General features: G+C 71.6%; 49 protein-coding genes and 1 pseudogene (1 of these 50 cut by a window edge). 20 read left to right on the top strand and 30 right to left on the bottom strand.

Going from position 1 to position 56989, the window contains the following annotated elements; genetic code table 11:
* Together ACIREE_RS12885 and ACIREE_RS12880 are read right to left on the bottom strand one after the other, a co-directional pair.
* A protein-coding gene (locus tag ACIREE_RS12885) for a Rossmann-like domain-containing protein (RefSeq protein ID WP_404150316.1) crosses the window boundary here: on the bottom strand, nt 1-775 show its 5' portion. Its footprint begins 206 nt before the window's first position; the window shows 775 of its 981 coding nt (coding positions 1-775); its start codon is at nt 773-775; its stop codon lies off the left edge, out of view.
* Entirely contained in the window at nt 772-2043 is a 1272-nt protein-coding gene (locus tag ACIREE_RS12880) for an ATP-grasp domain-containing protein (protein WP_404150314.1), read from the bottom strand. The genes ACIREE_RS12885 and ACIREE_RS12880 overlap by 4 nt, the downstream gene beginning before the upstream one ends.
* A 207-nt stretch (nt 2044-2250) precedes the next feature.
* Between ACIREE_RS12880 and ACIREE_RS12875 the strand changes: the two genes are divergently transcribed.
* Nucleotides 2251-3750 carry an alpha/beta hydrolase gene (locus ACIREE_RS12875; RefSeq protein ID WP_404150312.1) on the top strand — a complete coding sequence of 500 codons (1500 nt, stop codon included), beginning with the start codon at nt 2251-2253 and terminating at the stop codon, nt 3748-3750.
* Between the two features lie 41 nt (nt 3751-3791).
* On the opposite strand, the gene ACIREE_RS12870 is transcribed toward ACIREE_RS12875, so the two are convergent.
* The 9 genes from ACIREE_RS12870 to ACIREE_RS12830 form a co-directional block, all read right to left on the bottom strand.
* On the bottom strand, nt 3792-5105 hold the full coding sequence (locus tag ACIREE_RS12870) for an alpha-glucosidase/alpha-galactosidase (RefSeq protein WP_404150310.1): 1314 nt from the start codon (nt 5103-5105) through the stop codon (nt 3792-3794).
* Between the two features lie 60 nt (nt 5106-5165).
* Nucleotides 5166-6140, bottom strand: coding sequence for a carbohydrate kinase family protein (locus ACIREE_RS12865; protein WP_404150308.1), 975 nt, complete (start codon nt 6138-6140; stop codon nt 5166-5168).
* Between the two features lie 91 nt (nt 6141-6231).
* Nucleotides 6232-7092, bottom strand: a complete 861-nt coding sequence (locus ACIREE_RS12860; protein ID WP_404150306.1) for a carbohydrate ABC transporter permease — start codon at nt 7090-7092, stop codon at nt 6232-6234.
* A complete protein-coding gene (locus ACIREE_RS12855) occupies nt 7089-8126 on the bottom strand; it encodes a carbohydrate ABC transporter permease (RefSeq protein WP_404150304.1) in 1038 nt (345 codons plus the stop codon). Before ACIREE_RS12855 ends, ACIREE_RS12860 begins: the two co-directional genes overlap by 4 nt.
* 173 nt (nt 8127-8299) lie before the next feature.
* A complete protein-coding gene (locus ACIREE_RS12850; RefSeq protein WP_404150302.1) occupies nt 8300-9628 on the bottom strand; it encodes an ABC transporter substrate-binding protein in 1329 nt (442 codons plus the stop codon).
* A gap of 126 nt (nt 9629-9754) precedes the next feature.
* Nucleotides 9755-10567, bottom strand: a complete 813-nt coding sequence (locus ACIREE_RS12845; RefSeq protein ID WP_404150300.1) for an endo alpha-1,4 polygalactosaminidase — start codon at nt 10565-10567, stop codon at nt 9755-9757.
* 209 nt (nt 10568-10776) lie between these two features.
* Nucleotides 10777-11889, bottom strand: a complete 1113-nt coding sequence (locus ACIREE_RS12840) for a hypothetical protein (protein ID WP_404150298.1) — start codon at nt 11887-11889, stop codon at nt 10777-10779.
* Between the two features lie 46 nt (nt 11890-11935).
* Nucleotides 11936-14206 carry a hypothetical protein gene (locus ACIREE_RS12835; RefSeq protein ID WP_404150296.1) on the bottom strand — a complete coding sequence of 757 codons (2271 nt, stop codon included), beginning with the start codon at nt 14204-14206 and terminating at the stop codon, nt 11936-11938.
* A gap of 55 nt (nt 14207-14261) precedes the next feature.
* Nucleotides 14262-14621, bottom strand: a complete 360-nt coding sequence (locus ACIREE_RS12830) for a hypothetical protein (RefSeq protein WP_404150294.1) — start codon at nt 14619-14621, stop codon at nt 14262-14264.
* Nucleotides 14622-14846: 225 nt separating this feature from the next.
* Here ACIREE_RS12830 and ACIREE_RS12825 point away from each other — a divergent pair, with 225 nt between their 5' ends.
* From ACIREE_RS12825 to ACIREE_RS12815, 3 genes are all read left to right on the top strand, one after another.
* Entirely contained in the window at nt 14847-15821 is a 975-nt protein-coding gene (locus ACIREE_RS12825) for a HAMP domain-containing sensor histidine kinase (RefSeq protein WP_404150501.1), read from the top strand.
* Nucleotides 15814-16485 carry a response regulator gene (locus ACIREE_RS12820; protein WP_404150292.1) on the top strand — a complete coding sequence of 224 codons (672 nt, stop codon included), beginning with the start codon at nt 15814-15816 and terminating at the stop codon, nt 16483-16485. The genes ACIREE_RS12825 and ACIREE_RS12820 overlap by 8 nt, the downstream gene beginning before the upstream one ends.
* 135 nt (nt 16486-16620) lie before the next feature.
* Nucleotides 16621-18009: an MFS transporter gene (locus ACIREE_RS12815; RefSeq protein ID WP_404150290.1), complete on the top strand. Its 1389-nt coding sequence runs from the start codon at nt 16621-16623 to the stop codon at nt 18007-18009.
* A 41-nt stretch (nt 18010-18050) separates the two neighbouring features.
* Here ACIREE_RS12815 and ACIREE_RS12810 read toward each other — a convergent pair whose 3' ends face one another.
* From ACIREE_RS12810 to lnt, 4 genes are read right to left on the bottom strand one after another with little or no spacing between them, the layout of a single operon-like run.
* The gene (locus ACIREE_RS12810) at nt 18051-19988 is read right to left on the bottom strand and encodes a helix-turn-helix domain-containing protein (protein ID WP_404150288.1); all 1938 of its coding nucleotides are present in this window, start codon (nt 19986-19988) and stop codon (nt 18051-18053) included.
* A 21-nt stretch (nt 19989-20009) separates the two neighbouring features.
* On the bottom strand, nt 20010-20798 hold the full coding sequence (locus ACIREE_RS12805) for a 3-hydroxybutyrate dehydrogenase (protein WP_404150286.1): 789 nt from the start codon (nt 20796-20798) through the stop codon (nt 20010-20012).
* 55 nt (nt 20799-20853) lie between these two features.
* On the bottom strand, nt 20854-21333 hold the full coding sequence (locus tag ACIREE_RS12800) for an NUDIX hydrolase (protein ID WP_404150284.1): 480 nt from the start codon (nt 21331-21333) through the stop codon (nt 20854-20856).
* 39 nt (nt 21334-21372) lie between these two features.
* Nucleotides 21373-22983 (bottom strand): apolipoprotein N-acyltransferase, encoded by a 1611-nt coding sequence (gene lnt, locus ACIREE_RS12795; protein ID WP_404150283.1) that lies wholly within the window; start codon nt 22981-22983, stop codon nt 21373-21375.
* 248 nt (nt 22984-23231) lie between these two features.
* Here lnt and ACIREE_RS12790 point away from each other — a divergent pair, with 248 nt between their 5' ends.
* Nucleotides 23232-24308, top strand: a complete 1077-nt coding sequence (locus ACIREE_RS12790; RefSeq protein ID WP_404150281.1) for an O-antigen ligase family protein — start codon at nt 23232-23234, stop codon at nt 24306-24308.
* A 12-nt stretch (nt 24309-24320) separates the two neighbouring features.
* Here the strand turns inward: ACIREE_RS12790 and ACIREE_RS12785 are convergent, their stop codons facing one another.
* Both ACIREE_RS12785 and ACIREE_RS12780 read right to left on the bottom strand, forming a co-directional pair.
* Nucleotides 24321-24884, bottom strand: coding sequence for a hypothetical protein (locus ACIREE_RS12785; protein ID WP_404150279.1), 564 nt, complete (start codon nt 24882-24884; stop codon nt 24321-24323).
* 76 nt (nt 24885-24960) lie between these two features.
* A complete protein-coding gene (locus tag ACIREE_RS12780) occupies nt 24961-25746 on the bottom strand; it encodes a glutamate racemase (RefSeq protein WP_404150277.1) in 786 nt (261 codons plus the stop codon).
* A gap of 58 nt (nt 25747-25804) precedes the next feature.
* Between ACIREE_RS12780 and ACIREE_RS12775 the strand changes: the two genes are divergently transcribed.
* Nucleotides 25805-26980, top strand: coding sequence for a glycosyltransferase (locus ACIREE_RS12775; RefSeq protein ID WP_404150275.1), 1176 nt, complete (start codon nt 25805-25807; stop codon nt 26978-26980).
* 31 nt (nt 26981-27011) lie between these two features.
* Here the strand turns inward: ACIREE_RS12775 and ACIREE_RS12770 are convergent, their stop codons facing one another.
* Complete coding sequence (locus tag ACIREE_RS12770; RefSeq protein ID WP_404150499.1) at nt 27012-28262, bottom strand: TerD family protein; 1251 nt, start codon at nt 28260-28262, stop codon at nt 27012-27014.
* Between the two features lie 267 nt (nt 28263-28529).
* On the opposite strand from ACIREE_RS12770, the gene ACIREE_RS12765 reads away from it, so the two are divergent.
* From ACIREE_RS12765 to ACIREE_RS12750, 4 genes are all read left to right on the top strand, one after another.
* Nucleotides 28530-28952: a DUF6643 family protein gene (locus ACIREE_RS12765; protein ID WP_404150273.1), complete on the top strand. Its 423-nt coding sequence runs from the start codon at nt 28530-28532 to the stop codon at nt 28950-28952.
* 61 nt (nt 28953-29013) lie between these two features.
* On the top strand, nt 29014-29838 hold the full coding sequence (locus ACIREE_RS12760; RefSeq protein WP_404150271.1) for an MOSC domain-containing protein: 825 nt from the start codon (nt 29014-29016) through the stop codon (nt 29836-29838).
* A gap of 98 nt (nt 29839-29936) precedes the next feature.
* Nucleotides 29937-30542: a hypothetical protein gene (locus ACIREE_RS12755; protein ID WP_404150269.1), complete on the top strand. Its 606-nt coding sequence runs from the start codon at nt 29937-29939 to the stop codon at nt 30540-30542.
* A 125-nt stretch (nt 30543-30667) separates the two neighbouring features.
* On the top strand, nt 30668-33079 hold the full coding sequence (locus ACIREE_RS12750; RefSeq protein ID WP_404150497.1) for a right-handed parallel beta-helix repeat-containing protein: 2412 nt from the start codon (nt 30668-30670) through the stop codon (nt 33077-33079).
* On the opposite strand, the gene ACIREE_RS12745 is transcribed toward ACIREE_RS12750, so the two are convergent.
* Complete coding sequence (locus ACIREE_RS12745; protein ID WP_404150495.1) at nt 33049-35430, bottom strand: hypothetical protein; 2382 nt, start codon at nt 35428-35430, stop codon at nt 33049-33051. The genes ACIREE_RS12750 and ACIREE_RS12745 overlap by 31 nt on opposite strands.
* A gap of 296 nt (nt 35431-35726) precedes the next feature.
* On the opposite strand from ACIREE_RS12745, the gene ACIREE_RS12740 reads away from it, so the two are divergent.
* A complete protein-coding gene (locus ACIREE_RS12740) occupies nt 35727-36554 on the top strand; it encodes a DeoR/GlpR family DNA-binding transcription regulator (protein ID WP_404150267.1) in 828 nt (275 codons plus the stop codon).
* 87 nt (nt 36555-36641) lie between these two features.
* Nucleotides 36642-37130: an SRPBCC family protein gene (locus ACIREE_RS12735; protein ID WP_404150265.1), complete on the top strand. Its 489-nt coding sequence runs from the start codon at nt 36642-36644 to the stop codon at nt 37128-37130.
* A 65-nt stretch (nt 37131-37195) separates the two neighbouring features.
* Here the strand turns inward: ACIREE_RS12735 and ACIREE_RS12730 are convergent, their stop codons facing one another.
* Nucleotides 37196-38308: a PLP-dependent cysteine synthase family protein gene (locus ACIREE_RS12730; protein ID WP_404150494.1), complete on the bottom strand. Its 1113-nt coding sequence runs from the start codon at nt 38306-38308 to the stop codon at nt 37196-37198.
* Between the two features lie 372 nt (nt 38309-38680).
* Here ACIREE_RS12730 and ACIREE_RS12725 point away from each other — a divergent pair, with 372 nt between their 5' ends.
* Both ACIREE_RS12725 and ACIREE_RS12720 read left to right on the top strand, forming a co-directional pair.
* Nucleotides 38681-38995, top strand: coding sequence for a hypothetical protein (locus ACIREE_RS12725; RefSeq protein WP_363195801.1), 315 nt, complete (start codon nt 38681-38683; stop codon nt 38993-38995).
* Between the two features lie 207 nt (nt 38996-39202).
* Nucleotides 39203-39712: an ATP-binding protein gene (locus ACIREE_RS12720; RefSeq protein WP_404150263.1), complete on the top strand. Its 510-nt coding sequence runs from the start codon at nt 39203-39205 to the stop codon at nt 39710-39712.
* Nucleotides 39713-39739: 27 nt separating this feature from the next.
* Here the strand turns inward: ACIREE_RS12720 and ACIREE_RS12715 are convergent, their stop codons facing one another.
* The 3 genes from ACIREE_RS12715 to ACIREE_RS12705 are packed head-to-tail and all read right to left on the bottom strand — an operon-like array spanning nt 39740 to nt 43370.
* Nucleotides 39740-42301 carry an ABC transporter permease gene (locus tag ACIREE_RS12715; protein ID WP_404150261.1) on the bottom strand — a complete coding sequence of 854 codons (2562 nt, stop codon included), beginning with the start codon at nt 42299-42301 and terminating at the stop codon, nt 39740-39742.
* Nucleotides 42298-43068 (bottom strand): ABC transporter ATP-binding protein, encoded by a 771-nt coding sequence (locus ACIREE_RS12710; RefSeq protein ID WP_404150259.1) that lies wholly within the window; start codon nt 43066-43068, stop codon nt 42298-42300. Before ACIREE_RS12710 ends, ACIREE_RS12715 begins: the two co-directional genes overlap by 4 nt.
* On the bottom strand, nt 43065-43370 hold the full coding sequence (locus tag ACIREE_RS12705) for an SHOCT domain-containing protein (protein ID WP_404150493.1): 306 nt from the start codon (nt 43368-43370) through the stop codon (nt 43065-43067). Before ACIREE_RS12705 ends, ACIREE_RS12710 begins: the two co-directional genes overlap by 4 nt.
* A 214-nt stretch (nt 43371-43584) precedes the next feature.
* On the opposite strand from ACIREE_RS12705, the gene ACIREE_RS12700 reads away from it, so the two are divergent.
* The 5 genes from ACIREE_RS12700 (at nt 43585) to ACIREE_RS12680 (ending at nt 48021) form a co-directional block, all read left to right on the top strand.
* Nucleotides 43585-44202: a TetR/AcrR family transcriptional regulator gene (locus ACIREE_RS12700; protein WP_404150257.1), complete on the top strand. Its 618-nt coding sequence runs from the start codon at nt 43585-43587 to the stop codon at nt 44200-44202.
* A gap of 121 nt (nt 44203-44323) precedes the next feature.
* Nucleotides 44324-44908: a DUF4865 family protein gene (locus ACIREE_RS12695; RefSeq protein WP_404150255.1), complete on the top strand. Its 585-nt coding sequence runs from the start codon at nt 44324-44326 to the stop codon at nt 44906-44908.
* Nucleotides 44905-45816, top strand: coding sequence for a phosphotriesterase (locus ACIREE_RS12690; protein ID WP_404150253.1), 912 nt, complete (start codon nt 44905-44907; stop codon nt 45814-45816). The genes ACIREE_RS12695 and ACIREE_RS12690 overlap by 4 nt, the downstream gene beginning before the upstream one ends.
* 256 nt (nt 45817-46072) lie before the next feature.
* Nucleotides 46073-46669, top strand: a complete 597-nt coding sequence (locus ACIREE_RS12685; protein WP_404150251.1) for a TetR/AcrR family transcriptional regulator — start codon at nt 46073-46075, stop codon at nt 46667-46669.
* Nucleotides 46670-46833: 164 nt separating this feature from the next.
* Nucleotides 46834-48021: an MFS transporter gene (locus ACIREE_RS12680; RefSeq protein ID WP_404150249.1), complete on the top strand. Its 1188-nt coding sequence runs from the start codon at nt 46834-46836 to the stop codon at nt 48019-48021.
* Nucleotides 48022-48034: 13 nt separating this feature from the next.
* Here the strand turns inward: ACIREE_RS12680 and ACIREE_RS12675 are convergent, their stop codons facing one another.
* The 7 genes and pseudogenes from ACIREE_RS12675 to ACIREE_RS12645 all read right to left on the bottom strand — a co-directional run bounded on the left by ACIREE_RS12675 (nt 48035) and on the right by ACIREE_RS12645 (nt 55824).
* Entirely contained in the window at nt 48035-49291 is a 1257-nt protein-coding gene (locus tag ACIREE_RS12675; protein WP_404150247.1) for an ROK family protein, read from the bottom strand.
* Between the two features lie 75 nt (nt 49292-49366).
* Nucleotides 49367-50053: pseudogene (locus ACIREE_RS12670) on the bottom strand (alpha-ketoglutarate-dependent dioxygenase AlkB family protein).
* Between the two features lie 15 nt (nt 50054-50068).
* Nucleotides 50069-51412: an MFS transporter gene (locus ACIREE_RS12665; protein ID WP_404150245.1), complete on the bottom strand. Its 1344-nt coding sequence runs from the start codon at nt 51410-51412 to the stop codon at nt 50069-50071.
* A gap of 131 nt (nt 51413-51543) precedes the next feature.
* Complete coding sequence (locus ACIREE_RS12660) at nt 51544-53310, bottom strand: sulfatase (RefSeq protein WP_404150243.1); 1767 nt, start codon at nt 53308-53310, stop codon at nt 51544-51546.
* Nucleotides 53307-53885: a PadR family transcriptional regulator gene (locus ACIREE_RS12655; protein WP_404150241.1), complete on the bottom strand. Its 579-nt coding sequence runs from the start codon at nt 53883-53885 to the stop codon at nt 53307-53309. Before ACIREE_RS12655 ends, ACIREE_RS12660 begins: the two co-directional genes overlap by 4 nt.
* Nucleotides 53886-54047: 162 nt before the next feature.
* Complete coding sequence (locus tag ACIREE_RS12650) at nt 54048-54899, bottom strand: ketose-bisphosphate aldolase (RefSeq protein WP_404150239.1); 852 nt, start codon at nt 54897-54899, stop codon at nt 54048-54050.
* 40 nt (nt 54900-54939) lie between these two features.
* Nucleotides 54940-55824 (bottom strand): SIS domain-containing protein, encoded by an 885-nt coding sequence (locus ACIREE_RS12645; RefSeq protein WP_404150237.1) that lies wholly within the window; start codon nt 55822-55824, stop codon nt 54940-54942.
* Between the two features lie 163 nt (nt 55825-55987).
* Here ACIREE_RS12645 and ACIREE_RS12640 point away from each other — a divergent pair, with 163 nt between their 5' ends.
* A complete protein-coding gene (locus tag ACIREE_RS12640; protein WP_404150235.1) occupies nt 55988-56767 on the top strand; it encodes a DeoR/GlpR family DNA-binding transcription regulator in 780 nt (259 codons plus the stop codon).
* Nucleotides 56768-56989: the final 222 nt, after the last annotated feature.

Here is a 56989-nt window from a genome sequence, read left to right as displayed (position 1 = left end):
GGGAGCCGTTGCCGAGGGTCATCCCGGAGGCCAGCACCGCGTCGCAGCGGTCGAGTGCCGCGCCCGCGTCGGTGACGATCGGCTCGCCCCACTCGGTAGTGCCGCCCTTGAGATCGCAGGGGATGCAACGCAGGCCGCGCGAACCCAGCTCTTCCAGAAGGGAGTTGACGACGCCGACCAGCAGCACGGACGCGCCCTGCGGGAGCCTCTCCACGTCGATCAGGTCGACAACGGCCGCGGCCCGCGCCCGCGACTTCTCCAGGGACGTGCCCGGCGCCAGCGCCACCGACCGCGCGCCGTTGGCCGCGATGTGCGGGAGCAGGTGCATCAGGTACGCGTCGAGCGCGGCGACCCGCACCGGAAGCAACGGGTGCGTGAGCAAGGTCGCCACGTCGGCGCCGACGCAGTCGTCGATGGCCGCGTCGGGCAGAGCGCCGGGCTCGACGGCACACGATCCGACGGCCTCGGCGAGGCGCAGGCTGAGCACCTCGTTGCGGTAACCGGCGCCACGCCCGTCGTGCCGTACGGCCTGGCGCGTGACGAAGGCGACCGAGATGCGGAACGTGGCCGGGTCGGGCCCCCGGGCGCCGGCGCGCACCTCGTCCACGAGGCGGTCGAATGTGAGGTGGTCGGGCGTGAGGCGGCCGGGCGGCGTGACGTGATCCCGCGTGAGGTGGTCGGGCGTGGCGTGATCCCGCGCAACGTGGTTCCGCGCAACCTCGTCCTGCGTAACGCAGTCGTGCGCGACCTGTCCCGTGCGCGTCGTCGTGGTCATCGGATCACCATCCGGTCCCGGACGCCCGCCATCAGCGTCTCGACCCGGGTACGTGCCCCGAGCCCTTTCGGATCTCCGGCCATGACGTGCCCGAGGTACTCGTTGTTGCTGCCCGCGGTGGTGACGGCGCGGCCTGGCTCGGCGAGCACCACCTCCAACACGTCGGTCTCCTGGCGAAGTTGCTCGCCGCTGTCGAGCGAGGTGAGGGTGCCGTCGGCCTCGGGCACGAGGAAGCCGATGGCGGCGCTGCGCAGTCCGGTGTCGCGTACGGCGAGGTCGGGTGCACGGCCGAGCGCCACGTCCACGGCGACGGCGGCCAGGTCGATGCCGGTGACGTGCCGGACGAGTTCCGTGATGCGGTTCCCGGCGGGGCGTGGATTGACCTCGACGACGCGCGGTCCTGCGGAGGTCAGTTTGATCTCGGTGTGCGCGACGACGCCCTCCATGAGGCCCAACGCCTTCAAGGCCTCAACAGCCGTGTCCTGCACGGCAGTTAGTTCGTCCGGGGCGAGCGGCGCCGGAAACATGTGTCCCGTCTCGATGAACGCGGGCGCTCCCGCGATGCTCTTGTCCGTCACTCCGACGACGCTGATCCGTCCGCCGGAGGACACGGTCTCGACGCTGACCTCGGGTCCGTCGAGCAGCTCCTCCAGGAGGACCAGGCGCGGGCGATGCTGTCCGCGCGCGTTCACGGGGAAGCCCGCGAGTGCCCGGCAGGCCGCCACCAACTCGGCCTCTTCGTCCACGCGGCGTACGTACATGCCCGCGCACAGGTCGACCGGCTTGACGACGAGCGGGAATCCCAGGGCGCGCGCCGCCCGGACCTCCGTCGCTCCGGGTTCGTCGCCCGACTCCACGACCGCGAACCGCGGTCCTGACACTCCGGCGCCCTCAAGGGTCCGGCGGGTGAGGTCCTTGCGGCAGGCGCGCGCGACGGCGTCGGCGCCAGGTCCTGGCAGCCCGAGCCGGGCCGCGACGGCGGCCACGGCCGGCAGGTAGTAGTCGCAGGAACTCAGTACCCCGTCGAACCCGAAGGCCGCGTGCAGCCGCTCGGCGACCGGCAGCAGCGCGTCGAGGTCGTTGGTCTCGGCCGTGATCACATTGCGGGCCCCGAGCAGCGGATGCCGGACGCCTTCGGGCGCCGCCCGTAGGTAGTGCCCCAGGTCCCGGGTGAGGAATGTGAACTCGTGCCCGCCGTCGCGCAGCGCCTCCGGCAACAGTCTGCTCATCGACCCGACCCAGCTCTCGACCATCAGCAGATGACCCACAACTCCCCTTTCATGGCGTGCGGTTGATGTTTCGCGCACGGCGATACGGCAGCACGGCGCACCCCCGGCAGCGGGGGACGCCGACTTGACCTGGCACACGTTATCGACAATCGTTTTCATTGTCATCTGACGGTTCACTGCCAGGTGCCGCGGCACCGCGAACCGGTCCGCGCGCTTGCCGACCACCGATTGCGAGCCCCGAACACCGTGACGCCCCTCGCCCGCCGCACGTCCCGATCGCTGTCCGCCCTGCCGCTCCTGGCCGCGACGCTCCTGATCCCCGCGCCGACACCGGCCCACGCCGAGCCCGCCGCCGCTCTGCGATTCGGCGCCTGCCCGCCCTCCGTGCCGGCGCCCGCCGCCCCGGCCCGCGTCGAGTGCGCCACCCTCGACGTACCGCTCGACCGGCACCGCCCGCGCGGCCCGCACCTCTCCCTCGCCGTCTCCCGCGTCCCGGCCGCCGGCACACGGGCCGAACACCGCGGGATCCTGCTGGTCAACCCCGGCGGTCCGGGCGGCTCCGGCCTGCCCTACGCGGTGACAAAGAGGGCCAAAATGCCCGAATCCGTTCGGCGTTCGTACGACGTCATCGGCTTCGACCCGCGCGGGACAGGGCTCAGCTCACCTGTCTCGTGCGGGCGGATGGGGGGCCTGTTCCACAGCCCCGGGGACGACCCCGTCCCGCGCGGCGCGACGGCCGAGCGGAGTCATCTCCGCTCTCTGCGGGCGCTGGCCGCCGACTGCGCGAGCGGCGCGCGTGACGCACTGCCGTATGTCTCGACCGAAGAGACGGCGCGCGACATGGACGCGATACGCGTGGCGCTCGGCGAACGCCGGACGAATTTTCTCGGCGTCTCTTACGGGAGTTACTTGGGCGCCGCGTACACCGCGCTGTTCCCCGAGCGGGTGGGGCGCATGGTGCTCGACAGTGTGGTCGGCCCCGAGGACTGGTACGCCTTCGACGTGCGGCAGAGCCGCGCCCTGCTCGTCCAGCGCGACACCTTCTTCGCGTGGGCGGCCGCCCACGCGGACCGCTTCGGCCTCGGCTCCGATGTCCGGGCCGTCCGTGCCTCATATCTACGGGTACGCAAGGGAGTTGAGGCCGAGCCGGTGGCCGGCTTCGGGCCTGCCGAGTTCGACCGCACCGTGTACCGCGCCCTCGGCCGTACGGAACGCTGGGCACCCCTCGCCGAGGGGCTGCGCGCCTACCTGAGTGACGGCGGCGTCGCAGGGCTGCGCCCGACGGATCCCTTCGACAGCCCCGAATCCCGCACCTACGAGGCCGCCAACCGCATCGTGAAGTGCGCGGACGGCCCCGGCCCGACGCCCCGCGAAGTCCTCGGCGGCCTGCGCACCCTCCGCGCCCTTGACCCCCGGCCGATCCTGACCGGCCTGGAGGCGTCGGCCTGCGCGTACTGGCAGCACCGCCCCGCCCGCCGGACGGCACTCGGCAGCCCGGAGGCCCCGCCGGTGCTGCTGGTCAACTCCGCGCACGACCCCGTCACGCCCGTCGCCGGGGCCCGCGCGCTCGCCCGGGTCCTGCCCGGCTCACGGTTGATCACGCTCGACGCCGACTACTCCCACGGTGTGTTCGCGAGCCGCGGCAACGCCTGCGTGGACCGTGCGGTGGCCGCCTATCTCGACGACGGCAGCCTTCCGGCCCCGGCCGACCCGCACTGCGCCGGCCCGGGACTGCCCGATGCCTGAACCCCCGGCCGGCCGGCAAGCGAGAGGGCCGGCGGACCCGGTCAGAGCAGGCCGGTCGCCCGCAGCGACGGCTGGAGCAACTCGCCGTGCGCAAGCACCATGGCGTCGCACAGCTCCCAGATGCGTTCCACCGGCAGCGCGGCGGCGGTCGCCGGGTCCGCCATGGCGGCCTGCCGGATCGACCGCGGGTCGTCCTCCAGCGCGGCCCTGACCACCAGGTCGTTCATGCTCAGATAGGTCCGGTTGAGCGCCGCGCACTGGGCGGGCAGGGCGCCGATCCTGGTCGGCTGCACACCTGAGGCGTCGACCAGGCAGGGGACCTCGACGGTGCCGGTCGCCGGGAGGTTGTCGATCAGACCGTGGTTGGGGACGTTGCCGTAGACGGTGCGCGGGGTGCCTGTGGTGATGCTGTGGATGACCTGGGGCGCGTACTCCATCGTGCCCTGGACATCGAGCGGGGTCCCGGCGCCGAGCGCGTCGCGGGTCTTCTCGTACAGGGCGACGTTCTCGTCGACGATCCCGAGGTACGCGCCGACCGGCAGCCGCAGCCGCTCGATCTCGCTGTCGTGGTGCAGGTACCAGGGCACGTACTCGGCGGAGTGCTCGCTCGTCTCGGTCGGGTAGTAGCCGAGGCGCCGGTACATGTCGACCCGCACCCGGCGCCTCAACTGCGGTTCGGAGGCGATGAGTTCGTCGAGCCGCGGGTAGAGGTCCGCGCCGTTGTGCTCGAACTGCAGCAGCCAGGCCTGGTGGTTGACTCCGGCCGCGCGGTAAGTGACCTCCTCGTAGGGCACGTTGAGCAGGTCGGAGAGGTCGCGCAGCGTCCAGTAGACGGAGTGGCACAGGCCCACGACGCGGGTCAGGCCGGTGGCGGCGGTGAGGTACTGGACGTTCATCGCCATGGGGTTGGTGTAGTTGAGCAGCCACGCGTCAGGGCAGAGTTCCGCGATGTCCGCGCCGAGCGCCTTCAGCAGCGGGAAGGTGCGCAACGCGCGGAAGATGCCGCCGACGCCGAGGGTGTCGCCGATGGTCTGACGCAGGCCGAATCGGGCGGGTACGTCGAAGTCGGTACGGGTCGACTCGCCCATGCCGACCTGGACGATGTTGATGACGAAGTCGGCGCCGGCCAGGGCCTCGCGGCGGTCCGGGTGCGCGGTGACATCGACGTACGGGGTGACCTCGGCGTGGTCGGCGATGTGCCGGGCGGCGCCGAGGGCGGTCTTCAGCCGCTCCGGATCGATGTCGTGCAGGGCGATGTGCAGGTCGCGGAGGTCGGGGAAGGCGAAGAGGTCCGCCAGGAGCCCCTGGGTGAAGACGACGCTTCCGGCGCCGATGAAGGCGATCTTGGTGGTCATGAGACGTTCTTTCCGTTGCGGGTGCTGTTGCGTTAGCTCTTACGCATATGAGCCGGCTGTTTATGCATATGTCTGTCGGGCGGCGTCGGGGAGCGCGCCCTCCGCCTCGTCCCAGGTGGGCTGGGCGGGCGTGCCGCCGTACGCCCTGGTGGACAGGGCCCCGCAGACCGAGGCGAGTTCGAGCGCGTCGGCGGTGGAACGACCGGCCAGCACGGCGGCGACGAAACCCGCGTCGAAGCTGTCGCCCGCGCCGACCGTGTCCAGCGGCTCGGCCCGTATGCCCCGGGTACGGAGTGCGGTCCTGCCGTCGTGCAGGAGGGCGCCGTCCGCCCCGTCCTTGACGGCCACGAGCAGTCCGTGGAGGGCTAGTTGGCGGGCTGCCTCCTCCAGGGACACGTCCTCGGGCAGGCCGGCCAGCGCGCGGGCCTCGCGGGCGTTGGGCAGCAGGTAGTCGGTGACGGCGAGCGCGGCGTCGAGCCCGCCTGGGCCGCCGGTGTCCCACTTCCCGGCCGGGTCGTCGTTGGTGTCCAGCGACGTGGTGGCACCCGCCGCGTGCGCCGCGCGGAAGAGCGCGGGCAGCGCCTCGGCCAGCTGCGGCAGCAGGAAGTACGAAGCGGCGTGCACATGGCGGCTGTCGCGCAGCAGCGCCTCGGGTACGTCGTCGGCGCCGGTGGCGGCGAGGGTGCCGGGCGCGGTGAGGATCGTACGGTCGCCGTCGCCACGCGTGACCACGACCGTCAGCGGGGTCGACAGGACGGGGTCGACCTGTACCGCGCTGGTGTCGACTCCCCGGGCGGCGAGCGCGGCCGTGACGAAGCGCCCCGCCTCGTCGTCGCCCACCCGGCCCGCGAAGGCGACCTTCAGTCCGAGGCGTGCGGCGCCGCACGCCATGATCGCGGCGGAGCCACCCAGGGTCAGCAAGCCGGTGTCGACGAGTTGTTCGCGCCGGCCGAAGGCGAGCGGCGCGTCGAGTGGTCCGAGGACGATGTCGGGGTGGGCATCCCCGATGACGAGGAGGTCGAAGGTGTGCGGCATCCGGCTTCCCTGAGAGTGCGATACGGCGAACGGAGATACGGAGGACGGAGCGAAGGAGAGGTGTGCGGGGTGGTCCGGTCTCATCGCCCGCTCACCCCTTGAGCCCCGACGAGGTGATGGACTGGACGAACGACTTCTGCGCGAAGAGGAAGGCCAGCAGCACCGGCAGCACGGTGATCACGTTGCCCGCCATGACCGCCGACCACTTGGTGTGGTGCAGTCCCTGGAAGGTCGTCAGGCCGAGTTGCAGCGTGTACTGGGTGTCGTGGTTGATGGCTATCAGCGGCCAGGTCAGGTCGTTCCAGGTGGTCAGGAAGGTCAGAACCGCCACCGTGCTCAGCGCGGGCCGCGACATCGGCAGCACGATGAGGAACAGCACGCGCAGCCGCGAGCAGCCGTCCATCCAGGCGGCCTCCTCCAGCTCCCTGGGCAGCGACAGGAAGAACTGCCGCAGCAGGAAGACCGCGAACGGCGTGACCAAGGACGGCACGATGAGCGCGCCCAGGGTGTCGATCAGCCCGAGCCGCTTCATGACGAGGAAGGTCGGGATCATCGTGAGCTGGAAGGGGATCGCCATCGTCGCCAGCATCAGCCCCATCAGCAGCTTGGAGCCCGCGAACCGCATCCGGGCGAACGCGTAGCCGCCGAGAGCGCCGAAGACCAGGTTGGACGCGACCGCGACGACCGAGACGATCAGCGAGTTGAGGAACCAGCGGGGGAACATCGCGTTGCCGAGGACGTACCGGTAGCCGCCGAGGTCGATCCCGGAGGGCCACAGGGCGGGCGGAAAGCGGTTGATCTCGGCGTCGGTCATCACGGAACTGAGCAGCAGCCAGATCAACGGGATCGCGAAGACCAGCGCGAGCGGGGCGAGCAGCAGATGCCAGGGGCTGAAGGGCAGCCGTGCCCGGCGGCCGCCGGGGCGCGTGGCAGGTGGGGCGGTGACCGTCATTTGCCGGCTCCTTCCAGGGGTGCCCGGCGTACGGAACGGCTCCGCACCAGCCGCATCCCCACGGTGACCACGCCGAGCGCCAGCGCGAGCACGTAGGCCGCCGCCGCTCCGTAACCGGCCGTGAAGTTCTTGAACGCCTGCTCCCAGATGAAGTAGACGATCACCGTGGTCGAGCCGAGGGGCCCGCCCTTGGTCGTCACGTACACCAGGTCGAAGACCTGTAGGGCGTTGATGGTCTGCCACACCAGCAGGAACGCGCCGACCGGTGTCAGCGCGGGCAGCGTGACATGCCGCAGCAGGTGCCACCGTCCGGCGCCGTCGAGGCGGGCCGCCTCGATCAGGGACGGGTCCACGTCCTGGAGGGCGGCGAGGAAGACGACGACGCAGAACCCGGTGCCGCTCCAGAGCGAGATCGCCACCAGGACGAGGAGGGCCTGTCCCGGGTCGGAGAGGAAGCCCTGCGGGGAGATGCCGAGATGGTGCAGTACGGAGTTGGCGACGCCGAATTCCGGGTCGAGGATGAAGGAGAACAGCACGCCCTGGGCGGTCGCCGAGACGACGAACGGGACGAAGAACAGGGTCCGGTAGAGCCCCACGAACCGTATCCGCTGGTTCAGTGCGAGGCCGAGGGCGAGTCCGAGGCCGATGGAGAGCGGCACGTACAGCACCGTGTAGAGCAGGGTGTGCTGCACGGCCTCGGCGAAGTGCGGATCCTGGCGGAGCGCACGGTAGTTGTCGAGGCCGACCCAGCGGCTGGGGGTGACCAGGTCGTCCGCCTGGAAGGAGAGCAGGAGGGACCAGAGCACGGGGACGACGCTCAGCCCGAGGATGATCACGACGGCGGGCGAGATGTACGCCCAGGCGGTCGCGGTCTCGCCGCGGCGCAGCGGCGAACGGCCCGTGCGCAGGGGCCGGGCCCCGGCGTCGTCGACCGGCCGGCCGGGATCCTTCCCGCGGGCCCGGCGGGCACGGCCGTCGCGGGTGGAGCCGGGGTCCGGATCGGGGAGCGTGAGCGGGGCGGGCAGTCGGGGCATGGCGGTTCTCCTGAGCGCGGGGGGCGCGGGTACGCGGTTACGCGGGGCGGTGCTGTCCGCGCAGGGCGAGGGGCTGCCCGTGCGCGGAACGCGAGTGGGATGCATGAGCGCACGGGCCGCATCGGCCACAGGGCCGGCCGGTCCGCGGCAACCACGCGCCGAATACGGTCAGTTCACCGCGGGATGAGGAGCGCGGCGTCGGCCTCCCGCGCGCACCGGCGCAGCGCCTCGGCCGGACTGCTCCGGCCGAGCAGCACGGCGGAGATCGCCTGGCCCAGCGCCTGTGAGATCTGCGGATACGCGGGGTGCACGGGGCGTACGCGGGCGGAGTCCAGCGCCCGGGTGAACACCGAAAGACCCTCGGTCTTCGCGTCCTGCGCCCGCCAGGCAGGCAGCGCCGCGGTCGGTCTGCTCAGCGGCAGGCTGCCCGCCTCGACGTCCCAGCGCACGTCCTGGGCGGGCTGCGTCAACCACGTCACGAAGGTACGCGCTGCCCGAACCCGCGCCGGTCCGTTGTCGAAGACCGTCCAGGTGTCCGGTCCCGCAATGGTCATCGGGCGGCGGCTGTAGCTGGGTAGCGGGACGACGTGGTGGTCGATCTTCGCGGCCCGGATGTCGGGGAGTTGCCACGGCCCGGTGACGACCATCCCCATCCGTCCGGCTTGGAAGACCTGGTACATCTGCTCGCTGCCGGGCTTGGGGTCGATGTACACGCTTCGCGCCCGCGCGAGCGTGTCCACCGTCTCCAGCGCCCGTACGCCCTCCTTCGCGAAGCCGATGGACTTCCCGTCCCGCGCGATGACCTCACCGCCCAGGTCCCACACCATCGGCCACAGCCGCCACACCGTGTCCTCGTCGCCGACCCCCGGCCAGCCGGTGCCGAAGACGGAGCGCCGCCGGTCGGTGAGGCGGGCGGCCGTGTCGCTGAACTCCTGCCAGGTCCAGCCGGGTTCGGGCAACGGCAGTCCGGCGTCGCGGAAGAGCTTCTTGTTGCAGACGACGGCGAGCGAGTCGATCAGGGCGGGGGCCGCCCGTACCCGGCCGTTGACCGAGACGGCGTCCCGGGCCGGTTTCCAGAAGCCGTCCCACGGGACGGGGCCCGAGTGGAACGTGTCGGTCAGGTCGACCACCGACGGGCTGCGCGTGACGCTGGCGAGGTCCGAGCCGAAGACGTACACGACGTCCGGGAAGGAACCGGACGCGAGCGCCGCGGTGATCTTCTGGAGCATCGCGTCGGAGAGGACGCCGCCGCCCGAGTCGACACGGATCCGGGGGTGGGTCCGGTTGAACTCCCGGACCAGCCCCTCGATCGCCGTGCGGGCGGTGTCGGTCTGGCCGTGCCAGAGTTCGACCGTGACCCGGCCGTCGGGGCCGACACCGTCCGCCGCGCCGGCTCCGCACCCGGCCGGCGCGGCCGACGCGGTGGCGCCGAGCGCGAGGCCGGTCCCCCTGCGCAGGACCCGGCGGCGGGACGGATGGGGCCTACGAGGGTTCGCGGCCATGTGCACCTCCAAGGAGGCGTGCGGAGCACGCCGTGCCGTATCGCCGAAGGCCTGGTTCACCTCAGGCCGAAGGCCCTGTTCACCAGGGGCCTGGGCGCCGGAGCGCCGGACGGGGAGGGCGGCGGGTCAGCAGGTCTGGCGCAGGTAGCCGCTGCTGCCGGCCGGTGAGACGTCCATGTCCCGGCGGACGATGGACAGTTCGTCCTTCCAGCCGTCGCAGGCGGTCTTGAGCCCCTCGGAGCTGTACTCGATGACGATGACGTCGTCACCGAAGTGATCGGTGAACGAGTCGCACTCGTTCCACTCCCCGCACTCCTCCGCGATGGCGAAGTCGAGCCCGGTGGTGGAGCGGTACTCGGCGAGGTCGGCGGTGTTCTTCTGGGCGATCGCCAGGCCCTTGGAGTGCGCGTGGGCCGAGAGCTTGGTGATGTACGCCATGGCCGCGGAGGTGCCGAACTTGCCCTGGCTGCGGTCGTAACTGTCGTAGTTGTCGGGCTCGACCGCCTGGAAGCCCTTGGCCGCGCAGCCGTCGATCCAGCCGTTCACCTTGGCCGCGATCCGGTCGCGCTTGGCGGCCGTGCTCACGTCGAGGATGGCCTCGTTCCACTCCTCGTCGATGATGACGTCACCCGCGGAGTCCCGCAGCAGGAGATCCGCGTCCCAGTCGTCCAGCTCGTCGGGCTGCACCTGGAAGGCGTTGACGTAACAGATGTTGTACAGGCCGGGGGCCGGCGACGCACCGCGGTCACGGCTGACCACGGAGACCCCGGCGGGCGGGGTGTACGCGCCGCCGATCTGGTAGTCGAACCCGGCGTGGGCCGGGGGGACGGTCACCGCGGCGGCCGCGGGGGACGCGGTGAGGAGGGGGGCGACCAGCGTTGCCGTGAGGGCCACGCCCGCGGCGCAGATCCGGCGGGTACGGGCACGATCGTTGCTCACTGTCGAGCTCCAGATTGTTGGAGGGTACGTCCCCGCCTCGGGCCCTGGAGTGACCCTGGCGACTGTGTCCGGGCTTGCGGGGCCGTGGGGCCCTGGCGCTTACCGGCTAGGCGTACCTCTGACGCCGCGAGCCCTGCAGCACGTGCTCGGCTCCGGCGTTTCGAGGAGTAAATCGATCAGCTCTCCGCATGTCAACAGAGCGCGTTCGTCTACTTGGTGGGGAGCGGCGCCCGGGGGCATCCGTAGGAGGCGGCAGCGCTGTCCAGGAAGGCCTGGAACGTCGTCTGCTCGAGCCGCACCGCCGTCGACGCCGGGTCGCCGGCCCGGCGGACACGGTCCATGAGCAGGCTCTTGTACTCGGGGTTGAAGCGGGCGGCGAAGTAGACGTCGGATGTGTCGCACTTCAGGAGAGCCTGGTTCGTCGTCGCCCTCCCCTTGCCACCGGGGAGCTCTTCGAACGCATCGGAGTCGTTGCGGACGGCTTCGAGTGTCGTCGGGTCCGATGTCGCCGCGAGGGACAGCCTGGCGCCGCTGGTGCCGGAGAGTGCCAGGTCGCAGGCCCAGGTGTGCGCGGTGGCGCGGTTGACCTGTTCGGTGCCCGGTTCCGCCGCCGCGGTGGGGAGCGTGGCGGCAGGCAGGGAGAAGCCCTTGAGGCCACAGACGGCGCGGGCGTCCGTGTCCCGGGGATCGGACGGGGCGGCGAGCACGGGCGGTCGGGCCGGCTCGGGCTCGGCGCATCCGGCGTCCGTCGCGACCTTTTGCGCCAGGCCGGTCAACAGCCGTGCCAGGGCGGCGGGGTCGGCCGACCCCTGGTCCATGGCCGCCTCCACCGTGGTGACCGAGCCGTCGTCCGGAACGACGATCCGGCTGCCCTGGAACGCGCCGACTTTGCTCCAGCAAGCCTTGGGCAGGACGACGTAACCGCCGGATCCGGACACGGCGCCCGTGGCTCCGTTCGTGAAGTAGGACCGTGACGCGGGGTCCTTCCACACCGCGGTGGTGAACGGGAACGACCCGCTCTCGGTACCCGTCCTGAGGGTCAGGCGCTGCGTTCCGGTGCCGATGAAGCGGCTCGTGCGCTCGATGGTGCAGCGGAACTCCGCCCGTCCTGAACCCGTGCCCACCTGCGTCGTCACCGCCGAGATCCGGCCGGCGGAGTCCAGGACTGATCCGGCGTCCGCCGAGGCGAGCTTCCCGTCGCAGTAGGCGTCGTCGCCGAGTACGTCGGTGTTCCACCAGCAGTACAGCGAGGTCAGCGCCAGGAGCACGACGAGCGTGCCGCCGGTGAGAACAGCCCGCTTCTTGTAGGTCTGCGTGGTCATGGTGGTGCTGGGGCTCCTTGCCGAGAATGCGGGGGCTGCCGACCGGTCAGTTGCGGGAGCGCAGGGCCTCGTACGCTATCTGGCGACCGTCGGCATAGCTCTGCCCGGCCTCGCCCTGCGCACCGCCGACCGTGTGCTGGTTCATGTGCTGCTCCTTGCCCCACTCGGCGATGTACCGGTCGAGGCTGTCCTGCGCGACGTCGTTGTTGCGGCTGAGTTCCTCCTTCGACAGCGCCCCTTCTTCTTCCTGCACGCCGGCCAGCCAGTTGTTGAGGCCGATGTCGACCAGGCGCTGGGCGCCGTCACCGATGACCGGGATGCCCGTGATCGCGCCGCCGCCGATGTGGTAGCCGTAGAAGCGGGCGTCCGTGGCGTCGCTGACCTCGTCGTCGTGGACGTCCATCTTCACGTCGCCGCCCACCGCGTTCAGGGCGCCCATCACCTCGCCGTACTTGCGGGCCTGGTTGGTGACGGCGGTGTCGTTGGGGTAGTCGCCGTCCGTCATCTGCCCTGCCATGTAGCCCTGTTGGGCCTGGTAGATGCGCTCGAAGTTGTCGGTGTCGTCCGCTTCGGACACCCCGCGCATCATGCGGATGAGGCTGCTGCGGCTGTTCTGGATCCGGGAGTCGTCGTCGTGGGCGAGCAGGTCCGCCTTGCCGGCCCGCCCTCCCGCGGCGTCGCCGTCGACCGTGTCGACGATGTCGGGCGAGTAGTCGGCGAGGGCTGCCGCGAGGGGCCCTCGCATCGCCGCGTACTCGTCCTTGGCCAGCAGTTCGTCGGCCTTGCCCACGCGCGGGTGGTCCGGGTCCTCGCCGGTCTTGCCGTCGGCGAATCCGTAGTCGAGGTAGTTGACCGCGTCGTGCATGACGCGGGCCTGGGCTTCGGTGTGCCGTCCGAACTCGGCGCCCGCGCCGCCCGGAACGTTTCCGGTGGCGCCCGCCTCGAGGACGAGGCCGAGGCCGGCGCGGACGTCCTTGTCGAAGGTGTCCTTGGTGGTGCGCTCGATATTTCCGGTCCAGTCGGAGGTGTCGACGTGGTTCCAGTCGCGTTCGGTGAGCAGGTACTGGAGGGTGTCGTTCTTGTCGCCGGGGCCGGGGTCGAGGTAACTCGTGGCGGTGGCCGGGTCCTTGGACATGATGCCGAGGACACCGTCGAGCGGGTCGTTGGCGAACCAGCCGTCTTCCTTGCCGCTGAAGTCTCCGCGCAGGTCCCACACGTCCGGATCTCCACCCTGCTTCTTGTCCTCGGCGGCGCGCATGTCGTCGGCCATGTCCTGGAGGAACCGGCCGGAGTAGCCGTCCCCTTGCCGCATGAGGGTGACCAGGCTCTGATAGCCGCGCACTTGCTGTCCGTGCCCCGTGCCCACCGGGATCTTGTCGCCGGCCACGTCCAGGTCGTATTGCTGCACGCCCGCCTTTTGCAGGTCGGCGCGGAATTTCTTGTAGAAGGGCGTATTCGTGTCGTCCGTGGCCAGGGCGAGGGAGGCGGCCAGGTCGTCCTGAAGTCCCGCGTACGTGCCCTTCTTCTTGCCCGAATGGCTCAGATCGGCCAGCTTGTTGGCGAACTTGATGGTGCCGGATGCCCCCAGATCGTTCAGGAACATCTGGCTGAACTCCTTGTTCTTGGCGTTGTCGCGGAACGCCCGCTGAGCCTCCTGAATGTCCTGGGGGCTCGCGTCTCCTGAGTTGATGCGGGTCGCGATATCGGCGAGTTCGTCGGCCTCGTATGCCTCGATGTCGTCCTTGGCTCCGCCGTTGAAGCCGTTCGCTGTCCCGTCCCCGGTGTCGGAGTCGACCACGACCGCCGTGAAGGCGATCTCGACGCCTTTGTCCGCGTCGTTCACGGCCTTTACCGCGTTGTCGATGCGGTCCTGCCACGAACCGACCGCGTTGTGCACACTCTGCTGATAGTCCGGATCGTGGTGCAGCGCGTTCTTCTCGCCGTCGGTGAGCTTCTTGTAGTCGTACGTGACCACGCCCCGGCCGGAGACTTTCATGCCCGCCTCGACCGCCTCGGCCCGCGCCGCCTTGAGCTTCCCCGCCAAGTCGGAGTACTGCGTGTGCGCGTCGCGCAGCAGCGAGGCCACGGCCTCGGCCTCCTTCTGCGCGTACTGGTACTCCCGCAATGTGGTCTTGAAGCCGGTCTGCGCCACGTCCGCGCTCAGCCCCTGCCAGCCGGAGCCCATCGAAATGCTGTGCACTTCGTCGTGGTAAACGGTCTCCTGTTTGCTGAACTTCCCTGCCATCTCGTCCCATTGCTCGGCCGCGGTGGTGAGCGTGGACAGGTCGGTGGTCATGATCTCGTGGTACGTAGGCACGAAGGTTCCCCGTAAGAATGCGTAAGAAAGGCGTAGGAAGGCGTAAGAAGAGGGATCAGAAGCGGTCCAGGGCCGAAGGGGTGCGCACCCCTTGGACACCTGAACGGACTCCGAAATCCGTGTTCGTGAGCAGAAGGTCGGTGCTGCGCAGAGCGTCCTTCTCGGAGCCGATCCGGTTCATCAGGTTCCGCACCTGCTCACCCCACGCCTTGTGCGCCTTCTTCAACGCCGGGGACACCAGCCAGCCGTGTCCGTCCTTCGCGTCGAACGCCTTGACCACGGCGGACGTGTCGTCGTCCGCCCAGTCCCCGGCCTCTTTGGTCTTCGGCTCGATGTGCTGCTCGATCTGGCGGGCCGCCTCTTTCTTCTCGGCCGGCGTCGATGCCAGATTCTTCTGCCCCCCGCTGGTCCCCATTCCCCCCACCCCGTTGCATGCATGGTGAATTCAGACGGCGACCGTAACAGCGCCGCGACGCCGATAGATGGGGGCTGCCACCCATTGACACCCACTGGCCCGCACACGTAAGTGCCAGCTCAGAGTGGTTGTTCGCGGTCGCGGGACCGTCGGGCGCGACACCTCGAAGGCGCCGCGAGGAGCGTAAAATCGCGTGCAGTTCCCGAACGGAAAGAACACATGGGCATCTCCCTCTTCTGGCGCATCTTCCTCCTGAACTCGGTGGTTCTGGTGCTGGTGACCGGCCTGTTGCTGGGTCCGGTCACGGTGTCCTCGCCCGTGCTGCCGGGCGAGGCGGCCCTGCTGGTCGCGGGGCTGGCGGTGGTGCTCGGAGTCAACGCGTTCGTGCTGCGGATCGGGCTGGTGCCGCTGCAACGCCTCAGCCGTGCCATGGCCACCGTGGATCTGCTCCACCCCGGCCGGCGGCCGAGCGTGACGGGCCCCCCGGAGATGGCCGACCTCATCACCACGTACAACGCGATGGTCGACCGGCTGGAGCGCGAGCGCGCGCTGAGCGCGGGACGTGCGCTGACCGCCCAGGAAGGAGAGCGTCATCGGGTCGCTCGCGAGCTGCACGACGAGGTGGGTCAGACCCTGACCGCGGTCCTGCTCCAGCTCAAGCGTCTCGCCGACCGGTCCCCCGCCGCACTGCGCGGGGAGGCGCGGCAGGCGCAGGAGGCGACGCGCAGCAGTCTCGACGAGATCCGCCGCATCGCCCGTCAGCTCCGGCCGGGTGTACTGGACGAACTGGGGCTGGCCAGCGCCCTGCGCGCGCTCGCGGCCGAGTTCACCGGGCACGGCCTGACCGCACGGCTGGAATCCCGCGGCCCCCTCCCCCTCCTCGCCGACGACGTGGAGCTCGTGGTCTACCGCGTGGCCCAGGAAGCGCTCACCAACGTCGCACGCCATGCGGGGGCCGACCGCGTCACCCTGTCCGTGCGGGCGACGGACCACGGCACCGAGCTGCTCATCCACGACAACGGCAAGGGGATCGGGCCGGCGGAAGAAGGCGCGGGCATCCGTGGCATGCGCGAACGCGCGCTGCTCATCGGCGCGTCACTGACCCTTGAGTCCAGTGAGGGGCGGGGTACACGCGTGCGGCTGTGGATCCCCTCCGGACCGGCGTCGATCACCCGACGAAGCGATGAGGCCCATGTCTGACCTCGGCGGCCACCGGATCCGTGTCCTGCTCGCCGACGACCACGCCCTGGTGCGCAAGGGAATCCGGCTCATCCTGGACGGTGAGCCCGACCTGACCGTCGTGGCCGAGGCCGGCGACGGGGCGGAAGCGGTCGCCGAGGCCAGACGGGCGGGAGCCGCGCTGGATCTCGCCATCCTGGACATCGCCATGCCCCGCAGAACCGGACTGCAAGCGGCCCGGGAGATCGGCCGACGCCTGCCGCACCTGCGGCTGCTCTTCCTGACGATGTACGACAACGAGCAGTACTTCTTCGAGGCCCTCAAGGTCGGTGCGTGCGGCTACGTCCTCAAATCGGCCGCCGACCGGGACCTCGTCTCGGCGTGCCGCGCCGCCCTGCGCGATGAGCCGTTCATCTGCGCGGAGGCGCAGACCACGCTGGTGCGCACCTATGTCGACCGGGTCCGACGAGGCGACGACCTGCCCGATCGCGCTGTCACCGACCGCGAGGAAGAGGTCCTCAAGCTGGTCGCCGAGGGCCACTCCTCCAAGGAGATCGGCGAGTTGCTCTTCATCAGCACGAAAACCGTGGAACGTCACCGGGCGAACATCCTCCAGCGGCTAGGCATGCGTGACCGCACCGACCTGACGCGCTACGCGATCCGCACCGGCCTCATCGAGCCCTGAGACCCTGACCCCGCAACGCAGCGCAACCACACCCGGGGGCAAAAGTATGGTGCCCCACCACATGTGCCACTGACCTGCGTGTTCCTACCTTGTGGCAGCACGCAGACGTCCCCTCCCCGCCTGGAAGTGGTGCACATGGCCTCCGCAGCAACCGCTCCGCCAACACCCGGCAATCTCAAGCGCATTGTCGCGGCGAGCCTCATCGGCACCACCATCGAGTGGTACGACTTCTTTCTGTACGGTTCCGCCGCCGCGCTCGTGTTCAACAAGCTGTTCTTCCCCGGGTCCGACCCGCTCGTCGGCACCCTGCTCTCCTTCCTGACGTACGCCGTCGGATTCGCCGCCCGGCCGCTGGGCGCGCTCGTCTTCGGGCACTACGGCGACCGCCTCGGGCGCAAGAAACTCCTGGTGCTCAGCCTGCTCATGATGGGCGGCGCCACCTTCGCGATCGGCCTGCTGCCCACCTACGCCACCGTCGGCGCGGCCGCGCCGGTGCTCCTGACCGTGCTGCGCCTCGTCCAGGGTTTCGCCCTCGGCGGCGAGTGGGGCGGCGCGGTGCTCCTGGTGTCCGAGCACGGGGACGCCGCCCGCCGTGGCTTCTGGGCGTCGTGGCCCCAGACCGGCGCCCCCGCAGGGCAACTCCTCGCGACCGGCGTGCTGTCGGCCCTCACCGCTCTGCTCTCGGACGCGCAGTTCACCTCCTGGGGCTGGCGCATACCGTTCCTGCTCTCCGGTGTGCTCGTGATGGTCGGTCTGTGGATTCGTCTCTCTGTCGATGAATCGCCGGTCTTCAAGGAGGCGTTGGCCCGGGCCGAGGCCCGTAAGTCCGAAGAAGGCGCGATGGACGAGAAGATGCCGATCGTCGCGGTCCTGCGGCACCACTGGCGTGATGTCCTGGTCGCGATCGGGGCCCGGATGGCCGAGAACATCAGCTACTACGTCATCACCGCCTTCATCCTCGTGTACGCGACGACCTCGGCCGGAGTCTCCAAGCAGACCGCGCTGAACGCCGTGCTCATCGCGTCGGCCGTGCACTTCGCCGTCATCCCGGCCTGGGGCGCGCTGTCGGACCGGGTCGGACGCCGCCCGGTGTATCTGCTGGGCGCGGCGGGCGTCGGCCTGTGGATGTTCCCGTTCTTCTCCCTCGTCGACACCGCGAGTTTCGGCAACCTGATCCTCGCCGTCACCGTCGGACTGGTGCTGCACGGCGCCATGTACGCACCGCAGGCGGCCTTCTTCTCCGAGATGTTCGCGACACGGATGCGCTACTCCGGCGCCTCGATCGGTGCCCAGTTCGCCTCGGTCGCGGCGGGCGCTCCCGCACCGCTCATCGCGACGGCACTGCTCGCGGACTACGACAGTTCCACGCCGATCGCGCTGTACGTGATCGCCGCCGTGCTCCTGACGCTGCTCGCCGTCGGCGTCGCGAAGGAGACCCGCCACCGCGACCTCGCCGACGTCGAGATCGGGGACACCGGGAGCGAGGCGACGGCCGACCGCCGCGCCGACGTCCACAGCGTCTGAGACGCCCGTCCACCGACCCCGTACGCCCCGCGCGTACGGGGTCAGCGCCTGTCCTGGCCCGTCAACCGGTGCAGCCGCAGGGCGAGTTGTATCTCGAGCGAACGAGCGGGCGCCTGCCAGTCGGGGCCGAGCAGACGGCCGATCCGGTCCAGGCGCTGGGCGACGGTGTTCACATGGACGTGCAGTGCTTCCTTCGTGCGGGCCGGGCTCGTGCCGGACGCGTAGTAGGCGTCGAGCGTGCGCACCAGATCGGTTCCCCTGCGCTCGTCGTACGTGACGACCTCACCGATGGTGCGGGCCACGAACCCGCTGAGGTCCCGGCTGTCGGCGAGCAGCAGCCCCAGGAACCCGAAGTCCTCTGCGGCCGCGCCCTCGCCCGCCCGGCCGAGCAGGCGCAGCGCGTCGAGACAGCGCTGGGCCTCGGCGTAGGCGACGGCGGCGGTGTCGGCTTGGGCCGCCAGGTCCGCGACGGGGGCGGAGGCGCCCACGGTGACCGTCTCGTGGATCGCCGAGGACAGCCGCTCGGCCGTGTGCCGCGCGACGGCGGAGGCCGCGGTGCCGGAGCGCAGCGGCAGGAGCAGGACGGTGCCGCCGTCGCGCGCCGCGGCGAGGCCGTGCCGGGTCGCCGCGAGGTGGTTGGCCGCCGACCACAGGCGGCGGCGCGTGGCGGCCTCCTGCTCCGCGTCGGCACCGGACGCCTCCAGGCGCGCCGCGAGCACGACGTGCGTGGCGTCCAGGTCGGCGTGGAGCCGTGCGGCCCTCTCCCGCAGCAGCCGCGGATCGCGGTCGCGGGCGTCGAGCAGGTCGTCCAACAGCTCGCCGCGGACGCGCTGTTCGGCCTCGGAGGCGGAGCGCCTGGCCAGCAGCAGCAGCGACGTGACCATGGCGGCGCGCTCCAGGGTGCGCTGGTCGACGGGGTCGAGGCCCGGATGGCCGCGCAGCACCAGGGCGCCCAGGAGCTCACCGCCTGCGGCGACCGCCGCGACCCAGTCGTCGCCGCGGCGCACCGCGTGCCCCTCCGTGCGGGAGGTCTCGACGGCCTCCCCCGGGGCGGCGTCCGCGTCGGCGAACTCCACGGTGCCGTCGAGCACTTGGGACACGGCGGCCGCCACGTCGTGCACGCCGCCGCCGCGCAGGACCAGCTCGGCGAGCCGGTCGTGCACATCGGAGGCCCGCTCGATGACGCCGCTGCGGTCCCGGATGATCTCGTTGGCCCGCTCCAGTTCGCCGAGTGCTTCGCGGGTCTCGGTGAGCAGGTTCGCGGTGTCGATGGCCGCCGCCGCGAGCGCCGCGAACGAGCCGAGCAGCGCGATCTGTTCGCGCTCGAAGACCCGCGCGCGCCGGTCCGCGGCGAACAGTACGCCGATGACGTGCGGCCCCAGCATGAGCGGCACCCCGAGGATGGCGACGAGTCCTTCGTCCTGGACGCCCGCGTCGATGGTGCGGGTGTGCTGGAAGCGCACGTCCTGCCCGTAGTTCGCGGTGACGTACGGCCGGGCGGTCTGCGCGACGAGTCCGCCGAGACCCTCCCCCATCCCGAGGCGCAGCTGCTGGAAGCGGGCGGCGACGGAGCCCTCGGTCACCCTCATGTAGGTGTCGCCGCGCGGCGGGTCGTTCAGTGTCAGATAGGCCACGTCGGTGCCGAGCAGCGATCTGGCGCGCTGCACGATGGCTTGCAGGACCGCGTCGAGGTCGCGGAGCCCCGCCAGGTCGTGGGCGGTCTCGAACAGCGCGGACAGCTCGGCCTCGCGGCGCCGCCTGCCCTCCATCTCGTCCCGCACACGCAGCGCGAGGCGCCTGGCGTCCTCCAGTGCCGCTATGCGCGCGGGCGTCGCACCGTCGGCGCGGGCGGCCAGTACGGGCTGCTCGTAGGCGTCGGCGGAGGCGCCCCTGGCGAGCAGTGCCAGGAACGGGGCCTGTGCGTCGCCGGTGGCCACGGGGGCGGAGGCGGCGGCTGAGTGCGGTGGGTGCTGCTCCATGCTCAACAGGATCACCCGCGCTCAGTGAGCGGTCCAGCCTCCGTCGAGGGACAGCGACGTGCCGGTCATGAAGGACGCCTGCGGGGTGCACAGGTAGGCCACCGCCTCGGCGACCTCGTCCGGTTCGATGAGCCGCTTCAGCGCGCTGTCCCGCAGCAGCACCTCGCTCACCACGCGCTCCTCGGAGATCCCGTGCGCGGCGGCCTGGTCGGCGATCTGCTGCTCGACGAGCCGCGTGCGTACATAGGCCGGGTTGACGCAGTTCGAGGTGACTCCGTGCGGGGCGCCTTCCAGTGCCGCCGTCTTCGACAGCCCTTCGAGGCCGTGTTTCGCCGCGACATACGCGGACTTGAACGGGGAGGCGCGCAGTCCGTGCACCGACGACACGTTGACGATGCGGCCCCAGCCCTGCTCGTACATGTGCGGCAGCGCTCCCCTGATCAGCCGGAACGGGGCCTCCAGCATCACCGTCAGGACGGTGTGGAACACCTCGGGCGGAAACTCCTCGATGGGGCGCACCAGTTGGATGCCCGCGTTGTTCACGAGGATGTCGGCGCCGGCCGCCGCGGCCTCGGCGGCATCGAGGTCGGTCAGGTCGAGGACGTACGGTTCGACGCCGTCGGTCTGCTCGGCCAGCGTGTCGAGGCCCTCGCGGTCCCGGTCCACGGCTCTCACCTTGGCGCCCGCCGCGGCGAGCCGCAGGGCGCAGGCCCGGCCGATGCCGCCGGCGGCACCGGTGACGAGTGCGGTACGTCCGCCGAGGTCGAGCGGTGCGGCGTGGGGTGCGGCGAGCGGGGTGTGCGGGGTCATGCTCCGCACCCTAGGCAGCCCGGCGACGCCACCCGATGTGGCCGGCACCCATACTTCAGCGCTCGCGCATGGTCTCGAACCATGTCGGCCCCTCGGACTGTGCCTGCTTGATGCGGAGCAGGGCGTGCTCGTCGAGCCGCGGCAACGCGTCGAGCGCGAACCAGGCCACTTCGAGGGACTCGTCGTCGTTCACGTGGGCCTCGCCGCCCGTGGCCCGGCAGCGGAACGTCATGTCCATGAACTGGCATGTGTCGCCGTTGGGGTAGGTGACGGGTTCGAGGGCCTCGACGAGGACGACGCGTTCGGCGACGCACTCGACACCCGTCTCCTCGAACACCTCGCGGGTCGCGACGTCGGCGGGCTGCTCACCCGGCTCGGCGATCCCCGCGGGCACCGCCCACTGGCCGGTGTCGCTGCGGCGCCCGAGGAGCACCCGCCCCGCGTCGTCGAAGACGACGGCGGTGACGCCCGGCAGATACAGCAGTTGATGGCCGGCGGTGGCACGGATCGCGCGGATGAAGTCTGGAGTCGCCATGCCGTCGACCCTATCCGTACGGTCCGTGGAGCCGGCAGCTCAGTCCGCCGTCCGCCGTCCCCTGCGGGTGCGCACGACAGCCCAGGCCAGACCGCCGACGCCGATCGCCACGAGCAGCGCCTCGGGCCAGACGCCCGCGCGCGTGGCGAGCGTCTGAGAGGTGCGCCTGGGGACATCGGCGAGCAACGTGTCGGCTTCGAACATGCCGGTGTGCTGGGCGATGGATCCGTCGGGCCGGATCACGGCGCTGATGCCGCTCGTGACCGGGACCATCACGGCCCGGCCGTGCTCGACGGCGCGCACCCGGTCCATGGCGAGCTGCTGGTAGGTCATCTGGCTGCGCTCGAAGGTGGCGTTGTTGCTCGGCACGGACAGGATCTGGGCGCCTTCGCGGACCTGGTCCCGGACGACGTCGTCGAACGCGGCCTCGTAACACGTGACGTTGCCGATTTTCGTGCCCGCCATGTCGAAGTTGACGGCCCTCTTACCTGGCACGAATTCTCCGGCGCGGTCGACATCCTTGCTGAAGATCCGGAAGAAGCTGCGGTACGGCATGTACTCGCCGAACGGCTGCAGGTGCCGCTTGTCGTAGGTCGCGCCCGGGCCCGTCTTCGGGTCCCACAGGATCAGCCGGTTGCGCGTCGAGCCGTCCTTGGCGGTGACGACGGCGCCCACGGAGATCGGTGCCCCGACGGCCCGGGCGGCCCGGGAGATCTCGTCGTACGCGTCCTGGTTGATGTACGGGTCGATGTCGGAGGAGTTCTCCGGCCACAGGACGAGTTCGGGCCGCTTCACCTCACCCGACTTGATCTTCGCCGCGAGCTTCATCGTCTCGCGCACGTGGTAATCGAGGACGGCCCGCCGCTGGCTGTTGAAGTCGAGGCCCATCCGCGGCACGTTGCCCTGGATGAGCGCCACGCGCGCGGTGCCGTCCTCTGCCGCGTTCGACATGAAGGGCATGACCGCGGTTCCGGCGACCACGGGCGCGACGGTGAGGACGGCCGCGGTGGCGAGAGCGCGGTCGCGCAGTATGCGTACGCCGCTGTCGTCCGAGCGGCGGAGGTCGATGACGCGCAGGGCGAGTGCGGCGAGCCCGAAGCCGCACAGCACCACGGCGAACCCGAGCAGCGGCGTGCCGCCCAGCGAGGCCAGCGGCAGGAAGACGCCGCTGGGCTGCCCGAACGCGACCTTCCCCCAGGGGAAACCGCCGAACGGGAAGCGGGCGCGCAGCGCCTCGTCCGCGATCCAGACACCGCCAGCCCACAGCGGCCACAGCGGAAGCCGCGACACGTACGCGATGCCGAGGCCGGCGAGCGACAGCACCAGGGCCTCGGCGACGGCGAGCGCCAGCCACGGCAGGGGGCCGACGTCGACGCCGGTCCACGACAGCAGCGGGACCAGGTAGGCCAGCCCGAAGACGAGCCCGAGGCCGAATCCCGCCCGCAGCCGCCGCCCGTACACGGCGACCCCGAAGAGCCCGAACGACAGCGGCGCCAGCCACGGCAGTTCACGCGGCGGGAAACTCACGTACAGCAGCAGCCCGGCGAGCGCCGCCAGACCGACGGGCACGAGCCGTCGCAGGTAGGAGGGGCGAGCGGGCTGCGCGGTGGGCTCGTCCGGCGGGGCGACGGGAGGTGCGGTGGCGGTCACCCGGGGAGTGTACGGCGCCTTACTGTCGGCGGGACATGCCGGCCGACCCGGCCCACGAGGCCCCGGCGAGGACCATGGCCTCCGGTCTGTGACCCGGCCCGCAACTCCCCTACCAGCACTCCCGCGAAACGTTCCTGCGCAACTCCCGCACAAAGGGGCGCACCAGCCGTTACCGTGTGCCCGAGTCCCTGACGTACCGCCGGATCCGGCCACCGCGTCCGGGGCCCGTCACAGTCGGGGGGCTGCGGGTGGGAAGCACGGGGTGGTCTGCGAACACCGGGCCGGATGCGCCCCGTCGGCGTGGAGCCACGGACGCGGCGGGCCTCGCGGTCCTGGGCAGTTGTGCCGCGTGGTCGCTGATCACGGCGACCGCGCGGGCGGGCCGGCCCGAAGGGGTGCTGCTCTCGGTGCTCGCCGTCGCCGCGGGGTATGCGTGCGGCCGGATCAGTGGGGCGCTCGTTCCCGTGGCCGCGTCCGCCGCGGCGGGGCTCTGCGGAGTGTGGCTGGCCGTGGTCGCACCGCAGGGCGGCCCGGCGCCGGACACCATGGCGCCGCTCGGACGGGCCGGTGCCACGGCCGCGCTGCTCGCCCTGTCCGCGGGAGCGCTGTGCTGCGCGGCCTGGTCGGCGCGGCAGCGGGCGCTGCGCATCGCGTTGCACGTACTGGCGGCCGGGACGGTCGTCGTGGCCGTCGCCATCGGCTCCCGGACCGGGGGCGCCGCCTGCGCGGGCATCGTCCTGTACTCGCTCGCGGCGGCCGGAATGCGCCGCCGCGCGGCCGGTCTCGTGGGCCTCGGTCTGGTCACGGCCGCGGTGGCCGCCCTCGGCGTGGCCCTTGCCAAGAGCGCGCTGCCGTCCGGGACGGCCGCAGCCCTGGAGGGACGGCTCACCCCGCACCGCGTTCTTCTCTGGCGCGACGCCCTGCGCATGGCGGACTCCGACCCCGTGCTCGGTGTCGGCCCCGGCCGCTTCGAGGAGCTCAGCCGCACGTCGGCGCAGTCCCCACTGTCCGACACCAAACCGCACTCGGCCGTCCTTCAGGTGGCCGCCGAGCAGGGTGTCGTCGGCGCGGTACTGCTGGCGGCGGCGTACTGCTGGCTGCTGTACGCACTGTGGCGCTCGGCCCGCTCGAACCAGGTGGTCCTGGCCGGGGGCGTGGCACTGACGGCGGTGGCCGCGCTGGCGTCGGTGAGCAACGCGCTCAGTTTCACGACGGTGACCGTCGGCGTGGGTCTGCTCGCGGGCATCGCCACGGCGGAGCCGCTCACGGACGACCCATTGCACGACGTGGCCGCCCCGGCAGGCGCCCGGGACGGCCACGAATAGCGCTGCGGGGGGTCAGAGGACGGGCCCGGCCGCGGTCGGCTTGAGGCGGTCACGAATGTGCCGCACGGCGCTCTCCGCGTCGTCGACGGTCACGGTGAACTTGCGGCCGTCGCCGAGGATCAGCACCAGGCCCTCGCCGCGTCGCACCACGACGGCCGTGCCGATCTCGGGGCGCCAGCGGTAGCCCCAGCCACCCCACTGCCGGGGGGTGACGCGCGGCGCGAAGGCCGCGTCGACGACATGGGCGAGGGGGATGCGGCGGCGCGGCAGTCCGACGTGGCCGCAGCGCACCTCGAGGTGGTCCTTGTCGACCTTCACGGCGACGTGGAGGAACGCGAGGGTGCCGAACAGGATGAGCAGTCCGACAGCGATGAGGCCGACCACCGACATGGCCAGGGCGGCGATACCGGTCGCCCACGAACTGACGACGGCCAGCTCGATGCCGAGGGCCAGGCAGGCGAAGCCGCCCAGGGCGAGCAGCCACTGCACGCGATTGCGTGCGCGACCCGTCCAGATGTCGCTCGCGAGGGCGGAAGGGCGTCGCCCGGGGTGTTCGTCGGCGGCGTGGTTCCTCATGCACACGAGCGTACTCATGTTCCGGGGCGAAGGCACTGGCTCGCGGAGCGTAACTGCTCCGGATCGGGGCGCTCGCTCAGCCGACGCGGCTGACGGCCTGCAGCGAGCGGCCTTCCGCGTACGTGAGGGCGGCCTCCGGAAGTGTCTCCGTGCGGCCGCTGAGGATCACGGTGAGTGAGCCGCGGGCGCCCGGTACGGCCGGGGGCCGCTCGCCGATCCGGCGCAGGGCCTGCGCGGCGACGGCCGCGGCGCTGCCGTGCAGCACGAGGGGGGCGGCGCCGGGCTGCCGCACCGCGGCGCGGATGCGCTCCGCGACCAGCTCGTAGTGGGTGCAGCCCAGGACGACCGCGCGCACGTCAGGCGGAGTGAGGGCGGCAGCGGCCGCGACGGCCCGGTCGATGCCCGCCTCGTCGGCCCATTGCACCGCGTCGGCGAGGCCGGGGCACGGCACCTCGGTGACCTCGGCGCCGGCCGCGAAGTCGCGGATCAGTCCCCGCTGGTAGGGGCTGCCCGTGGTGGCGGGCGTGGCCCAGATGGCGACGGGGCCGCCACCTGACGCGGCCGGCTTGATCGCGGGGACGGTACCGATGACGGGAATCGCCGGTTCGAGCCGGGCGCGCACGGCCGACAGGGCGTGCACGGACGCGGTGTTGCAGGCGATGATCAGCGCGTCCGGCCGGTGCGCGGCGGCGGCCTCGCAGACGGCGAGCGCACGCTGCGTGACGTCCTCGGGAGTACGCGGGCCCCACGGCATGCTGTCGGGGTCGGAGGAGAGGACGAGGTCGGCGTCGGGACGCAGGTTCCGTACCGCGACGGCGGCCGCGAGCAGTCCGATTCCCGAGTCCATCAGCGCGATCTTCACCCGGAAACCATAGTCGATGGGTCCGACAGGGCGACGCCCGTGGGGCAGACTGCGGCGGATGGACGTCGTTGCGTGGATCACCGCGGCCTCACTGGCCGCATGGCTGTGGCTGCTGCTCTGCCAGGGGTTCTTCTGGCGCACGGACCTGCGGCTTCCGCCCCGCACGGAGCCCGCGGGCTGGCCGGACGTATGTGTCGTGGTGCCGGCCAGGGACGAGGCGGCGGTCCTGCCGGACAGCCTGCCGTCGCTGCTCGCGCAGGACTACCCGGGCCGGGCGGAGATCTTCCTTGTGGACGACGGCAGTTCGGACGGTACGGGCGAGGTGGCCCGGGCACTGGCACGGCGGCACGGCGGACTGCCGCTGACCGTGGACTCCCCCGGTGAGCCGCCCGTCGGCTGGACGGGGAAGCTGTGGGCGGTGCGGCACGGCATCGGTCTGGCACGCGCGCGTGATCCGGAGTTCCTGCTGCTGACCGACGCGGACATCGCCCATGAGCCGGACAGCCTGCGGGAGTTGGTGGCGGCGGCCCGCGCGGGCGGCTTCGACCTGGTGTCGCAGATGGCCCGGCTGCGGGTGGTGAGCATGTGGGAGCGGCTCGTCGTGCCGGCGTTCGTCTACTTCTTCGCGCAGCTCTACCCGTTCCGGCGCATCGCCAAGAAGGGGTCGCGCACGGCCGCCGCGGCCGGCGGCTGCGTCCTGTTGCGTACGTCGGCGGCGGAGCGGGCGCGGATCCCGGACGCCATCCGGCAGGCGGTGATCGACGACGTGTCGCTCGCGCGGGCCGTGAAGCGCTCGGGGGGTCACGTCTGGCTGGGTCTCGCCGAGCACGTCGACAGTGTGCGGCCCTACCCGGGCCTCGCCGATCTGTGGCACATGGTCTCGCGCAGCGCGTACGCGCAGTTGCGGCACAACCCCGTGGTGCTGCTCGGCACCGTGCTCGGCCTCGCGCTCGTCTATCTGGTGCCGCCGGCCGCCGTGTGTGTCGGGCTTGCCGCGCGGACCGTTCCGACCCTGGTGCTCGGCGCGCTCGCGTGGGCCGTGATGACCGCGACGTACCTTCCGATGCTGCGCTACTACCGACAGCCCCTCTGGCTGGCCCCGCTGCTGCCCTTCACCGCGCTCCTGTATCTCCTCATGACGGTGGACTCCGCGGTGCAGCACTACAGGGGTCGTGGCGCGGCATGGAAGGGGCGCACGTACACCCGTCCCGACGCCGTACCCGAACAGCAGTGAATCGGGCGCTGCGATCGGGCGCTTCGGTGGACTACTTGCGGCCCGGGGTCCAGTTCATGCCCCATCCGTAGACCTGGTCCACGGTGCGCTGTGGACTGACGCCTCGCGCGGGGACGAGATAGCGGGCCTCGCGCTGGACGGTCAGGTCACCGCCGTCGTGGGTGATGAGGGCGAGCGCGCACACCGTGGAAGGCACCGTGCACTCGTCCAGGGAGAAGTCGATGGGCGCCCCGTTCAACGGCTGCAGTGTCACGGTCGCATGCAGGTCGGCGAAGCTGCGAGCGCCTTCGTAGATGGTCACGAAGATGAGGATGCGGCGGAACGCGTCCTTGTGGTCGAGGTTGATGCCGAGGTTCTCACCGGTGGCGACCGTCCCGTTGCGGTCGTCCCCGTCGAGATGGATGTACGGGGGCTGGTACAGCGACCCGAAGGCGTTGCCCAGGGCCTGGACGACCCCCTTGCGCCCGTCGGCGAGTTCGAAGAGGGCGCACAGATCGAGATCGAGGTCGCGGTGGCCGGCGGTCGCCCGGCCGCGCTTGCTCCCCCAGCCGCTGAACTGTTTGCGCATCTCCCAGTTGAGGTTGACCCGCATCGTGCCCGACGTGCCGCCCTGTTTCGCCAGGGACACGGTGGGCGCCGCTTTGGTGAGCGTGACCTTGGTGAGACGTACGGGTTCGGGTGCGGGCGGCGCCGCCATGGCCGGCGGGCTCACCGGAGCCACGGGAGCCACCGGGGGCACCGAAGGCGCCGGCGTCACGTGCTGCGGCTCGTCGACGCTGATCCCGTAGTCCGTGGCAAGCCCTTCGAGGCCGCTGCCGTAGCCCTGGCCGACCGCGCGGAACTTCCAGGCGCCCTGGCGCCGGTACAACTCACCCAGCACGAAAGCGGTCTCCACCGTCGCGTCGGCGCTGTCGAAACGGGCGATCTCGGTGCCGGCGACCGCGTCGACGACCCGGATGTACAAGCCCGCCACCTGGCCGAACGTGCCACCGTCCGCGGACGCGGCAAGGACCACCCGCTCGATGGCCGGTTCCACGCGCGCGAGGTCGACCGAGAGTGTGTCCGTGACGGCACCGTCCGTGGTGCTCTTGCCGTCGTGCCGTACCGCGCCGGAGGCGTGCGCGGGCTGGTTGTAGAACACGAAGTCCGCGTCGGAGCGCACCTTTCCGGCGGCGAGGAGGAGCGCCGACGCGTCCGCGTCGGGCACGCCGGGACCCGAACGCCATCCCAATTCGACGCGCACCGCCGGAGTCGGCACCGCGACATTTGATCCCTTGGCCATGGTCATGTCTGCCCCCAACGCTCAACTCCGGGTTCCCCCGTCAACCTATTCCCCACCCCGCAAAGGACCCCAGAGGCACGTTCGAAGATCGCTGGCCAACCGCCGGTAACCCTTCAGGAACGCGGCCTTTACACGATTTCTACGTCGCGAGACGACCGATTTTGCCAAGTTCGCTCGCATTGGGGACGTGCCGTCACTGCCGACACGCAAAAGAACCCTCTTATCGGTCTACCCCAACGACCACATCGTGGGCTTAACTTATGTGCCATGACCTCCCCCCGCTCCACCTATGGCGGCGGTTACTACTCCGCGCCGTCCTTCCCGGACACTCCGATCTACGACTCCCTCGTCGCAGAGCGGGGCACTCCCCAGATCGCCCCGATCCGGGTTCCCTCCGCGTACGACACCGGCAGTCATCTGCCCGCCCTGCCGGCGGCCCTGCCCGCCCTCCCCGCCGCCCCGTCGCCGCAGTACGGCTACGGGTCCCAGCAGTACGCCCCGATGCAGGCGGCCCCGACCGCGTACATCCCCCAGCAGGCCGCCGCTCCGCGCGGTTACCCGGCCCAGCAGGCCCAGCCGCAGCGCCCGGCTCCCGGTACCGGCTACGAGGCGATGCGTCCGGCCTCACCCCGGCCCGCCCCGGCGCCGTACGAGGATCCGTACAACCGCCAGCAGTACCGCGGCTACTGAGCAACGACGGATCCATTCGCCCGCGCAGGGGGCTGTCGGTGCCTGCTGGCAAGATGGCCCCATGTCGCAATCAGTGCTCAGTTCGATCCATGTCCACCCGCTGAAGGCGGTTCGGGGGCACGCTCCGCGTGAGGCGGTCGTGGAACCGTGGGGGCTCGCGGGCGACCGCCGCTGGGTGCTGGTGGACAGTGCGAACAAGATCGTCACGCAACGCCCGCATCCGCGTCTGGCGTTGGCCGCCGCCGAGCAGCTGCCCGGGGGCGGCGTCCGGGTGTCCGCGCCCGGTATGGACCCCCTGACGGTCGAGGTGCCCGAGCCCGGCGCGACGACCACGATCGAGGTCTGGAAGGACAAGGTCGAAGCGGTGCTCGCCGATCCGGCGGCGCACGCGTGGTGGAGCGCCTACCTGGAGACGGACATACGGGTGCTGCACCTGGACGACCCGGCCACGAGGCGCCCCATCGACCCCGAGCACGCCGAGCCCGGCGAGACGGTCAGCTTCGCCGACGGATATCCGCTGCTGCTGACCACCCTCTCCTCGCTCGACGCCCTCAACTCCTTGATCGCCCAGGGCGACCATGCCGACGAGGGCCCCCTGCCGATGAACCGTTTTCGGCCGAGTGTGGTCGTCTCCGGGACGCCGCCCTGGGCGGAGGACGACTGGTCGCGGATCGCGATCGGCGAGGTCACCTTCCGTATCGCCAAGAAGTGCGGCCGCTGTGTGGTCACGACCACGGACCAGGAGACAGCGGAGCGTGGCAAAGAGCCGCTCCGCACGCTCGCCCGGCATCGCCGCTTCGGTGACCAGCTCTGTTTCGGGACCAATCTGGTGCCCGAGTCGCGCGGCTCCGTGCGGGTGGGGGATCCGGTCACCGTGCTCGCATAACCGTCACCCGGTCGGGGAACCCGGCGGCCCGGACTGCTCGTTGAGAGACAATGGGCTGCCGTTCGAGGTCCCGACGGGAGCGGAAGGGGGTGCAGGCCGTGCGAGCGATCACCGGGCTCTGGCGCTGGCGCCGCAATCCGCTGCGCCGCGGGACCGACCTGGTGGAAGCCTGGGTCGCCCTGGTCGCGCTGATTCTCATCGTCGTCGCCGCACCGGTCGTCGGCATCGTGGCGGGATCTCTCTCCCGCGACGCCCTGTACCGCTCGGTCCAGGAGCAGCACGACCGGCGCCACAAGGTCACCGCGACGGTGGTCAAGAAGGTGGCGCAGCCGCCGCTCGACCCCGATCCGGAGACCTCGACCGCGCGGGACGCGCACAGCCGGGTCGTCGCGACGTGGAAGGCGCCGGACGGCACGGCGCACCGGGACCGGGTCGTCGCCGCGCTCAAGACCCCGCGCGCGGGCGACACGTTCCCGCTCTGGACCGACGGATACGGCCATGTCGTGGGCCGCCCGCTCGACCGGACGACGGCCACCACGCACGCGGTGCTCGCCGGATTCGGCGCGGCCGTCGCCCTCACCGGGCTCGTCGAGGGCACCCGGCGCCTCGTCGTATGGCGCCTGGTCCGCCGTCGGTACGCGCGCTGGGACCACGCCTGGGACATCGCCGGTCCCGACTGGGGCAGGACGGGCACGGGCAGCTGACAGGGTTCGGCTCCGGTCAACTGCCGTGCTCCGCGCACGCTACGGTGGACTCACCTTTCGCAGGAACAGCACCGGGCAGGGTGTGCACACGACCCGCGTACGACGAGGTGGGGCAGATCAGCGCCATGGCACAGGGCACGGTCCAGGTGACGCACACCGGCACATCGCGGTGGCGGCGCCGCACAGGTGAGTACGCGTCGCTGGCCGCCGCCCTGGAGGCCGCGGGCGACGGGGACGTGCTGACCCTCGCCCCGGGCACGTACCGAGAGAATCTGGTCGTCCAGCGCGCGGTGACCTTGCGCGGCCCCGAGGGCTCCCCCGGTTCGGTGCGCATCGCCCCCGTCGACGGGGTGCCGCTGACCGTGCGGGCCTCGGCGACGGTGCAGGGCCTGCACATCGAGGGGCAGGACACGGCGGCGCCCGCGCTGCTCGTCGAGGAAGGCGCCCCCGAACTCGTCGACATCCGTGTCGTCACCCGCTCCGCGTCCGGTATCGAGGTGCGCGGCGGCGCGCGGCCGACCGTGCGGCGCTGCACCGTCGACAACCCCGCGGGCATCGGCATCGCCGTCCTGGACGGCGGGGGCGGTGTGTTCGAGGAGTGCGAGGTCGTCGCCGCCGGGCAGGCCGGCGTCGCCGTACGCGGCGGCGCGCACCCGCGCCTGGAGCGCTGCCGGGTGCACCACACCTCCGGTTCGGGTCTCTCCGTGACCGGCGAGCACAGCGGCCTGGAGGCCGTGGGCTGCGAGGTGTACGAGGTCAAGGGCTCGGGCGTGCAGATCACCGGGCGGGCCGCGGCGCACCTCACCGACTGCGACGTGCACCGCACGACGTCCGACGGCGTCACGCTCGACACGGACGCGGTGCTCACGCTCGCGGACTGCCGCATCCACGACATCCCGGAGAACGCGATCGACCTGCGGTCCCGGTCCGTGCTCACCCTCACCAGGTCCACGGTGCGCCAGTTCGGGCGCAACGGTCTGTCGGTGTGGGACCCGGGCACGCGCGTGGACGCCAACCAGTGCGAGATCCACGACAGCACGGGCGACTACCCGGCGGTGTGGGTGAGCGACGGCGCCACCGCCGTGCTCGACGCGTGCCGGGTGCACGACGTGCCGGACGCCCTGTTCGTGCTCGACCGCGGCTCGCGCGTCGACGTCGTCGACAGCGACCTGTCCCAAGTGCGCAACACCGCCGTGTCGGTGAGCGACGGCGCGAGCGCGCAGCTGGACGACTGCCGCATCCGCGAGGCCGCGACCGGCGCCTGGTTCCGCGACCACGGCAGCGGCGGCACTCTCGCCAACTGCACGGTGGACGCGGTGCAGACGGGCGTCATCGTCACCAAGGGCGCGGACCCCACGATCGAGCGCTGCACGGTCACGTCCCCCGCGGAAGCGGGCTTCTACGTGTCGGCCGGCGGCCGGGGCAGCTTCACCGGCTGCCGCGTGACCGGCAGCGGCGGGTACGGGTTCCACGTGATCGACGGCTGCCGCACGACCCTGAAGAAGTGCCGTACGGAGCGGTGCTCCCGCGGTGGTTACGAGTTCGCCGAGGACGGCCCGCTCGTGGAGGAGTGCACGAGCGACGAGAGCGGCGGCGTCCGTCCCGGCGGCGCGACGGCCGCTCCCGTACCGGCCGTGCAGACCGCTACCCAGCAGTCGGTCGGACTGCTCAGCGCCGTGCCCGACCAGCGGCCCGCCGCGGCGCCCCCGGAGGCGGCGAAGCCCTCGCGCCCGTCGACGGACGTGCTGGGTGAACTCGACGCCCTGGTGGGCCTGGAGAGCGTCAAGCGGGAGGTGCGGGCGCTCACCGACATGATCGAGGTGGGGCGCAGACGACAGCAGGCCGGCCTCAAGGCGGCCTCCGTGCGGCGGCACCTGGTGTTCACGGGCTCCCCCGGCACCGGCAAGACGACGGTGGCGCGTCTGTACGGCGAGATCCTGGCCGGGCTCGGCGTCCTGGAGCAGGGGCACCTCGTCGAGGTGTCCCGCGTCGACCTGGTCGGCGAGCACATCGGATCGACCGCCATCCGCACCCAGGAAGCCTTTCAGAAGGCCCACGGCGGCGTCCTGTTCATCGACGAGGCGTACGCCCTCTCGCCCGAGGACTCCGGGCGCGACTTCGGCCGTGAGGCGATCGACACACTCGTGAAGCTGATGGAGGACCAGCGGGACTCCGTCGTCGTCATCGTCGCGGGCTACACCGCGGAGATGGAGCGCTTCCTGTCGGTCAACCCCGGTGTGGCGTCCCGTTTCTCACGGACCATCACCTTCTCCGACTACGTCCCCGAGGAGCTGCTGCACATCGTGGAGCAGCAGGCCGACGAGCACGAGTACCGGCTCGCCTCCGGGACGCCGGAAGCACTGCTCAAGTACTTCACGGCGCTCCCGAAGGGCCCGGCGTTCGGCAACGGCCGCACCGCCCGCCAGACGTTCGAGTCGATGGTGGAGCGGCACGCGGGACGGGTCGCCCAGGTCGCCGAGCCGAGCACGGACGACCTGACGCTCCTCTACCCGGACGATCTGCCCGAGCTGCCCTGAGGCGCGGCCCGAGGCTCCTGCGGCTCGCCCTCGGGCCGCGGCTGCGGGACGCCCGGCTTGAGGCGGGCCAGCAGGTGCTCCCGTTCCTGTGCGAAGACCGGGTCGGCCTGGTAGTCGCCGTGGCCCAGGATCGGTGCGGGCAGCGGGTGTCGCTCGGTGCGGCCGTAGGCGAGCGGGTCGAGCAGCGCGGGGTGGTCGACCTGGGGGCCGCATTCGCCGGACAGGTTGATCGGCCCGCCGATGGGATCGGTCTTGCGGTACAGATTGCGCCAGCAGTCGACCTGCCGGTGCAAAGACGACAGGGCGGCGGGTCCGAAGTGCGCCGGGAACCATCGCCCGTAGAGGCGCTCGAGCGGTGACCCGTAGGTGAGCAGTCCGACGCGCTTCCGTACGGAAGGGTGCAGTTGCCAGGCGGCCGCGGCGGCGAGGACGCTGCCCTGCGAGTGGCCGGACAGGACCAGGCGGCCGCCCGTGGCTCGGGTCCACGTGGCCATGCGCCAGGTCAGGTCGGGGACGGCGCGCTCGGCGTAGCAAGGGGGCGCGAAGGGGTGCGCGGCACGCGGCCAGAAGGTGCCCACGTCCCACAGGATGCCGATGGTGCGTCGCGCGGAGGGGTCCTTGTAGGCACGCCGCCCCCAGGTGACGAACAGTATGAAGCCGACGCCGATCAGCCAGGATCCGAGCGCCTGCGCGGTGTCCGCCGCGCCCTCGACGACGGAGTAGGTTCCCTCGGCCGCGTCCCCCGGGACCTCTGCGGTGGACCAGGCGCCGGCCACGGCGAGGACGCCGAGCAGCAGCGTCACCGCGGAGACGACGCCGATCATCAGGGGCGCCTGGTCGGTGAGGGCGGCCCGCGCGCGCGTGCTCGCGATGCGGTCCGTGCGGGCCTCGTCCGAGGGCTCACTGCTCTCGTCGGCACGCGCGTCGAGGTGGTAGTCGAGCGGGACCTGGGCCGTCTCGCGCTTCTTGACGCGTGCGGTGCGCAGGGCGAGTGCGGCGCACAGGACGGCGAGGACGACCAGCAGTGGTGGGATCACGGACGCCTGCCAGGAGAGCAGGACCGGCGGGCCCTTGATGAGGCCGCTGGTGCCGTCGAGCCAGTCGGCGACGCGCTGCGCTATGCCGCCGGTCATCACCCCGCCGAGGGCGCAGGCGAGCATCGCGGTGGCGGGTCCGCCGAGGCCGCGCAGGGCGGTACGGCGGTCGGGGGCCCTGCGGTAGATGACCTTCGCGACGACGGCGAGGGCGACCACCAGGGCGCCTTCGACGAGGGCGATGCCGCCGAACGTCGCGTCGCCCGGCAGCCGCCCCGACGAGCGCCACTCGGGGCGGGACCAGCCCGCGTACACCATGCTCAGCGCGAGCAGGGCGAGTGCGCCGTACGGCAGGGCGCGGACGAGGGCGCGGTCCAGGTGGACGTCCACCGTGTTCTCGCTGCGGCCGCGGCGGACGACGACGCCGATGACGGCGAGTGCCCCCGCGAGCAGGGATCCGACGAAGACCCATCCCAGGACGTCGAGGGGCGCGGAGCCGCCGGGTGCCCGGTCGTGACGGGCGGCGGAGGTACCGACGGCCGCGGCGACGGTGAGCAGGCCCGCCGCGGTGTGCGCGGCGCGCAGCCGGGCGACCAGGCGGCGCCCGTACCAGAAGCCGGGCTTGCCGAGGGCGGTGCTCCCGTCACCGTCGTCCGGCTCCGGCTGGTGCGGCAGCGGGACCTGGGACTCGTAGGCGCCCCACGTGCGGTGCGAGAGATACCAGAGCAGGGCCGTCAGGGCGGCGGGCACGAGGGCGGCGAGGGCGAGGCGGCGGCCGGGCTGGCTCCACCAGCCGCCGGCGCCGTGCGCGTCCACGGAGAGGAAGCCGAGCCACGCCCGCTGTCCACCGCACGCCGGGGTGCCCGCGCACTGCCACGCCGTCAGGTCGAGCGCGACCTCGCAGGCCGCCGCGACGAAGAGGACGGTGAGGGTGAGGCCGGTCAGACGGACGAGCAGGCCGTAGAGGCGCACGGCGCCGGACCTGCGGCGGGCGTTGGGGCGCATCCAGTGGGCGAGGTTGACGACCATGAAGGGAAGCAGCAGCAGCCACAGGGCCCGTGATCCGTTGCCCGAGGTGAGGTTGCACCACACGTACGCCTCGGGCACCGGTTTGCCGCGGTAGTCCTCCGGCCGACTCTCCGCGTCGACGTCCTCGACCCGGCGGAAGACCGCAGCCGTCTCGTCACCCGACACCCGGATCGTGCGCGGGGCGTCGAGCATCTCCTGGGGCGTGGTGCCCCCGACTCCGTGGACAAGCAGTTCCAGGGCGGTCTCTTCGGCCGCCGATGTCTCGTGCTTCTCGTCGTTCACGTGCATCTCGTGCTCGCCGTCGTTCACGTGCATCTCGTGCTTGCCGTGCTTGCCGTGCTTGTTGCTGGTCTCGTGGTTCTCACGCGCCATGATGTGGTGTCCCCCGTTCCTGACCACTACCAGAATCCCGGCTCAGGGCTCGCGTGCGTACCCTCCGTCACGGAATCTCCCCGATCGTTGTGACACCGATGTGCTGGTCGCACCCGCGCGGGCGGTGGGACGGCTGTCGGTGGCGCATGCGAGGATGACGCGGCAGAGCAGATGTGTGGCAGGCGTGACCGGGCGAAAGGATCCGACGGGACGTGAGCGAGAATCAGAACCTCCTCGCAGAGCAGCGCCGCGCCCTGATTCTCGACGAGGTCCGCCGTCGCGGCGGCGTCCGGGTCAACGAACTGACCAGGAAGCTCGGCGTGTCCGACATGACGGTCCGCCGCGACCTCGACGCGCTGGCCCGCCAGGGAGTCCTGGAGAAAGTGCACGGCGGCGCCGTCCCGGTCGTCGAGGCGAGCACGCACGAGCCGGGCTTCGAGGCGAAGTCGGGCCTGGAGCTGACCGCCAAGGAGGACATCGCGCGCGCCGCGGCGACACTGGCCGCGCCCGGCTCGGCGATCGCCCTGTCCGGGGGGACGACGACGTACGCGCTGGCGCAGCAGCTGCTCGATGTGCCGGACCTGACGGTGGTCACCAACTCGGTGCGGGTGGCCGATGTGTTCCACGCGGCGCAGCGCAGCTCGGGCACCCGGCAGGGCGCGGCGACCGTGGTCTTGACCGGTGGCGTACGCACGCCGTCCGACTCACTGGTGGGGCCCGTCGCCGACCAGGCCATCGCGGCGCTCCACTTCGACGTGCTGTTCCTCGGGGTGCACGGCATACACCCGGAGGCCGGTCTCTCCACGCCGAACCTGGCGGAGGCGGAGACGAACCGGCGGCTCGTGCAGTCCGCGCGGCGTGTGGTGGTCGTGGCCGACCACACCAAGTGGGGGACGGTGGGCCTGAGTTCGTTCGCCTCCCTCGATCAGGTGGACACCTTGGTGACCGACCCGGGGCTGCCCGTCGAGGCGCGCGCCGAGGTCTCCGAGCATGTGCGGCTCGTCGTCGCCGGCGAGCCCGATGCCGGTACAGACATCTGACGGGCCGCCAGCTATGGTGACAGTGCTCGGTCAACCGGCTTGATCCGCTTGCCCGTTGGGGCGTTCCTCTTGGGGGGCGACACGTTCATGGCACGCCGTCTTCTGCCCGTCGGCCTCGACTTCGTCGAGACCGCTCCACTCCGGCTGGTGTTCGCCCGCGAGGTGTCGGCCTCCCCCGATGCCGTGTACCGGGCGCTCGCCGAGGACGTCGCCGGATGGCCGCAGTGGTTCTCGGCGGTGACGCTGGCGCGGCCGCTGGACGGCGGGGCGCGGCGGGAGATCCGGCTCAAGGGCGGAACGCGGTTCCTGGAGACGATCGTCGCCGCCGAGCCCGGCGCGGTGTACGCGTACCGCGTCGACCAGACCAACACCCCCGGAATCCGGGCCCTGTTGGAGGAGTGGCGGATCGTGGCCGTGCCCGGTGGCACACGGGTGCAGTGGACTTTCGCGGCGGACGGTGTCGCGCCGTTCCGGGCGGGGCTGAAGGTGGGGCGGGCCGGGCTCGGGCGGGCTTTCCGGGACGCGGTGCGCACGCTTGACCGACGGCTGACTTCGGCTCCCCGCGCCGAAAGTTGAGGGCACCGGTCAGTCCCGGCCCCCGCACCGCCCCCGGCCTCCGCCCCCCCGTCTCCGGAGAGGCCTCAGGTGGCGGGCCCCGAAGCAGGCCACGCCCCCGTCACAAGCAACTGCTCGATCGTCTTCGTGTACGGGTCGATGTTCAGACCCTGCCGCTCCAGCCACTCGTCCGAGTAGTACTTGTCGAGGTACCGGTCGCCCGGATCGCACAGCAGCGTGACCACACTGCCCTTGCGGCCCTGCGCCACCATCTCCGCGACGATCTTGAGCGCGCTCCACAGGCCGGTGCCCGTGGACCCGCCGGCCTTGCGGCCGATGGCCCGCTCCAGAGCGCGCACGGCCGCGATGCTCGCCGCGTCGGGGACCTTCATCATGCGGTCGATGGCGCCGGGCACGAAGCTCGGCTCCATCCGGGGGCGGCCGATGCCCTCGATGCGGGAGCCGCAGTCGCTGGTGGCGTCGGGGTTGTCCGTCGTCCAGCCCTCGAAGAAGCACGAGTTCTCGGGGTCGGCGACGCAGACGCGGGTGTCGTGCTGCATGTAGTGCACATAGCGGGCGAGCGTCGCCGAGGTGCCGCCGGTGCCGGCCGTCGCCACGATCCAGGCCGGACAGGGATAGCGCTCCATCTCCATCTGCCGGTAGATCGACTCGGCGATGTTGTTGTTGCCGCGCCAGTCCGTCGCCCGCTCCGCGTACGTGAACTGGTCCATGTAGTGCCCGCCGGTGCGCGTGGCGAGGGCCGCCGACTCCTCGTACATGGTCCTGGAGTCGTCGACGAAGTGGCACCGGCCGCCGTGGAACTCGATCAGTCGGCACTTCTCGGCGCTCGTCGTACGCGGCATCACCGCGATGAAGGGCACGCCGATCAGCTTGGCGAAGTACGCCTCCGAGACGGCCGTCGAGCCGCTCGACGCCTCGATGACCGGGCGGCCCGGCCGGATCCAGCCGTTGCACAGCCCGTAGAGGAAGAGGGAGCGTGCGAGGCGGTGCTTGAGGCTGCCGGTGGGGTGCGTCGACTCGTCCTTGAGGTAGAGGTCGATGCCCCAGGGCTCGGGGAGCGGGAAGCGCAGCAGATGGGTGTCCGCCGACCGGTTGCCATCGGCCTGGACCTTTCGGACGGCCTCTTTGAGCCACGTTCGGTACGCGGAATCCGTGTGGTCGATATCGAGCGTCGGCATCGGCTCGCCGGCCGTGCCGTCGCCCGTGGGACGGCCCTGCTGCGTCGTGCTCACCGCGCGGCTCCTTCGTGTCGTTCCGGGCGTCGGCCCGGGCGGGACCTCGCGAAAAGGCGTGCCGAGCGAACCGGTGCGGATCCGGTCGGAAATGACCGGACGGCTCGATCATAGACACCTTCCGCACGCTTCTCACCTGCATAAACACACCTTTGAGCGGCTCAAAGGCTAGCCTGGCGGAGTGAGCGGCCATCCGGGCGAGGGGGCGCATATTCCGGATGCGCCTGCTGCTTCACAGCACGTCCACATGCGTACTGGTGCTCCTGGCCAGGCGCGTGCAGACTGCACCGCAGAAGGCACTCGAGGGGGCGAAACGGCATGGCGGAGCCGGAGTTCACGGCGACGGGCGTACGGATCGGGCGGCGGCTGCGCTCGCTGACCCGGGCCGGGCAGATCCGGATCACGGGCGGCAGGCTCGAACTGCTCACGAGCTACGGCAGCGAGATCGACAGCGCCCCTCTGCGTGAAGTCCGTGCGGGCAAACCGTGGTTCGGCTCCGACGACCGGGCCACCGCGGAGGTCGACGGCAGGCGGTATCTGCTGCGCCTCGGCGGTCAGAGCGCGGACGCCGGGCCGCCGACGGCCCGCCGGTTCATCGAGGCCGTCCGCAGCGCCGCGGCGCGCACCACCTGACGCCCGCAGCACCGGGGACCAGCCGTTGAAGTTGCACGCCCGCATCCCCTGGGCCACTCTGGTCACACATCACTACTCAGGGTGCACCGGCGATGACGCTGCGAACCAGCCCGCCGGACAAAAGTAGCGGGCGGTCCTGTAACAGCACGATCGCTTCGCTCGATCCGTTCTCGTCTTCTTCCGGACCTCATTCGGGGAGTCGCAGCCGTGATCAGCCAGCCGAGCAGGCATTGCACGGTGGAGCTCCAGGCCCTGCCGTCGCGGATCGGACAGGTCCGCAGGATCGTTTCAGCGCAGCTGCGCTACTGGCATCTCGATCCGTTGATAGAGCTTGCGGCACTCGGTGTCACCGAGCTGCTGACGAACGTCCACCGGCACGCCGAGCCGGACAAGAGGTGCACCGTCGAGATCGAGCTGCGCAGGGACCTGCTCACGCTTTCGGTGTACGACCACGATCCACGGCTTCCCGTGGTGCGTGACGCGGATTCGTTCTCGACCTGCGGCCGGGGCCTCGCGATGGTCGCCGCGGTCAGCGAGAGCTGGGGCGTGCGCCCGCACGGCGACGGCGGCAAGGTCGTCTGGTTCACCCTGCCCGCCCCGCCGCCCGCGGTGGCCGCGCCGCACCCGGTGTACGCGACGGCGGCCGCCCTCATCGCCGACGCGCCCGAGCGCCTCGTGTCGGAACCTGCTCCCGCCCGGTCGGCCGTCGCAGGCTGACCGGGCGGTGACGACCTCGCCCGCGCGTCACTCGGTGGCGATCGCGCGCAGCACGTCCAGGCGGGCCGCCCTGCTCGCCGGCCGCAGCCCGGCCAGGGCGCCGGCCACCAGTCCGACCAGGGCCACGACGAGCAGTCGTACGGGCGGCAGCGCGAACGCGAAGGCGCTGTCGCTCGCCCCGTCGGATGCCTCGACCAGGACCCAGCCGAGGAATCCGCCGAGCACGAGTCCGCCGGCCGTGCCGAACGCGGCGACCAGCACCGACTCCCAGCGGACCATGGCGCGCAGCTGGGCGCGGGTCTGGCCGACGGCGCGGAGCAGACCCAACTCCCGGGTGCGTTCGTGCACGGCGAGGGTGAGCGTGTTGGCGATGCCGAGCAGCGCGATGAGTACGGCCAGGGCGAGCAGCGCGTAGACGAGGGTGAGCATCATGTCGATGCCGCTCGCCGAGGACCGCGCGTACGCGTCGCGGGTCTGCACCTCCGGATTCCCGTAGGCCGACGCGACCTTCTCGACGGCGGCGGTGCCGTCCGCGGTGCTGACGCCGTCCTTGAAGGTGACCGAGACCAGGGTGTCCGCGTCCTGGGTGCGGTGCGGTGCCCAGGCCGCGCGGGTGATGACGTAGTCTCCGGCGAGATCGGAGCGGGCGTAGACGGCGCGGACGGTGAAGGCTTCCCTCTTGCCGTCGGTGAAGGTGAGCCGGGCCGTGTCGCCGACCTTGAGGTGCTGCTTGTCGGCCTCGGCGCGGGTGAGGGCGAGTCCGTTCGGGCCGAGGTCGTCCATCAAGCCCTGGACCGTGCCCAGGTCGAAGGCCTTGGCGAGGGCGGCCGGGTCGGTGACGGTCAGGGCGCGGCCCTTCCCGTCGACGTCGGCGACGCCTTTGCCGAGTCCGACGGCCGTGGCGACCTCGGGACGCTCGGCGACGGCCGGGGCGAGCCGGGGGCTGAGGCCGCTGCCGCCCGCGCCGAACGACGGGGCGGAGACGGCGACATCGCCTGCGAAGGACCGGTCGACCGTCTCGTTCATGGTCGCCTTGAGGGAGGCGCCGAAGACCGTGAACAGGGAGACCACGGCGACGCCGATCATCAGCGCGCCGGCCGTGGCGGCGGTCCGCTTCGGGCTGCGCAGTGCGTTGCGGCGGGCCAGGCCGCCGGTGACGCCGCGGAGCTTGTCGAGCGGGCTGCCGAGGACGCTTACGGCGACGGTGGAGGTGACCGGGCCGAGCACGACGAACGAGGCGAGGACCAGGACGGCACCCGTTCCGGCCAACACGATGGACGGCGAGGCGAGTACGCCGACGAGCGTGAGGGCGAGGGCGGCCGCCCCGAGCACGCTGCCGATGAGGGCACGGCGACGCGAGGCGCCCGAGTCGTCGACGGCCGTCTCCCGCAGCGCGGCCAGCGGTGCGGTGCGTCCCGCGCGCAGGGCGGGCAGCAGGGCCGAGCCGAGGCAGACGACGATACCGACGGCCGTCGGCAGCAGCATGGACACGGCACTGATCACCAACTCCCCCTCAGGGAAGGGGAATCCGATGACGGGGAACAGTGCCTGGAGTCCGGCCGCGATGCCGATGCCGCCCGCGAGACCCGCGGCCGAGGCGAGCACGGCGACGACGCCCGCCTCGACGAGTGTCGAGGCGGTGACCTGTCGCCGGGAGGCGCCCAGCACCCTCAACAGGGCGTTCTCTCGGCCGCGTTGGGCCACCACGATCGCGAAGGTGTTGTGGATGGAGAAGGTCGCGACGAGCAGCGCGATGCCGGAGAAGACGAGGAGGAAGGTGGTGAAGAGGTTCAGGAACTGGCCGGAGATCATGTCGGTGTTCTCCCGCGCGGCCTCCTGCCCGGTGATGGCCTCGACACCCGCGGGGAGGTGAGCCGTCAGCCTGTCGGCGAGCTCCCGCTGACTCACGCCGGGGCCCGCGCGGACCTGGATGGAGGCCGCCTCGCCCGGCCTCGCCGTGAGGTACTTCTCGGCGTCGGCGCGGGTCATGCCGGTGAAGGTGACCTGGGCCATGCCGTCCTCGCCCCCGAACGTGGCCAGGCCGACGATCGTGACCCGCACCGGATCCGGCGTCCGCAGAACCGTCGTGTCGCCGATCTTCAGGTCGCCCTTCTCGGCTGCGCCGCGGTTGACGACGACCTCGCCCGGCGCACGCGGGGCGCGGCCTTCGGCCACCCGGTACGCGTTGAGCTCCGGGTCGTCGATCCAGTTGCCGGCGAGCGTGGGCGGGCCCTGGCCACCGATGGGTTTCCCGTCGGCGCCGACGAGTTGACCGGCGCCCTGGATGTTCGGCGCCGCGGCCGCGATCCCGGGCACCTCGGCGAGAGCGGCCGCGAGGGCGGCGTCGACCGGGCGGCGGGCGCCCTGGCTCTCGCCGGGCGTGGTGATGACGCCGGTGCTGCGGACGACGGCGTCGGTGCCACTGCCGGCGCCCGCGAACATCGAGTCGAAGCTCGCGCGGAGCGTGTCGCCCATGACGAGGGTGCCCGCGAGGAACGCGACGCCGAGCAGGACGGCGGTGAACGTACCGGCGAAGCGCCTTTTGTGGGCGGACAGGGACGTGCGGCTGAGCCGGACGACAGCGTTCATGACGGACCTCCCGCGCGGGGTGGGGTGCGGTCGAAGGCCTTCATCCGGTCGAGGACCTTGTCGGCGGTCGGGCCTTCCATGCGGTCGACGAGGCGGCCGTCGGCGAGAAAGACGACCTCGTCGGCGTGGGCGGCGGCGACCGGATCGTGCGTGACCATCACGACCGTGCGGGCCGTCCGGCGCACGGCGTCGCCGAGCAGCCCGAGGACCTCGCCGCCGGAGCGCGAGTCGAGGTTGCCGGTGGGTTCGTCGGCGAAGACGACGTCGGGCCGGTTCGCGAACGCCCGCGCCACGGCCACGCGTTGCTGCTGTCCGCCGGAGAGTTCCGCGGGCCGGTGACGGAGCCGGTCGCGCAGCCCGACGGTGTCGATGAGCGCGTCGAGCCACTCGGCGTCGGGCCGGGCGCCCGCGAGGTCCGCCGGCAGCGTGATGTTCTCCGCGACGGTCAGGGTGGGCACGAGGTTGAACGCCTGGAAGACGAAGCCGACGCGGTCGCGGCGCAGCAGTGTCAGGCGCCGGTCGTCCAGCGCGCTCAGCGCGGTGTCGCCGAGGTACGCGGAGCCCTCGGTCAGGGTGTCGAGTCCGGCCGCGCAGTGCATCAGCGTGGATTTGCCGGAGCCGGAGGGGCCCATGATCGCGGTGAACCGTCCCGCGCGGAAGTCGACACTCACGCCGTCGAGGGCACGGACGGCGGTGTCGCCCGACCCGTACACCTTGACGGCGTTCTCGACGCGCGCCGCGGTGCCGGTGAGCGTCGCGGTGGTCATGCCGCACCGCCCTTGGCCGACGCGGTGCCGGTGGCGTAGTGCCCGAACTCCTCGTTCAGGACGGTCAGTCGGCGCCAGTACTCGTCCTCGTCGATCTCACCGGCGGCGAACCGGCGGCCGAGCACGGCGATCGGCGCGTGCTCATCGACGCGCGGAAGGGGCCGCCACGGTCCGCGCCGGCCGCGCCCGGCGGTGCGGCGCAGCAGGGTGACGACGCCGATCGCGACGGCCGCCCAGATCAGCGGGAAGAAAAGGATCCACGGGCCGGGGCCGTCGCCGCCGAAGTGCGCGAGGGTCTGCATCTGACTCATCTCCCGATGGGGTCGCGGTGCTGCGTGTGATGAGTAGAGCGTCGCGCCGGCAGGGGGTCTCCGTCGTCGTACGGCCAGCGGCACCACGCGTACCACCACGGGAGTACGAGGAGGGGTGCGGCCCTGCTCCCGGCCTGCTCCGGCCTGCTCCCGGCCGCTCATGCCCCCTGCCCTTCGATCACCCTTGCCTTCTGTAACTACTAGTATGTACGGTGAGGTCATGAGCACTCAGGAGCGACTGATCTACACCACGCGGGAGCTCCTGTGGGAGCGCGGTTACGTCGGCACCAGCCCGAAGGCGATCCTGCAGCGCGCGGGCGTCGGGCAGGGCAGCATGTACCACCACTTCACCGGCAAGCAGGACCTCGCGCTCGCCGCGATCCGGCGCACCGGCGAGGAGTTGCGGGCCACGGTCGACGGGCTGCTCGCCACCGGCAACACCGCGTACGAGCGGGTCGAGGCGTATCTGCTGCGGGAGCGCGACGTACTGCGCGGCTGCCCCGTCGGCCGGCTCACGATGGACCCGGACGTGATCGCCAGCGACGCGTTGCGCGCGCCGGTCGACGAGACCATCGCCTACGTCAAGGACCGGCTCGCCGATGTGGTCCAAGAGGGCGTGGACAAGGGCGAGTTCGGGACACATCTGGTCCCGCGCGACATCGCGGCGACGATCGTCGCGACGGTACAGGGCGGCTACGTCCTGGCGCGCGCCTCGGGTGACACGGACGCCTTCGACGCGGGCGCTCGCGGCCTGCTCGCGCTCCTCGCCCCCTCACCCGCCCCCTCTCCCGTTTCCTCTCCCCGCACCGCCTCCGTTCCTTAGACCGTCTGCCGGGGCGCGCACGTCGGTGACGACGAGGCGTGTCCGGCACCGTGAGCGTCGGCGACGACGAGGCGTACCCGGCGCTCCGGGGCGGACCGGCACTTCGAGGAGGGGCTCGACCATGCACGCGATGCAGTACGAGATCAGGTTCCCGGCCGACTACGACATGGGCATCATCCGTGAGCGGGTGGCGACCCGGCACAGGTTCACCGACACGTTCGCGGGGCTCGGCGTCAAGGCGTACCTGATGCGCGAGAAGGGCGTCGCCGGCTCGCCGGTGAACGCGTACGCGCCGCTGTATCTGTGGCGTACCCAGGAGGGGATGCATACGTTCCTGTGGGGCCCGGCGTTCCAGGGCCTCGCGGCCGACTTCGGGCGCCCCACGGTCCAGCACTGGGCGGGCACGGCCTACGAGGAGGGGACCGCGGCCTCAAGTGCCGCGCGGACAGCGGTGCGACGACGTACTGCGATCGAAGAGGGCACCGAACTCCCGGAGCTGATGGCGCAGTCCGTACATGAGGTCGGGCAACTCGCCACGTCGGACGGTGCGTTGTTCGCTGCGTCCGCCGTTGATCCGCGTACCTGGGAGCTGCTGACCTTCTCCGTCTGGGACCACGAATCCCCCAAGGCGCCCGGTGACATCTACCATGTACTGCACCTCTCGCAGCCCGAGCGAGAACTGCTGCCGCGCGGGAGGCACTGGTGAGCGGGGTCGTTCGTACCGTCCAAGGAGACGTGCATCCCGGTGAGTTGGGGGTGGTCGACGCCCATGACCACCTCTTTTTCCGCAGCCCACTGCTGCCCGGGCAGGAGCTGGACGACGTCGGCCTCGCACGGCAGGAGCTGGCGGCGTTCGCGGCCGTCGGCGGCGGGACCGTCGTGCAGTGGACTCCGTACGGGCTCGGGCGGCGGGCCGAGGAGCTGCCCGCGCTCGCGGCGGCGTGCGGGGTGCATGTCGTGGCCGCGACCGGCATGCACCAATCGGCGCACTACGCACCGGAGTTGCTCGCCTCCCGCGCGACCGATCTCGCCGAGGTCTTCGTGCGCGAGCTCACCGTGGGCATCGCGGGCAGTGGTGTCCGGGCCGGTCTGATCAAGGTCGCCGGCGGGTTCCACGCGCTGGACGCGCATGCGCGGTGGACGATGCGGGCCGCGGCCGAGGCACATCACGCCACCGGGGCCCCGATCGCCGTCCACCACGAGCTGGGCACGGCCGTGCTCGACGTACTGGACCTGCTGTGCGGGGAGTTGGGGGTGCCCGCGCGACGCGTGATCCTCGGGCATCTCAACCGCTCGCCCGACTTCGTGACGCACCAGGAGGCGGCACGGTCGGGGGCGTACCTCGCCTTCGACGGCCCCTCGCGGGCGAACCACGCGACGGACTGGCGCATGCCGGACGCGATGGCGGCCCTCGCCGACGCCGGGTACGCGGACCGGCTGCTGCTCGGCGGCGACACGACGACCGCCGGGGCACGGTCGGTGAGCGGCGGGCCGGGCATGCCCCACCTGTTGCGTCGCGTCCGGCCGCGACTGGTGGAGGCCCTGGGCAAGGACACGGTGGAGCGCCTGCTCGTGGGCAATCCCGCGGAGGCGTTCGCGGTGGAGTGGGCCTGACGGCACGGTCGGCGGGGTGCGCGCTGCGGCACGGTCGGCGGGGTGCGCGCTGCGGCACGGTCGGCGGGGTGCGCGCTGCGGCACGGTCGGCGGGGTGCGCGCTGCGGCGCGGTCGGCGGGGTGCGCGCCGAACAGCCCCAAGCAGCTCGACCCCCGCCGAGGCATGACACCGCCGGTACGGCACCGCGGATATTGCCCCACAGGCGTCACCCCGCAGGTATTGCACCGCTCGATCCAAAACTAGTACGGTCTTCCCATGGCCCGACCGAGAATGTTCGACGAGGAGCGGGCCCTGGACGCGGCGATGCACGCCTTCTGGGAGAACGGCTACGAGGCCACCTCCACGCAGGACCTGTGCACCGCCACCGGCCTGGGCCGCAGCAGCATCTACAACACGTTCGCCAGCAAGCACGAGCTGTTCACGCGCTCGCTGGCCCGCTACATCGAGAGCATGGGCGCGAGTCAGGTGACCCTTCTGGAGAACGTGGAGCGGGCGCCGCTCGACCGCATCCGTGACCTGTTCGCGGTGATCATCGACATCGAGATCGGGACCCGCAGGGACGGACGCAGCCGCGGCTGCCTCACGGTGAACACGACCGTGGAGCTCGCCGGCCGCGACCAAGAGACGACCGGCCTGCTCCAGCGGGATCTGGACAGCCGGCTCGCCGCCATGGAAGTCGCGATCACGGCCGGGCAGCGGGACGGCACCATCACGTCCCGCCGCTCCCCCGGCGACCTCGCGCGCTTCCTCAACTCCGTGATCGGCGGGATGCGCGTCTCCGGCCAGGTCGGCGCCGACCGGGCCGCACTGGAGTCCACGGCCCGGATCGCCCTGGACGCACTCACCGACTGACCCCGCCTCCCCGTACGGAACACCCCCGGGCGCCGACACCCGGCGCCCCGCCTCGATCACGCATGCCCGAATTTTGTACCGACCTATCCAAAACGGCCTGTCCAAACTGTGTCCACACCCCTGTCCACATCCCCTGTCTCAAACAAGGCTCCCTGGAGGGCCCCATGCCACGTGCCGTCTACGTCCTCGCTTTCGGCGTTTTCGCGATGGTGACCAGTGAGTTCGTCGTCGCGGGCCTGATGCCGCAGATGGCGCACGGGCTCCACGCGACGATTCCGCAGATCGGCTATCTCATCACCGCGTTCGCCGCGGCGATGGCGTTCGGCGGCCCGTTCCTCACCGTTGCCCTGCTCAAGGTCCCGCAGAAGCGGGCGCTGGCGATCCTGTTCGCCGTGTTCCTCGCCGGCAACGTGCTGGCAGCGACCGCGTCGACGTACGCCGTGATGCTGGTCGCGCGCCTCGTGACCGGCGTCGCCTCACAGGCCTTCTTCGGTGTGGCCCTGTCGCTGTGCGCCCAGCTGACCCGGCCCGAGGTGCGGGGCCGCGCGGTGTCCGTGGCGCTCAACGGGCTGATGCTGGGCACCCTGCTGGGGCTGCCCCTGGCCACATACATCGGTGACCGGCTCGGCTGGCGGGCCGCGTTCTGGGTCGTCTCCGCGCTGGCGGTGCTCGCCGCTGCGGCGACGCTCGCCGGGGTGCCGAACCTGCCCGGAGGCACCGGCTCAGGTCAACTGCGCACCGAATTCCGGGTGTTCAGGTCCGCGCGGCTGTGGCTGACCCTGTCCACCAGCACGTTGGTGATCGGCGCGACGTTCGCCGCGTTCAGTTACCTCAATCCGATCCTCACGGGGATCTCCGGGTTCGGGGCGGGCACCGTGCCGCTGCTGCTCGTGGCGTACGGGGCGGCGACCGTCGTCGGCAACATGGTCGTCGGACGGCTCGCGGACCGGCACACCCTCACCGTGCTGCTCGTCGGCCTGGCCCTCAACTCCCTCTTCCTGCTGGGCTTCGCGCTGTTCGCCCAGCTGAGCGCCGCGGCCGTGCTGTGCATGCTCGGCATCGGGCTGGTCGGCGTCACCATGAACCCGGCGATGGCGGTACGGGTGCAGCGCAGGGCGAACGCGGGCGCGCTCGTCACTTCCGTGCACACGTCGTTCATCACGCTCGGCATCATCGTGGCGACCTCGGTGGGCGGCGTGGCCATCGACGCGTACGGGCTGCGGGCACCGCTCTGGCTCGGCCTTGCGCTGGCGGTCGCGGGCATCGCCACCCTCGTACCGGATCTGCTGGAGCGTGGAAAGAACACGGTCACGGTGTCCGAGGAGCCCGAGCCCGTCGCCGTACGGGTCTGACAGCAGAGGCGGGTCAGGCCTCGGCGAGTGCGGCCAGGGGGTCGTCGAGCACGGGCTGCCAGGCCAACTCGGCGGCTCCCACCAGGCTGTTGTGGTCGAGCGTGCACGCCAGGATGGGGACGCCGCCGCTGCGTCCCCACAGGCTGCGATCGGCCACGACCGCGCGCAGCCGCTCCGGGGCGGCGTCGAGGAGCGTGCGGTGCAGTCCGCCGAGGATGATCCGGTCCGGGTTGAGAATGTTGACCAGGCCCGCGAGGCCTAGTCCGAGCCGGTCGACGAGCGTCTCCACGGCCCGGCGCACACCGAGGTCGTCCGGGGCCTCGCGCAGCAGCCCGTGGGCCTGTTCGAGGAGCGAGCCGTCGGGGTCCGGGGTGCGGCCCGCCGCGGTGAGGAAGGCCAGCGGGTCGGCCTCCACGTCCAGACAGCCGCGGCTGCCGCAGTGGCAGGGCCGGCCCTCGGGGTTGACGGTGAGGTGCCCGACCTCCAGGGCGAGTCCCGAACTGCCCGTGTGCAGACGGCCGTCGAGGACCAGGGCGCCGCCGACACCGCGGTGCCCGGTGGCGACGCACAGCAGGTCGCGGGCGCCGCGTCCGGCCCCGTGCCGGTGCTCGGCGAGCGCGGCGAGGTTCACGTCGTTCGCGGTGAAGGCCGGGATGCCGAGGGCCGCCTCGCGCACGCAGTCGGCGAAGATCTGCCGCACCTTGGACCCGGCGGGCCAGGCCAGGTGCAGCGGGTTGAGGGCGGTGCCCTCGGGTTCCGCGACGGCGGACGGCACGGCGAGGCCCGCGCCGACGCAGCGCCGCCCGCTGGTCTCCAGGAGCCGGATGCCCGCCTCGACGACGGAGCGCAGCACGTCCGCCGGATCGGGGTCGATGATCTCGCAGCCGGGGGTGGTGGCGACGATACGGCCGCCGAGTCCGACGAGGGCCGCGCGGTAGCCGTCGGCGTGCACCTGCGCGGCCAGCACCACAGGGCCGTCCTCGGCGACCGACAGGCGGTGCGAGGGGCGGCCCTGCGAACCGGCCGCGGCGCTCGGCCTGGCGTCGATCCGGATGAGGCCGAGCGCTTCGAGTTCGGCGGCGACGGCGCCCGCCGTGGCGCGGGTCACGCCGAGTTCGGCGGTGAGGACGGCGCGGGTCGGTGCCCGCCCGGTGTGGACGAGTTCGAGCGCGGGACCGAGTGCGCCGCGGCCCCGCTCCAGGCGTGGCGCCCGCGCGGCCCCGTCGCCCGCCGTAGGGCCCCCGTCCCCGGAGGCCGCCCTGCCGCCCATCAGTAACTCCTCGCCCTGATCACGGTCAGGAATGGTATCCGGTGAATGCCGCTCGCCCGGTCGATGAACGCCGTCTCACAGACCGCTGACCCGCAGCGTGATGTTGAGTCGTCCTTCGAGGCCCAGTTCCGGCGGCGCCGTGCCGCCCAGGGTGCGCGGCACTCCGTGATACGCGAACCGGGACGGCCCGCCGAACACGAAGAGGTCCCCGCTGTGCAGCTCCACGTCGGTGTACGGCTTCGTCCGGGTCTCGGTGTTCCCGAACCGGAAGACTCAGGTGTCGCCGAGGCTGAGCGACACCACGGGCGCCGCCGATTTCTCGTCGCGGTCCTTGTGCAGACCCATGTGGGCGTCCGCGTCGTAGTAGTTGATCAGCGCGATGTCGTACGCCTCCCGAGGACCCTGTCCGCCGTACGCCGTCGGCCGTGCCTGCTCACCGTACGCGGCAGCCACCGCGCACCGGCCGAGATCGGCCAGTTCCTGCGGCATCGCCTTCACCTGCTGCCCGTCCCCGTCGACGGCGGTGCGCGCGTACCCGTACGGGAACCAGTGCCAGCCGAGTCCGAACTGCCGCACCGTCATCCGGCCGCCGCCTGGCAGCCGTACCTCGCGCAGCCCCGCGGGTCCCCTCGCCCACTCCCGGCAGGACGCGACGAGCGCGCGCTGGCGCGCCGGGTCGAGCCAGTCCGGGACGTGGACGGCTCCGGGGGCGATCTCCTCGGGTTCACGGGGAAAGAGTGCGGGTCCGCTCATGCCCTCCATCCTGCGCCCTGGTCGTCAGCCCCGCGCGGCGCCCTCCCGCCGCAGGTCCAACTCTCGTTGCACGCGGGCCACATCGGCGCCGAACGTGTGGTGCAGCGTGGTGAGGAAGAGCCCGTTGACGATCATCAGGATCACCAGGACCCAGAGGAAGACGGGCCGCAGGCCGATCCGGTCGCCGAGGAGGCCCGCGCCGAGGCCGAAGACCGCCCAGGCGATCGCCTCGAAGATGTTGAGGTAGATCGCGAAGGCCGCGGCGCGCAGTTCCGGCGGCACGACGGCCATCACCATCGGCCGGTTCACCGGCGGATTCGCCCCCTGGGCCAGCCCCATCAGGCCGAAGAACACGGCGAACGGGACGATGGAGCCGTAGCCGATCTGCGTACCGAGGAACGCCACCACGGCGAACGCGAACTGGGCCCCTTGAAGGAGGGCGACCAGTCCGTGGCGTGGGCTGCGGCGCACGGCGCGGTCGGCCGCCCAGCCGCCGACGACCGTGCCCGCGAAGTAGCCAAGGCCCTGCGGCAGCAGCACCACGGAGGCCGTCTCCGTGCGGAAGCCGTAGACGTCCACGAGGTACACGATGCCGAACGTCGAGATCAGCAGATGCCCGGAGAGGAGGCGGGAGACCAGGAGGAGGGCGAGGCTGCGGATGCGCAGCAGGGCGACCGCTCGCGCCCAGGTGAGCGGAGCGCGCTCGCGTGCGGCGGGGTCGAGGTCGGCGAGCTGGCGTTCGGCCGCCCCGTGTCCCGGGTCACGCAGCCTGCGCCACAGGGCGAGGCCGAGCAGTACGTTGAAGGCGCCGATGCCCCAGAGCCCCCAGCGCCAGCCGTCGTCGACGCGGGCGAGCTGGCCGGTGAGCGGGGCGAGCACCGCCGCGGCGAGGGCGACGGCCCCGTACACGGCTCCGACGGCGCGACCGCGCGAGGCTCCGCCGAACAGGTCGCCGATGATCTCGTTGATGAGCGGGTGGGCGGCGGCGTATCCGGCGGCGAGGATCGTGTAGAGGACGAGGAGCTGACCGAAGGTCTGGGCGAACCCGGCGGCGATGCCCCACACACCCCACAGTCCGGTGGCGACCACGAGGACGGACGTGCGGGAGAAGCGCTGCGCGGCCATCACCCACAGCGGCCCGGTGACCACGCCGACGATCTTGCTCGCGGCGGTGAGGGTGCCCAGCGCGCCCAGGGAGACCCCGAGGGAGTCGCGGATCAGCGGGAACAATCCGGCGACCAGGCTCGACTCGGTGCTGTCGACGAGCAGCGTGCCGCCGAGCAGCGACATCTGCCCCCGGCGGCCGGGCGCCGGGGCTGTGCGGGGGCCCTTGGTCGTGCCGGCGGAACCCTCGATAAGCTCGGGCATCGCGCCACCTCTTTTCTGCGTGTGAGACGTCGGGGACGGGGCGGGTGCTCGAGCCGGTGACGGGGTGGCCGCCCTGTCACCGGCTTTTTTCTACGTTGGTCTTTTTCTACGTTGGTCTTTTTCTACGCTGATCAGAGCTCGGCGAGTTCCTGTGCGACCCGGTGGAGGCCGGGCGGCGGGATGAGCCCTCCGGCCATCGCGGCGACGTCCAACAGGGGTGTCGGGCCGAGGAGTTGAAGAAGTTCGGAGTCGACGACGCCGGGCAGATGGCGGCGGAGCACTTCGACGGCCGCGGGGTCGCGGATGAGGGCCGCGATCGGGGTGCGCAGCGAGTAGCGGCCCTCCGGGTAGTCCTCGGGGCGTGGCAGCGGGAGCGCCGCCTGTTCGGCGCGTTCGCGCTGGGCCCTGACGAGGAGGTGCTTCTCGGTGACGGGGCCTTCGGCGGGCAGCCCGAGCCGCTCGTACTGGCTCGGCGGGGCCTCGTTCGCCCGCATCAGCTCGACCAGGAGCCCTGCCATGCGCAGCTCCACGGCGTCGTCGACGAGCGGGCTGCACTGCTCGGGGTCGGCCGTCACGTCGTAGAGCAGCGTGCCGTGTGGGTAGGGGTTGAAGAAGGAGCGTCCCGGCATGCGCAGGGTGCGGACGCCCTTGGTGAAGCCGAACGGTTCGGCCAGTTCGAGGTCCGCGAGCTCGGCGGGGGTGAAGCGGCCACGCATGTGCGTGGGCATCAACGTGTGCTCTTCGAGCGGGGAGTTGGCGGCGGAGTGCGGGGCCCGCATGTACACGTACCGTCCGTCGGTCACGTTGACGTGGCCGCCGTGCATGCCGAACAGGCCCACTTCGCGTACGGGGGTGTCGTCGGCGACCGGCAGGGGCGCGCCCTGCATGTCGGCGGGGATGTCGACGCCGAAGAAGTCGAGGAGGGTCGGTGCCACGTCGATGGTCTGCACGAGGGAGGAGCGGCGCTCCCCGGCCGTCTCGTGCCGGGGGTCACGGACGAACAGCGGCAGATGGACCAGTTCGTTGAACCAGGGCTGGACGCTCTTGCCCCACCAGCCCTTCTCGCCGAGCAGCAGGCCGTGGTCGGTGTTGACGATGAGCAACGTGTCGTCCCACAGGCCGAGTTCGTCCATCGTGTCGAGCACCCGGCCCAGCGAGTGGTCGCACATGGACAGCAGCGCGCCGTACTCGTAGCGCGCGTGCGCCACTTGGTCGTCCGTCTCCACGACCCGCTTGTAGTCGGGCCAGTCGAAGTGGGGTCCGTCGTAGGCGTGCGGGTACAGGTCTTTGTACCTCTGGTGGCTGAAGAACGGCTCGTGCGGGTCGAACGTCTCGATCTGCACGAACCACTGGTCGGCCTCCGCGTTCGTGCGCAGGAACTCCAGGCCGGCGTCGAAGGTGAGGGTCTGCGGGTGGCGGTCCTCGGTCGCCATGTGCGCACGGTTCACCAGGTCCTGCCGGTAGACGCCGCCGAAACGCACCTTCTTGAGGTCCGCCGGCATCGGCGGGTCGGCGACCTGCCCCTTCCAGGGGTCGCCCTCCTGCCCGCGGAAGAACTCCCAGGTGGTGTAACGGCCGTGGTAGGTGGCGCCGCCGTCCTCCCAGTAGTGCGGGTGGTCGCTGACGAGGTGGGTGTGGACGCCGTTCTGTTTGAGGAGTTCGGGCAGGGAGTCGTCGAAGGGTTCGAGCGGGCCCCAGCTGCGGTGCAGGAAGTTGTGGCGCCCGGTGTGCAGTTCGCGTCGCGCGGGCATGCAGGGCATCGATCCGGCGTACGCGTTGTCGTAGGTGACGGCGCGCTCGGCGAGGCGGGCGAAGTTCGGCGCGTGGGTCCAGTCGCCTCCGTAGGGCGGCAGCATGCGCCGGTTGAGGCTGTCGAACATGACCATGATGGCCTTCATCGTGAACTTCCTTTCTCGCGGCGGTCGTTGAGCAGAGCGAGCATCCCTTCCAGCCACTCCACCCAGCGGTCGACGGAGGCGGCGCCGTACGCGTGCATCTCGTCGCCGACGCGCTGGGCGAACTCCTGGTCGAGCTCGGGCAGCGCGTCCTCGAACCGGAGCGTGCGGTCGCGGTGGCGGTTCTCCGCGATCTGGGCCCGGCGGTAGGCGAGTTCGGTCTCCACGAGGCGGATCGCCGCCGCCGCGTCGAGGGACGCGGCGAACTGGAACCGGGCCATGAAGTCGACGTCCTGGAAGCGGCTGGGCGGCTCGTACGGGGAGTGCACCCACTCCAGAAGGACGTCGCGGCCCAGCGGCGTGAGCCGGTAGACCTTCGCGTCGGGCCTCCCTTCCCGCGGATCGACCTCGTACGTCACCCAGCCGTCGGCGACCATGCGGGCGAGCAGCCGGTAGATCTGGCTGTGGTGGGCCCGCGAACGGACGAACTGACCCTCCGTCTCGACCCATTTACGCAGGTCGTAACCGCTTCTCGGGCGGTACGACAGCAGAGCGAGCAGCACGTGCTCAAACCTCATGACGCCATCACTCTCTATGTGCACAGTCACCTATGTGCAGAGATTCATATCGGAGACCGCGCGGGGGCGTCAACGGTTCCGACAGCGGCTTGGCACGGCGTTCACAAACGCGTGTGTGCCCGGCAGTTCCACTGCCGGGCACACACCAGAGGGGAGGCGGGTTCAGCCGCGCAGCACCGTGATCAGGTCACTCACGGTGGTGGACATGGCCTCGCGCCCGACCGTCAGATACTTGCGGGAGTCGACCGCGTCGGGGTGCGCCGCGAGGAACTCCCTGATGGCGGCGGTCATCGCGATGTTCAGGGCCGTGCCGACGTTGACCTTGGCGATGCCGCCCCGCACGGCCGCCGCCAGCTCGGCGTCGGGCACCCCGGAGGAGCCGTGCAGCACCAGCGGCACGTCGAGGCCCTCGGCGAGCCGCTTGAGGAGGTCGTGGTCGAGGGCGGCGGTGCGGGTGGTCATGGCGTGCGAGGAGCCGACCGCGACGGCGAGGGCGTCCACGCCCGCGTCGGAGACGAACGCGCGGGCCTCGCCGGGGTCGGTGCGGGCGCCGGGCGCGTGCGCGTCGAGCGGCGCGGCCCCGTCCTTGCCGCCGACCTCGCCCAGCTCGGCCTCCACCCACAGTCCGTGGGCGTGGCCCCAGTCGGCCGCGGCGCGGGTGGTGCCGAGGTTCACGTCGTAGGAGAGGCGTGCGGCGTCGTACATCACCGAGCTGAACCCGGCGTCGACGGCCTGCCGCAGCAGTTCGTCGCTCTGTACGTGGTCGAGGTGGAGGGCGACGTCGACGTGGGCCGCTTCGGCCACGGCGGCCGCGGCGCGGGCCAGCGGCAGGAGCCGGCCGTAGCGGTAGCGGACGGCGTTCTCGGAGATCTGCAGGATGACGGGCGCGTCCACGGCCTCGGCACCCGCGACGACGGCCTCGATGTGTTCGAGCGTGATGACGTTGAAGGCGGCGACGGCGCCGCGCCGGGCCGCGGCCGCGCCGACGAGCGTCCCTGTTGCTGCAAGGGGCACTGCCCCTCCTTTCACGTGGTCAAGTGGCCGGTGGGAGCGGTCAGTCGGCGCTGAGGATCACCGAGCGCGTGAGGTGGCGGGGCTGGTCGGGGTCGAGGCCCTGGCGTGCGGCGACCGCCACGGCGAGGCGCTGGGCCCGGACGAGCTCGGCCAGCGGGTCGAGCCGGCCCTCGACCCAGAGGGCGCCGGTCGCGGCGACCTGCTCGGCCAGGCCCTCGGGCGCCTCGCCGAGCATCCAGGTGGCCGTGCCCGCGGTGGTGACGCTGATCGGGCCGTGGCGGTACTCCATCGCCGGGTACGCCTCGGTCCACGACAGGGACGCCTCGCGCATCTTCAGCGCGGCCTCGTTGGCCAGGCCGACGGTCCAGCCGCGGCCGAGGAAGCTGAACTGGCCGCACTCCACGAGCCCTTCGGGCAGCGGCTCGGCGAGGGCGGTGCGCGCGTCGGTGACGGCCTGCTCGGTGTGCAGGCCCAGGTGGGCGCGGAGCAGGGTGAGCGCGGTGGTGGCGAAACGGGTCTGCACCACGGACTGCTCGTCGGCGAAGTCGAGGACCACGAGGTCGTCGGCGGCCGTCTTGATGGGCGTGTTCGGGTCGCCGGTGATGGCGGTCGTGCGGACCGTGCCCTTGAGGGCGGCCAGCAGGTCGAGGACCTCGGTGGTGGTGCCGGACCGGGTCAGCGCGATCACCCGGTCGTAGCTCCGCCCGGCCGGGAACTCCGACGCCGCGAAGGCGTCGGTCTCGCCCTGCCCCGCCTGCTCGCGCAGCGCGGCCGCGGCCTGCGCCATGAACCAGGAGGTGCCGCAGCCGACGATCGCGACCCGCTCCCCCGCCGCGGGCAGGGCCGCCTTGTGCGTGAGGGCCAGCTCCGCGGCCCGCGTCCAGCACTCCGGCTGGCTGTTCAGCTCGTTCTCGACATGACTCATGCCGTACCCACTCCCCAGAGGACGTGCGGGCGCAAGCGCGCCACGCGATGCTTGTTATTGCAAGATATAGCGAGTTTTCAAGCACTATCAAGCATTCGCGCGCAAACGGTTAAGGTCTGTCCCACCGAGTCCGACCGAGCCGATCGATGATTGGAGGCCGCGGATGTCCCGCGACGCCCGCTGGAAGTCCCTCCTGGAACTGCTCGTCGAGCGCGGCCGCCTGGATGTGGAGGTGGCGGCGACCGAACTGGGCGTCTCCGCCGCAACGATCCGGCGCGACTTCGACCAGCTCGCGGAGCAGCAGATGCTGGTGCGCACCCGCGGCGGCGCCGTCGTGCACGGCGTCAGCTACGAGCTCCCGCTGCGCTACAAGACCGCGCTCGGCGCCGCCGAGAAGCAGCGCATCGCCAAGGCCGTCGCCGAACTCCTCACGCCCGGCGAGGCGGTGGGCCTCACCGGCGGTACCACGACGACGGAGGTCGCGCGGGCGCTCGCCGTCCGACCCGATCTCGCCTCGGGCACCCCCGCCCTCACCATCGTCACGAACGCCCTGAACATCGCCAACGAGCTGGCGGTGCGCCCCCAGTTCAAGATCGTGCTGACCGGCGGTGTCGCGCGTCCCCAGTCCTACGAGTTGATCGGACCGCTCGCCGACGGCGTGCTCGGCCAGGTCACGCTGGACACGGCGGTGCTCGGCGTCGTCGGCCTCGACGTCACGCACGGCGCCTCCGCGCACGACGAGGCGGAGGCAGCGATCAACCGGCTGCTGTGCGAGCGGGCGGAGCGCGTGGTGGTCGCGGCGGACTCCAGCAAGCTGGGCCACCGGGCTTTCGCGCGGATCTGCGACGTGGCACAGGTGGACATCCTGGTCACGGACACCGCGGCCGACAAGGAGACGCTCGGCCGGTTCGAGGAGGCGGGCATCCAGGTCGTCGCGGTCTGAGAGCCCTTTTCCGAACGGGCCCAACCGGACCCGACCGGACGCCACCGGACACGACCGGACCCGACCGGACGCCACCGGACGCCACCGGACGCCACCGGAGCATGCGAAAGGCGCGGGGGGGGGCCCCCCCCCCCCCCCCCGGGGCCGGGGGGGGGGGGCGGGGGCCCCCCCCCCCCCCGCCCCCCCGTGCGAACCCCCACCACCCCGCGAACCAGACATTTT

Source organism: Streptomyces sp. NPDC102467, assembly GCF_044765445.1.
In the GTDB taxonomy this organism is placed as follows: Bacteria; Actinomycetota; Actinomycetes; order Streptomycetales; family Streptomycetaceae; genus Streptomyces.
Note: the sequence above shows the minus strand (reverse complement) of the source record. Positions and strands in the feature narration are given on the sequence as shown.

Coding starts and splice junctions, on each gene's coding strand:
- ACIREE_RS12870 (WP_404150310.1), bottom strand. CDS start 5,105: ATGACCACCAAGATCGCCTTCATCGGCGCCGGAAGCGTCGTCTTCACC.
- ACIREE_RS12865 (WP_404150308.1), bottom strand. CDS start 6,140: ATGCCGCACACCTTCGACCTCCTCGTCATCGGGGATGCCCACCCCGAC.
- ACIREE_RS12860 (WP_404150306.1), bottom strand. CDS start 7,092: ATGACGGTCACCGCCCCACCTGCCACGCGCCCCGGCGGCCGCCGGGCA.
- ACIREE_RS12855 (WP_404150304.1), bottom strand. CDS start 8,126: ATGCCCCGACTGCCCGCCCCGCTCACGCTCCCCGATCCGGACCCCGGC.
- ACIREE_RS12850 (WP_404150302.1), bottom strand. CDS start 9,628: ATGGCCGCGAACCCTCGTAGGCCCCATCCGTCCCGCCGCCGGGTCCTG.
- ACIREE_RS12840 (WP_404150298.1), bottom strand. CDS start 11,889: ATGACCACGCAGACCTACAAGAAGCGGGCTGTTCTCACCGGCGGCACG.
- ACIREE_RS12830 (WP_404150294.1), bottom strand. CDS start 14,621: ATGGGGACCAGCGGGGGGCAGAAGAATCTGGCATCGACGCCGGCCGAG.
- ACIREE_RS12820 (WP_404150292.1), top strand. CDS start 15,814: ATGTCTGACCTCGGCGGCCACCGGATCCGTGTCCTGCTCGCCGACGAC.
- ACIREE_RS12815 (WP_404150290.1), top strand. CDS start 16,621: ATGGCCTCCGCAGCAACCGCTCCGCCAACACCCGGCAATCTCAAGCGC.
- ACIREE_RS12810 (WP_404150288.1), bottom strand. CDS start 19,988: ATGGAGCAGCACCCACCGCACTCAGCCGCCGCCTCCGCCCCCGTGGCC.
- ACIREE_RS12805 (WP_404150286.1), bottom strand. CDS start 20,798: ATGACCCCGCACACCCCGCTCGCCGCACCCCACGCCGCACCGCTCGAC.
- ACIREE_RS12800 (WP_404150284.1), bottom strand. CDS start 21,333: ATGGCGACTCCAGACTTCATCCGCGCGATCCGTGCCACCGCCGGCCAT.
- ACIREE_RS12785 (WP_404150279.1), bottom strand. CDS start 24,884: ATGAGGAACCACGCCGCCGACGAACACCCCGGGCGACGCCCTTCCGCC.
- ACIREE_RS12775 (WP_404150275.1), top strand. CDS start 25,805: ATGGACGTCGTTGCGTGGATCACCGCGGCCTCACTGGCCGCATGGCTG.
- ACIREE_RS12770 (WP_404150499.1), bottom strand. CDS start 28,262: ATGGCCAAGGGATCAAATGTCGCGGTGCCGACTCCGGCGGTGCGCGTC.
- ACIREE_RS12765 (WP_404150273.1), top strand. CDS start 28,530: ATGACCTCCCCCCGCTCCACCTATGGCGGCGGTTACTACTCCGCGCCG.
- ACIREE_RS12760 (WP_404150271.1), top strand. CDS start 29,014: ATGTCGCAATCAGTGCTCAGTTCGATCCATGTCCACCCGCTGAAGGCG.
- ACIREE_RS12750 (WP_404150497.1), top strand. CDS start 30,668: ATGGCACAGGGCACGGTCCAGGTGACGCACACCGGCACATCGCGGTGG.
- ACIREE_RS12745 (WP_404150495.1), bottom strand. CDS start 35,430: ATGCACGTGAACGACGAGAAGCACGAGACATCGGCGGCCGAAGAGACC.
- ACIREE_RS12735 (WP_404150265.1), top strand. CDS start 36,642: ATGGCACGCCGTCTTCTGCCCGTCGGCCTCGACTTCGTCGAGACCGCT.
- ACIREE_RS12730 (WP_404150494.1), bottom strand. CDS start 38,308: ATGCCGACGCTCGATATCGACCACACGGATTCCGCGTACCGAACGTGG.
- ACIREE_RS12725 (WP_363195801.1), top strand. CDS start 38,681: ATGGCGGAGCCGGAGTTCACGGCGACGGGCGTACGGATCGGGCGGCGG.
- ACIREE_RS12715 (WP_404150261.1), bottom strand. CDS start 42,301: ATGAACGCTGTCGTCCGGCTCAGCCGCACGTCCCTGTCCGCCCACAAA.
- ACIREE_RS12710 (WP_404150259.1), bottom strand. CDS start 43,068: ATGACCACCGCGACGCTCACCGGCACCGCGGCGCGCGTCGAGAACGCC.
- ACIREE_RS12705 (WP_404150493.1), bottom strand. CDS start 43,370: ATGCAGACCCTCGCGCACTTCGGCGGCGACGGCCCCGGCCCGTGGATC.
- ACIREE_RS12700 (WP_404150257.1), top strand. CDS start 43,585: ATGTACGGTGAGGTCATGAGCACTCAGGAGCGACTGATCTACACCACG.
- ACIREE_RS12695 (WP_404150255.1), top strand. CDS start 44,324: ATGCACGCGATGCAGTACGAGATCAGGTTCCCGGCCGACTACGACATG.
- ACIREE_RS12685 (WP_404150251.1), top strand. CDS start 46,073: ATGGCCCGACCGAGAATGTTCGACGAGGAGCGGGCCCTGGACGCGGCG.
- ACIREE_RS12680 (WP_404150249.1), top strand. CDS start 46,834: ATGCCACGTGCCGTCTACGTCCTCGCTTTCGGCGTTTTCGCGATGGTG.
- ACIREE_RS12675 (WP_404150247.1), bottom strand. CDS start 49,291: ATGGGCGGCAGGGCGGCCTCCGGGGACGGGGGCCCTACGGCGGGCGAC.
- ACIREE_RS12665 (WP_404150245.1), bottom strand. CDS start 51,412: ATGCCCGAGCTTATCGAGGGTTCCGCCGGCACGACCAAGGGCCCCCGC.
- ACIREE_RS12660 (WP_404150243.1), bottom strand. CDS start 53,310: ATGAAGGCCATCATGGTCATGTTCGACAGCCTCAACCGGCGCATGCTG.
- ACIREE_RS12655 (WP_404150241.1), bottom strand. CDS start 53,885: ATGAGGTTTGAGCACGTGCTGCTCGCTCTGCTGTCGTACCGCCCGAGA.
- ACIREE_RS12645 (WP_404150237.1), bottom strand. CDS start 55,824: ATGAGTCATGTCGAGAACGAGCTGAACAGCCAGCCGGAGTGCTGGACG.
- ACIREE_RS12640 (WP_404150235.1), top strand. CDS start 55,988: ATGTCCCGCGACGCCCGCTGGAAGTCCCTCCTGGAACTGCTCGTCGAG.